The sequence below is a fragment of the Streptomyces sp. NPDC054786 genome (assembly GCF_053611685.1).
The window spans coordinates 1-57,406 of record NZ_JBSHAW010000048.1 but is presented as its reverse complement, the minus strand read 5'-3'; the positions used below and the strand labels follow the sequence as shown (position 1 = coordinate 57,406).

Below are 57,406 nucleotides of genomic sequence, written 5' to 3'. Positions count from 1 at the left end.
GCATCCGGCCAGTTCGCCCGAGGCGAGCAGCTCGACGGCGAAGAGGCCGAAGCCCTCGTCGTCCCACTCCTCCTCCCAGCGTTCGATCTCCTCGGCGGTTTGCTCCAGGCCGAGAACGGAGCCGTCGCCGATCCAGCGCATGACGGTCGGGTCCGCATTGATGTCCGCCATGGGGGCGAGGTCGTCGTCGGTCCAGCGGCGGAGGATGAGGCGGGGGGTGCGGATCTCGGTCATGCCTCCCATCCTGTCGAATGCAGGGGCTCAGCGGTAATCGCTGCATCCGGCGGCCCGCCCCCCCGCCACCGGTGCCCTGTCGGAAGCGCCACGTGCTGGGGCGCGAGCCAGGACACTCCGTCCTGACGGCCCCGGTGCGGCCGGCTGATCCAGCTCACCGGCCCGCGGATGACCGAGCGGGTACGCAGCGAACAGGCGCGCCGCCCGAATCGCCGCGCCCCCCGGCCCGCCCCGGCCTGGCAAAGCCAACAACATTTTCGCCGGTGCCGCGGCGCTCTCTCCGCTCGCCGATCCGCACAACACCTACGACCCCAACCTCTACGCCCGCATTTCAGGGATTCCCGGTGGCGACGCCGGCGCGGTGCACGGCGATCCGCGTTTCGCCGCCCCCGGCGACGTGCGGCTGCGGACCGGCTCCCCGGCGCTGGGCGCGGGCGTCGCCGTCCCGGGCGGGGGCGACCGTGACTTCTACCGCCATCCGGTTCCCGACCCGCCGAACGTCGGCGCCTACCAGGGACACGGGGCGTAGCGGGTCCGGCGACCGGCAGGGTCACCGGGGCCGGTGGGACCGCCGGGGCAGGTGAGGCCGGTGATCTCGATCGACGGAACGGCCGAACCTGGCGGTGGCACATCCGCAACTCGGGAATTCTCTGCGATTCTGGGCGGCACACCCCGCATACTGGCTGGTCACACCGATTGCTGGGGTTACCGGCGTGCCGAGCGCCCCGGCTCGTTAGTGGTGTGTTAGTGCCTCGTTAGCGGACCGGCAGTGCCCACGGCCACGCTGGCAGGAGCACCGGACGGACCGTACACACCCACGACGAGAGCTCGCACCTACCAGACGAGGGGGACACTTATGTGGCTCACCATCAAGACACTCGGCCGCGGCCGTCGTGTCGCCGCGGGATCGCTGATCGCCGTCGCCGCGCTCGGGCTCACCGCCTGCCAGGGCGGGCCCGACGCCGCATCGCGCCCCTCGTCGGCCGCCGCACCCGTCACCTCCCACGACACGGAGAGCGGTAGCGGCTCGCAGTCGTCCGGCGGCCGTGCACAGCCGTCCGGCGTGCAGCCGCAGTCCTCCGCCCACGGTCAGCGGCCGTCGGCGTCGGCGAAGGCGACACCCCCAGGCGCCAAGCCGACGGGCAAGGCCTCCAGCGCCGCACAGTCCCAGGCCTCCGGCATGACGGCCTCGGACCGCTGCACCGCCGCCAATATGTCGCTGCGCCTGGGCGCCTCCGACATCGGTGCGGGCAACATCCGCTACCCCCTCGTCTTCACGAACAAGGGCAAGAAGGCCTGCTCGCTGCGCGGCTTCCCCGGGGTGTCGCTGATCAAGCGGGACGGCTCGGCCGTCGGCAAGCCCGCCACTCGCGAGGGCGGCTCCGGCGGCGTCGTCCGGCTGCAGCCGGGGCAGAGCGCACACGCCCTGCTGCACACCCTCAACGACGGCGTCTCGGACACCCCGTGCTGGGACCACTCGCAGATCGTCTTCGCCTACCCGCCCGGCTCCAAGGAGTCGATGACCACCGGCAGCGCAGGGCTGCGGGTGTGCGGTGGACGGTTCGGTGTGACGGCGCTGGAGTCCGGTTCCCTGGGCTGACCCGCCGTACGACGACCCGGGAGCCGGGCGACCGCGAAGGTGGTCGCCCGGCTTCCGGCGTTGTCCGGCGGGGCGGTGTCCCCCCGGGTCGGACCGAGCACTCGGGTGGGTGTGTCACCGCAACGGCCCCTTGTGACCGCCCCGCGGCTTCGGATCGGTGTTACCAAGGTGGATGGAAGTCTTGAATTGAGCACTTTCGTTGCATATCTGCCTAGGAGACATCCCCATGTCTGCAGCTTCGAGCGTGGCCGCCCAGGCCGCTGCGAACGGAAAGCCGTCCGCTGAGGACGAGTCCCCGATCCACATCCTCTGGATCAACGCCGGCCTGAGTTGCGATGGCGACTCCGTGTCGCTGACCGCCGCGACCCAGCCGAGCATTGAGGAGATCGCGCTCAGTGTGCTGCCGGGGTTGCCCAAGGTCGCCGTCCACTGGCCACTGATCGATTTCGAATGCGGCCCGGTCCAGGGCGCGGACAATTTCATCGAGTGGTTCTTCAAGGGCGAACGCGGTGAAATCGACCCGTTCGTGCTGGTCATCGAGGGGTCCATCCCCAACGAGTCCATCAAGCCGGAAGGCTACTGGTGCGGTTTCGGTGACGACCCCGAGACCGGCCAGCCGATCACCACCAGTGAGTGGATCGACCGCCTCGCGCCCAATGCACTGGCGGTCGTCGCGATCGGCACCTGCGCCACCTACGGCGGTATCCATGCGATGGCGGGCAACCCGACCGGAGCCATGGGCGTGCCCGACTACCTGGGCTGGGACTGGACGTCCAAGGCCGGGATCCCGATCGTGTGTGTGCCCGGCTGCCCGATCCAGCCGGACAACTTCTCGGAGACGCTGGTCTATCTGCTCTACCAGGCGGTGGGCTCGGCCCCGATGATCCCGCTGGACGACCAACTGCGTCCCACCTGGCTCTTCGGGGCGACCGTGCACGAGGGCTGCGACCGGGCCGGCTACTACGAACAGGGCCAGTTCGCCACCACGTACGACTCGCCCAAGTGCCTGGTGAAGCTCGGATGCTGGGGTCCCGTGGTCAAATGCAACGTGCCCAAGCGGGGCTGGATGGACGGCATCGGTGGCTGCCCGAACGTCGGCGGTATCTGTATCGCCTGCACCATGCCCGGCTTCCCCGACAAGTTCATGCCGTTCATGGACGAGCCGCCCGGCGGCAAGCTCTCCAGCACCGCGAGCGCCGCGTACGGCAGCGTCATCCGCCGGCTGCGGGACATCACCGCCAAAACCGTCGACCACGAGCCCAAGTGGCGCCACCGTGGCGACCAATTGACCACCGGCTACCGGAAACCGTGGTGAGCGCACCTCGCCCGTAGCCGTCCGGTACCTCCGGACCTCCGTCCGACCTCACCTCCGCGCGCAAAAGAAGGGCACGGCACTCACGATGGCACCGAAGACAAAGGCGGCCGGTGACGGCAGCGGTCTGACGGAGATGTCCTGGGATCCGATCACCCGGATCGTGGGCAGCCTCGGTATCCACACGAAGATCGACTTCAAGCAGAAGCGGGTGGCGGAGTGCTACAGCACCTCCTCGGTCTTCCGCGGCTACAGCGTCTTCATGCGGGGCAAGGACCCGCGTGACGCGCACTTCATCACCAGCCGGATCTGCGGCATCTGCGGTGACAACCACGCCACCTGCTCGGTGTACACGCAGAACATGGCCTACGGGGTGAAGCCCCCGCACCTGGGGGAGTGGATCATCAACCTCGGCGAGTCCGCCGAGTACATGTTCGACCACAACATCTTCCAGGAGAACCTGGTCGGGGTCGACTACTGCGAGAAAATGGTCCGCGAGACCAACCCCGGCGTCTGGGAACTCGCCCAGCGCACCGAGGCCCCGCATGCGGCCGACCACGGCTACCGCACCATCGCCGACATCATGAGCTCCCTCAACCCCCTCGAAGGCGAGTTCTACCGCGAGGCGCTCCAGGTCAGCCGCTACACCCGGGAGATGTTCTGCCTCATGGAGGGCCGCCATGTGCACCCCTCCACGCTCTACCCGGGCGGCGTCGGCACCATCGCCAGCGTCCAGCTGTTCACCGACTACCTCAGCCGGCTGATGCGCTACGTGGAGTTCATGAAGCGTGTCGTCCCGCTCCACGACGACCTGTTCGACTTCTTCTACGAGGCGCTGCCCGGATACGAGGAAGTCGGCCGGCGGCGGGTGCTGCTCGGCTGCTGGGGTGCGCTCAACGACCCCGACCACTGCGACTTCACCTATCGCAACATGACGGACTGGGGGCGGAAGATGTTCGTCACCCCCGGCATCATCGTCGACGGCAAGCTGGTCACCAACGACCTCACCGAGATCAACCTCGGCATCCGCATCCTGCTGGGCAGCTCCTACTACCAGGACTGGGAAGGCCAGGAGCTGTTCGTCACCCACGACCCGCTCGGCAACCCCGTCGACCCGCGCCACCCGTGGAACCAGCACACCATCCCCGCCCCGCAGAAGCGGGACTTCAACGACAAGTACAGCTGGGTGATGTCCCCGCGCTGGTTCGACGGCAAGGAGCACCTGGCGCTGGACACCGGCGGCGGCCCGATCGCCCGGCTGTGGTCCACCGCGCTGTCCGGGCTCGTGGACACCCCGTACGTCAAGTCCACCGGCCAGAGCGTCGTCATCGACCTGCCGCGCAGCATGACCAAGCCCGAGGCGCGCTTCGAGTGGAAGATCCCCAAGTGGAGCAACGCGCTGGAGCGTAACCGCGCCCGCACCTACTTCCAGGCGTACACGGCCGCCATGGCACTGCACTTCGCCGAAAAGGGCCTGGAGGAGGTCCGGGCCGGACGCACCCAGACCTGGGAGAAGTTCGAGGTTCCCGACGAGTCCATCGGCTGCGGCTTCACCGAGGCGGTACGCGGCGTCCTCTCGCACCACATGGTCATCCGGGACGGGAAGATCGCCAACTATCACCCGTACCCGCCCACCCCGTGGAACGCCAGCACCCGCGACAGCTACGGCACCCCCGGGCCGTACGAGGACGCCGTGCAGAACACCCCGATCTTCGAGGAGAACACTCCGGAGAACTTCAAGGGCATCGACATCATGCGCACGGTGCGCAGCTTCGACCCGTGTCTGCCCTGCGGCGTCCACATGTACGTCGGCAACGGCAAGACCGTACAGAAGATGCATGTGCCCACCGGCCTGAGCGGGCTGTCGGGATGAGCGCCCGGACCACGACGGCACAGGCCGCCGCACCCCAGGCCGGCGCTCCCCAGGGCGCCGCGGCGCACGGCACCGTGCCGAACGCCGAGGCGACCGGACGGCGCATCGAAGAGGCGCTGGACCGCCTCGCCCAGCGCGACCGCGAGGCGAGCGCCGCCGCCGAGGAACTCGTCCGTGTCCTGATGGACTTCTACGGAGCGGGACTCGCCCGGATCATGCACCTGACGGGCAGCGGCACGGACGACGACGGCCCCCGGTCGGCGCTGCTCCGCGATGAGCTGGTGACCAGCCTGCTCGTGCTGCACGATCTGCACCCCGAGGACACCGCGGCACGCATCGACCGCGCCCTGGACAGCGTCCGCCGTCAACACCCCGCCGAGGTCGGGGAGTTCGACGCGGACAGCGGTGCGCTGCGACTGCGCGCCGGTGACTCCGGAGGCTGTGGCTGCCCGAGCACGAACCAGCAGGCCCAACAGGCCGTCGAGGCCGCCGTGTCCTGCTTCGCGCCCGAGGTGACCTCGGTGCAGTGGGAGGCGGCCGGGGACAGGACCGAACCGACGCTGCTGCAGATCTCCCCTCGCCCGCCGACCGCCACCACCGCCTCGTGAGCGGCCGGCAGACGGCGCCCCCGCGGCTCGGACCGTCGGCCGCCCACCGCGGCCTGCGCCGCTTCCGCGCACCGGTACCCCCCGCCCCCGAACGCTGCGAACTGTGCGGCGTGGTGCTCGCCGAGCACAACCACCGCCACCTGGTCAACACCGAACGCCGCGCACTGGCCTGCGCCTGCACCGCCTGTGCGCTGCTCTTCGACCGGGACGGTGCCGGCGGCGGACAGTTCCGTACCGTCCCCGACCGCTATCTCGTCGACCCCGGCCACACCCTCGACGACGCGGCCTGGAACCTCCTCCAGATCCCCGTCGGCGTCGTCTTCTTCCTGCGCCACGCCGACCTCGACCGGCTGGTCGCGCTCTACCCCAGCCCGGCCGGCGCCACCGAGAGCGAACTCGACCCCTCGACCTGGCAGACCGTGCTCGACGCCAGCCGGCTGGCCGGCCTCCTCCGGCCCGACGTGGAGGCGCTGCTGCTGCGCCGCTTCGAGGGCCGGATCGACTGCTATCTGGTGCCCGTCGACATCTGCTACGAACTCGTCGGCCGGATGCGCCTGTTGTGGCAGGGCTTCGACGGCGGGGCCGAGGCACGCGCCGCGCTCAACGACTTCTTCACCAAGGTCGCCCGCCGGGCCCGCAAGCCGAAGGAGGACGACCGGCCGTGACCGAGCTGTCCTTCGTCTGCACCGGTGTCCGTGCCGAGCGCTACGCCGCCGCCCCCACCCTGCTCTTCCGGCTGCGCATCACCGCCGCCGAAGCGGCCCGGGTGCACGCCATCGCGCTGCGCTGCCAGATCCGCATCGAACCGGCCCGGCGCGGCTACCGCCCCGACGAGGCCGAGGCGCTCTCCGATCTCTTCGGCGAGCGGTCCCGCTGGGGCAGCACCCTGCAGCCCCTGCAGTTCGCCCAGGTCTCCCTGGTCGTCCCCGGCTTCACCGGTGAGACCGAGGTGGAACTCCCGGTCCCGTGCAGCTACGACCTGGACGTCGCGGCCGGCCGCTACTTCCATGCGCTGCGCGACGGCGAGGTCCCGCTGCTGCTGCTGTTCTCCGGCACGGTATTCGCCGGCGCCGGCGGCTTCCACGTCGAGCCGGTGCCCTGGGACAAGGAAGCCTCGGTGCGGATGCCGGTGGCCGTCTGGCAGGAGATGACCGAGGCGCACTTCCCCGGCTCCGGCTGGCTCCGGCTGCCGCGCGAATCCCTCGACGCGCTGCTCGCCTACCGCTCACGGCACGCCCTGCCCTCCTGGCAGGCGACCGTCGAGGCGCTGCTGGCCATCGCCGACGGCACCGAGCCGCCCGCACCGCGCGCCCTGCTCTTCCCCGGCGCCGCAGCGCGCCCCGTCACCGAAAGGACCGCGCCGTGACGACCAGCGTCCTGCCCGACGAGACGGCGGACCGCTTCGCCACCGCCCGCCAGGTGGCGGACGCCGTGCTGTTCGAGGGCTATGTGCTCTACCCGTACCGCGCCTCCGCCGCCAAGAACAAACTCCGCTGGCAGTTCGGCGTCCTCGTACCACCCCACTGGGGCGCCGGGAGCGCGGAACACTCCTTCCAGCGCACCGAGTGCCTGATGGAACCCAGGTCCGGTGCCCGGCTCTCGGCCGAGCTGCGGTTTCTGCACGCACAGCGGCGGACCGTCCAACGCCTGGGCCCAGGAGGTGAGTTCGAGACCGTCGAGGAACTCGAACTGCCCGACCGGGTGCTGGTCCCCTGGGACGAGGGCGCCGAGGAGCGCGTCACGCTCGTGGCCGACATCTCCCAGCTGACCGGCGAGGGCGTCACCGTCCCGTTCAACCGCCCCGCGTGCGAGGAGACCGAGCCGGTGCACGACGCCGACGGGCAGCTCGTCGGCCGGCTGGTGCGCCGCCGCGCGGAGCTCCACGGACGCGTGCGGCTGACCGCGAGCGCGCTCGACGGCCCGTACGCGTCGCTGCGGCTGACCGCGACCGTCGAGAACACCAGCGGCTGGCAACCGGAGGACACCGGCGACGGTCGTGATGCGGCGCTGCCCCACTCGCTGGTCGGTGTCCATCTCTTCCTCGGCCTGAGCGCGGGCTCGTTCGTGTCCATGACCGACCCGCCGGAGTGGGCCGGCGGCGCGGTCTCGGCCTGCCGCAACGAGCACACCTGGCCCGTGCTGGCCGGCGCCGACGGCCGCGCCGATGTGGTCCTGTCCTCCCCGATCATCCTGGAGGACCACCCGGCCATCGCCCCCGAGAGCCCCGGCGCGCTCTACGACGCCCTGGAGATCGACGAAATCCTCGCCCTGCGCACCGCGGCCCTCACCGACCAGGAGAAGCGCGAGGCCCGCGGCACCGACCCCCGCGCCGCCGAGGTCATCGAACTCGCCGACACCATGCCGCCCGAGGTGCTGGAGCGACTGCACGGCGCCGTACGGGCACTGCGCGAGGTCACCGGACCCGGCCCGGCCGCACCCGATGACCTGACCCCCGACCTGCCGGGCCTGCGCCCGGACACTCCCTGGTGGGACCCGGAGAGCGATCGCAGCGTCGATCCCGTCCGCGACCGGATCATGGTCGACGGGCGGTCGGTCGGCGCCGGCAGCCGGGTGCTGCTGCGGCCCGGTCTGCGTCGCACCGACGCCCAGGACCTCTTCCTCCAGGGCCGCACCGCCCATGTCGAGGCCGTACTGCACGACGTCGACGGCGGGGTGCACCTCGCGGTGACCGTGGAGGGCGACCCGGGTGTCGACATCCGGCGCGAACAGGGCCGGTTCCTGTACTTCCAACCCGACGAAATCGCTCCCCTGGAGGACGCGTGAACGCCGAAGCACCCGTCGCCGGGCCGCCCGCGAAGACCCTGATCGCCGGCGTCGGCAACATCTTCCTCGGCGATGACGGGTTCGGCGTCGAGGTCGTGCGCCGACTGGGCGAGCACCGGCTACCTGACGGGGCCGAGGTCGTCGACATCGGCGTACGCGGTGTTCATCTGGCCTATCAGATGCTGGACGGCTACCACACGGTGCTCCTCGTGGACGCCTCCGCACGCGGCGGCGAACCCGGCACCGTCTACCTCCTCGACGCCACCACTCCGGCCGGTGACCGCCCCCAGGACACCGCGCTCGACGGCCACCACATGACCCCCGACACCGTGCTCGCGCTGCTCGACACGCTCAGCGCGGGCACCAACAGCCGGCGCCCGGAGCGCGTCCTGGTCGTCGGCTGCGAACCCGCCGATGTCGCCGAAGGCATCGGGCTCAGCGAACCGGTCGACGCCGCGGTCGACGAGGCCGTGGGGCTGATCCTGCGGCTGGTCGGCGCGGCGGAGCCGACAGTGTCAGCCGCCGGACCGCACACCAGTGAGAGGAACACGACACCATGCTGAAGCTCGCCCTGGGCGGGGCACTCGCCGCCGCGCTCGCCGTCGCCATCAAGGCCGTACTCCCCGACATCCGGCGCTACATGCGGATCCGGTCCATGTGACCGGGTGGCGCTGCACCGAACGGTGTACGCCACCGCGCCGCCCCGGCGAGGCACCGCAGCCGCCCTCCGGACCCGCCGTCTAATGAACCGGGCGGCACCCGGTCGTGCCCGCACCAGAGAGGGACCGATGCACGAGATGTCCATCGCGCTTGCGGTCGTGGAGCAGGTCGAAAGCGCGGACCGGCCCGCCGGGGCCACCACCGTCAACAGCGTCCGGCTGCAGGTCGGCGAACTGGCCGGGGTGGTCCCGGACGCGCTGGCCTTCTCCTTCGAACTCGCCTGCACCGGAACGGTGTTGGAGGGGGCGGAGCTCATCACCGAACCTGTCCCGGCCCGCGCCCGCTGCGGCCCCTGCGCGGACACCTGGCCGGTGGGTATGCCGCCACAGCTCAGCTGTCCCGGATGCGGCGGGGCGACGGCCGAGCTGCTGTCCGGCCGTGAACTGCAGATCGTCCGTGTGTGCTGGAACGACGCCCCGGTACACGTCCCGATTCATGAGGAGCGCTGAACCATGTGCCGTGTCGTCGATCTGCAGCAGGCGGTCCTGGCCAAGAACGACGCCTGCGCCCACACCCTGCGCGAGGATCTCGCCGCCCGGGGCACCGCGGTCGTCAACCTGCTCTCCAGCCCCGGCAGCGGCAAGACCGCCCTCCTGGAGCGGGAACTCACCCTCGCCCACAGCCGGGGCATCCCGGTCGCTGCGCTCACCGCCGACCTCGCCACCGAGAACGACGCCGTACGGCTGGCCCGCTCCCGAGTGCCCGTCAAGCAGGTGCTCACCGACGGGCTCTGCCACCTCGAGGCCGAGATGCTGGGCGGGCACCTCCACGGCTGGCTCCCCGCCGACACCCGGCTGCTGTTCATCGAGAACGTCGGCAATCTGGTCTGCCCGGCCTCCTACGACCTGGGGGAGACGCTGCGCATCGTGCTGGCGTCGGTGACCGAGGGCGAGGACAAGCCGCTGAAGTACCCCACCGCCTTCGGACTTGCCCATCTGGTCGTGGTCACCAAGACCGATATCGCCGAGGCGGTCTCCTTCGACGAGGCGGAGTTCCGCGCCAACGTCGAACGCATCAACCCCGGCGTCGAGGTCGTCCTCACCTCGGCGCGCCGCGGGGAAGGGGACGGTGTGCTGGTGGACCGGGCACTGGCCGCACGCGACGGAGCGCCGGTGCACATCCCGGTCATGACCCGCAAGTCCCATCACGTCCATGACGCCGAGGACGGCCAGCCGCACGACGAGAGCCACACCCACGACGAGAACCACACCCATGGCGACGGCCACACCCACGACCGGGAACACGCTCACGCCCCGCGGGCACACGACCGCGGCCATGCGCACACGACCGACCCCGACACCGTGGCGTCGAGCCGCTCATGACCACCGGGCAGGTCGACGGGGTCACCGCGACGGCCCCCACTACAGCCGCCGTACGCCGGCGGATCACCGTGCGCGGCGTCGTCCAGGGCGTCGGCTTCCGCCCGTTCGTCCACGCCCTCGCCACGGAACTGGGCCTGACGGGCCATGTGACCAACACCGGCGAGGGCGTTGTCGCCGAGGTCGAGGGCGCCGCCGCCGCGCTCGCCCGGTTCGGCCGGCGGATCAGCGCCGATGCGCCACCGCTGGCCGTGGTCGAGACCGTCGATGCCGAGGACGTCGCGGTGACCGGCGACACCGGATTCCGCATCCTCCCCTCGCGTACCGACGGCCTCTCCCGCACCCTGGTCTCCCCGGACGCCGCCACCTGCGACGCCTGCCTCGCCGAGCTGACCGACCCGGCCGACCGCCGCTACCGGCACCCCTTCCTCACCTGCACACATTGCGGGCCGCGCTTCACCATCGTCACCGCGGTCCCCTACGACCGTGCGCTGACGACCATGGACCGCTTCCCGATGTGCCCCCGCTGCGCACGGGAGTACGCGGACCCGGCCGACCGGCGCTTCCACGCCCAGCCCATCTCCTGCCACGACTGCGGCCCCCGACTGCGTCTGCTCACCGCGGACCCGGACGACCGCACCCGCCCACCGCGCCCGGCGCCCGGCGCCGACCCGGTCGCCGGCACCCGCCGGCTGCTCGCCGACGGCGCGATCGTGGCGGTCAAGGGCCTCGGCGGCTACCATCTCGTCTGCGACGCCGCCGACGACACTGCCGTCACCCTGCTGCGTCGGCGAAAGGCCCGCGGTGACAAGCCCTTCGCCCTGATGGCCCGTCATATCGCCGATATCGAGCACGCGGTACACGTACGAGCCGAGGAGCGCGCCCTGCTCACCGGGCCCGCACACCCCATCGTCCTGCTGCGCCGCCGCCAGGATCCGGCGCCGGCCCCGAACGCGCCGGTGCTGTCCGGGGCCGTCGCCCCCGGCAGCCCCGACCTGGGCGTCATGTTGCCGTACACCCCGCTGCACCATCTGCTGCTCGGTCTGCCCGGCGATCCGCCGGGCCCCCGGCTGCTCGTCATGACCAGCGGCAATGTCGCCGGCGAACCGATCGTCACCGACGACGAGGAAGCCGTACGGCGCCTGGCACATCTGGCGGACGCCTGGCTCACCCACGACCGGCCGATCCGGATCCCGTGCGACGACTCCGTGGTCCGCATCAGCGACGGGGAGCCGCTGTTCGTCCGCCGCTCGCGCGGCCACGCGCCGCTCCCCGTCCGGCTCCCGGTGCCGGTACGGCCCGCCCTGGCGGCCGGCGGCGACCTCAAGAACGTGCTCTGTCTCGCCGAAGGCCACCGCGCCTGGCTGTCCGCGCACATCGGCGACATGGACGATCTGGCGACCCAGCTCGCGTTCGAGGAGGCCGAGGCGCATCTGGAGACGGTCACCGGGGTGCGCCCGCAACTCCTCGCCGCCGACCGGCACCCCGGCTACCGCTCCGGGCAGTGGGCACAGCGCCACACCGACGGCCGGCCGCTGGTACGCGTCCAGCACCACCATGCCCATGTCGCCGCGGCCATGGCCGAACACGGCCTCCGCGACGGCCACCCCGTCATCGGTGTCGCCTTCGACGGCACCGGCTACGGCGACGACCACGCCGTCTGGGGCGGCGAGATCCTGCTCGCCGACTACGACGGCTACCGCCGCTTCGGGCAGCTCGCCTACGTCCCGCTGCCCGGCGGCGACACCACCGTACGGCGCCCCTACCGGATGGCCCTGGCCCATCTGCGGGCCGCCGGCATCGACTGGGACGTGGACCTGCCCCCGGTGGCGGCCTGCCCGCAGGAGGAGCGGCGGCTGCTGGCGCGGCAGCTCGAACGCCACCTCAACTGTGTGCCCACCTCCAGCATGGGCCGCCTCTTCGACGCCGTCTCCTCGCTGGCCGGGATCTGCCACCACGCCGGTTACGAGGCCCAGGCCGCCGTCGCCCTCGAAGCCGCGGCCCTGACCGCGGGCGAGGACCGCGGACCCGGCTATGCGTTCGCGCTGCGCTCCGCGCCGTCGGGCGGGACGGGTGCCGACACCGTCGCCGATCCGGCGCCGGTGCTCACCTCCGTCGTCGCGGACCTCCGCGCGGGCACCGCCCCGGCGCTGATCGCGGCCCGCTTCCACACCGCGGTCGCCGACCTCGTCCGGCGCGGCTGCGCGCTGGCCAGGGAGCGCGCGGGCCTGACGACCGTGGCACTCACCGGCGGCGTCTTCGCCAACACCCTGCTGGCCGAGGCCACCGCCCGCCTCCTGCGGCAGGACGGCTTCACCGTTCTGCGCCACCGCCACGTCCCGCCCAACGACGGGGGACTGGCGCTCGGCCAGATCGTCGTGGCGGCGCGCACCGCAGGAGCTGCCGCGCGCTGAGCGGCGCCCACGGCGCGGCGGACGCAATGTACTCACGACGAGGAGAGGCCCATGTGCCTGGCGGTACCCGGCAAAGTATTGGACATCGAGGAACGGGACGGCACCCGTATGGCCACCGTCGACTTCGGCGGTGTGGTCAAGGAGGTGTGCCTGGAGTACGTCCCCGACCTGCAGGTCGGCGAGTACGCCATCGTCCACGTCGGCTTCGCGCTGCAGCGGCTGGACGAGGAATCCGCCCGGCAGACCCTGGCCCTGTTCGAGGAACTGGGCCTGCTGCAGGAGGAGTTCGGCGACCCCTGGGAGGCGGCTGCCGCGCCCCCGGGATGGGATGAGGCGGCCACCGGGGCGGGCGCCGCACCGGCGGCCGCGGCCGGCGACGGAGCGCGGGAGGCGGGCCGGTGAAGTACCTCGAAGAATTCCAGAACCCCGAGCTCGCCCACCGGCTGCTCGACGAGATCCGGTCCACGGCGACCCGGCCGTGGGCCCTGATGGAAGTCTGCGGCGGTCAGACCCACACCATCATCCGCCACGGGATCGACCAACTGCTGCCCGATCAGGTCGAGTTGATCCACGGGCCGGGCTGCCCGGTCTGTGTGACGCCGCTGGAGGTCATCGACAAGGCCCTGGAGATCGCCGCCCGCCCCGACGTGATCTTCTGTTCCTTCGGTGACATGCTCCGCGTCCCCGGCAGCGACCGGGATCTGTTCCAGGTGCGCAGTCAGGGCGGCGATGTGCGGGTCGTGTACTCCCCGCTCGACGCGCTGAAGATCGCCCAGCAGAACCCGCACCGTGAGGTGGTGTTCTTCGGTATCGGCTTCGAAACCACCGCACCACCGAATGCCATGACGGTCCATCAGGCCCGCAAGCTCGGCATCGCCAACTTCAGCATGCTGGTCTCGCACGTCCGGGTACCGCCCGCGATCGAGGCCATCATGACGTCGCCCGGCTGCCGGGTCCAGGCGTTCCTCGCCGCCGGTCACGTATGCAGTGTGATGGGGATGGGGGAGTACCCCGAACTGGCCGCACGCTTCCGGGTGCCGATCGTGGTCACCGGCTTCGAACCGCTGGACATCCTGGAGGGCATCCGTCGCACCGTCCGCCAGCTGGAGCGCGGCGAACACACCGTGGACAACGCCTACCCGCGCGCCGTACGCAGCGAGGGCAACCCGGCGGCCCAGGCCATGCTCGCGGATGTCTTCGAGGTCACCGACCGCGCCTGGCGCGGCATCGGCACCATCCCCGCCAGCGGCTGGCGGCTGTCGGAGCGCTACCGCGACTACGACGCCGAGCACCGCTTCTCCGTCAGTGGCATCACCACCAAGGAACCCGCCGCCTGCCGCAGCGGGGAAGTCCTCCAAGGGTTCATCAAGCCGCACGAGTGCGAGGCCTTCGGCACGCTGTGCACCCCGCGCACTCCGCTCGGCGCCACGATGGTCTCCAGCGAGGGCGCCTGCGCCGCCTACTACCTCTACCGCCGACTCGGCACCACGCCCACCCCACAGGAGGCGAGCCCCGTTGTCTGACACCATCCATCCCACCCCCGGAGGCCCCACCCCCGGAAGCCCCACCCCCCACGGCGGACCCACCCCCGGTGGTCCCACTCGCGGCGGTCCCACCCCGGCCGACCGCGGCCTGCCCACCGTCGACATCTCCGGCTGGACCTGCCCCACCCCGCTCCGCGACCAGCCCCGCGTCGTCATGGGGCACGGCGGGGGCGGCGCACTGTCCGCCGAACTCGTCCAGCAGATCTTCGCCCCCGCCTTCGGCGGCGAGATCCTCGCCCAGCTCGGTGACTCCGCTGCGGTGTCCCTCGGCGGCGTACGCCTGGCGTTTTCCACCGACTCCTATGTCGTCCGGCCGCTCTTCTTCCCGGGCGGCTGCATCGGCGACCTCGCCGTCAACGGCACCGTCAACGACCTTGCCATGAGCGGCGCCAGGGCCGCTTACCTCTCCTGTGGCTTCATCCTGGAGGAAGGCGTGGAGATGCCGGTGGTGGCCGGTGTCGCCGACGCCATGGGCGCGGCCGCGCGGGCCGCCGGTGTCGAGGTGGTCACCGGCGACACCAAGGTCGTCGAGGCGGGCCACGGTGACGGCGTCTACCTCAACACCGCCGGGATCGGGCTGATCCCGGCGGGCGTCGATCTGCGCCCACAGCGCGTCACCCCCGGCGATGTGGTGATCGTCAGCGGCGACATCGGCCTGCACGGCGTGGCGATCATGAGCGTGCGCGAAGGCCTGGAATTCGGGGTCGAGATCGAGAGCGACTGCGCGCCCCTCGGCGGCCTCGTCGAGACCATGCTCGCCGTCACCCCCGACCTGCATGTGCTGCGCGACCCCACCCGCGGCGGCCTGGCCGCCGCGTTGTGCGAGATCGCCACCGCCTCCTGCACCGGCATCGTCATCCAGGAACGTGCCGTCCCCGTCCCGCCGGCCGTCGCCAATGCCTGCGCGATCCTCGGCCTGGACCCGATGTACGTCGCCAACGAGGGCAAGCTGGTGGCATTCGTCCCCCGCGAACACGCCGACGCCGTGCTGGACGCCATGCGCGCGCACCCTCTGGGCGCCGGCGCCGCGATCATCGGCGAGGCCGTCGCCACCCACCCCGGCATGGTGGTGGCCGGCACTCCGCTGGGCGGCACCCGGGTGGTCGATCTGCCGTTGGGCGAGCAGTTGCCGCGGATCTGCTGAGCGGGTCTCCCGGGGTACGGCGGAGGGCGGCGCCCGTTTCGGCGCCGCCCTCGGTCCGGGTGTCCGGTCCCGCTCAGGTCTTCTTCAGCAGCCGGGACCCGAACCAGTCGTCGGAGTCCTGTACCCCGGGCAGGATGAAGAAGTAGCCGCCGCCGAGGGGGGTGATGAACTGGGACAGCGGCTCGTGCCGCAGACGCCGCTGTACGGTGGCGAACTGCCGCTCAGGGTTCTGCTGGTAGCCGCAGAAGACCAGCCCCAGGTCCATCCGTCCGGAGTGGTCGAAGCCCTGGTCGTAGTTGTAACTCCGGCGCAGGAAACGGGACTTGTCGGTCTTCTCGGTGCGCGGGTTGGCCAGTCGGATATGCGAGTTGAGCGGGATCTTCCTGCCGTGCGGGTCCTCGCGGTACCTCGGCGGGTCCGTCTCGTGCTCGCTGTCCAGCGGTGCACCGGTCGCCTTGCGCCGGCCGAAGATCTTCTCCTGCCGGGCCACCGGCACCTTGTCCCACTTCTCGATGTGGAAGCGGATCAGACGCAGCACCTGATAGCTGCCGCCCAGGGCCCAGTCCGGCTCCCCGCAGGGCGGGGTCACCCACATCAGCCGGTTCATCTCCCGGGCCGACCCGGTGTCCGGATTGACGATCCCGTCCTTGAAGCCGACGAAGGTGCGCGGCGAGCCCGAGGGCCGCGACGGATTGAGGAAGGCGTCCGCGCGCCAACGGGGCCGCAGCAGGCCGTCCGTCTCCCGCGCCAGATCGCGCAGCACATGGACGATGGCGTCCGGATGCTGGGCGCAGATCTGCAGTGACAGGTCACCGTGGCAGCGGGACGGCTCCAGCCGGTCGTCGGGGAACGCCGGCATGGCCTTGAGGTGCCGGGGCTTGTGTCCCGAGAGCCCGAACCGGTCGTCGAAGAGGGAGGCACCCACGCCGAGCGTGATGGTGAGTGAGTCGGGGGTGGGCCGCTCCGAGGCGACCTGCTCGTCCAGCGGCTTGACCCCGCCCGCCAGCACCCGCGAGCGCGTGGTGAGCTTCTGGAACAGATCAGTCAGGCCCGCACGGTCCTCGGCCAGCACATCGAAGCCGACGAACCCGGCGAAGAGCTGCTGGGGGGTCACGATGCCGGCCTGATGGCGCCCATGGAAGGGCACCTTGTCGGGCAGCCGCGCCCCGCTGTCGCGGAGCCCGCTCGCGGACCGGTCCGCCGCAGCGGCGGCTGCCTCCCGGCCGAGTCCCGTCGCGGCCGCCACGCCGGCGAGCCCCGCTGCACACTTGAGAAAGCCCCGGCGCCCGTCCTCGCGCACAGGGGCACGTTCGTCGCCGGCCTGATCACATCTCATCGTCCCGCCCATCCTGACTGCGTCGTCCGGCAGCCGCGTGCCTGCACAAACCTGTGCGCGATGCTCGTCGCCCCCGACGCGACGGCCGGGAGCAACACGGTGTCCGCGCCCGATATCACGCCTTGGCCACGGGCCGGTCGTCCGAATGGCGCAGCCAGAGGGCCCCCCGCGCGACACGGCCCCGGAGCGCTTCTAGCGTCGGCCCTGTGACCTGCCCGGACTCGGCACAGCGCGACGCCGTGGCCGCCCGTCACATACAGCGCACCGCCACCGATCCGACGGACCCCACATGAGCACATCCACCGACGCGAGCACAGTCATCGGCGAGGCCAGACCCGCCGGTGACGGCACCTCCACCGAGGCGAGCACCGCCCTCGGCGAGTGCACCTCCACCGATGAGGGCACAGCCGTCGGCGAGGAAGCAGCCGTCGGCGAGGACGCACCCGTCGGTGCGGACACCTGTACCGAGGAGCGCACGGCCACCGGCGAGAGCGCAGGGGCCGGGGATGTCTCACCCGAGGGCACGGCCGCCGGGGAGTGTACGGCCGTCGATGACGCCGCGCCCGCCGATGCGGGCGCGCCGCTCGATGGCCCGCCCGCATCCTGGCTGCGTATCGAGAAGGGCCATGCCGAGCCCGAGGAAATCGCCGCGATCAGCGTCGTGCTGTGGGCCCAACTCGCCGGTATGCGCGCCGTCGCCGAGCGCGGCCAGGCCGAGGAGCGGCCCGTCGCCCGGCGGCACCACGCCCGCCACACCGCATGCTGGTCGGGCTGCTGGACCTGCGGCTGAACCCTCCGGGCGCGCACCGTCGGCCGACGGTCCCCGCCAGGCCGCTGCGTTCTCCGGACCAGCCGCGCTCGCCCGGCCGGTCCGACGGACGGTCAGCCGAAGAGGGCCAGCAGGACCGATACCACGGCGACCACGAGTGCGCCGACGGCGAAGGTGAAGGTCACTTTCCGCTGCCAGGGCGCCATGTCGCCACCGCGCAGCGCGCTCCCCATCCGGCCGTACTGTTCGATCCGCCCCATGGGCGTCAGCGGCTCCGTCGGCCCCTGCGGCATGCCCTGTGTCCAGTCCGGACCCGGCTGCGGGTACCGGCGCCGCCAGCTCTCGTCCTCGCGCCACGGCAGTGTCATCGGCTCGCTCCTTGCCTCGATGGTCACGTACGGCAGAGCCGACATCCCCGTATGCCGATGCGGCTTCCCCGGCTGTCTCCTACCCCGCCTCGGCAAAGAATGCCGCGGAAACGCCAACCTGGTGAGGGGTGTTGCTGCGCGCCGGGCGGCAGCGCCGCGTCCGGGTCCGGGCGGCCCTTACGCATGCCGGGCCGGGCGGTCTCGCCGCGTCCGCTTCCGCCGGGTCCGGTCGCCTGCCCAGCCGGTGCCCGGGATGCAGCGTGCGGAGAGGGCCGCCGCGGCGAGGAATCCCGCGGCGCCGATGCTCACCGCGGTGTGCAGACCCGTCACGAGACCGGTCGCGACCAGCGTGCCGAAGAGCGCGACGCCGAGGGCGCTGCCCGTCTGCCGTGCGGCGTTGAACACCGCCGCCGCGACGCCGCTGTGCTCGCCCGGGGCGGCCTCCATCACGGCCGCGGTGGAGGCCGGCATGGTCAGTGCGGTGCCGAAGCCGGCGCAGGCCATGGGCGCCACCAGCGCGAGATACGGCGTGTCAGGGCCGGCCACGAGCCATCCGGACAGTCCGGCCGCGCCGACGAGCAGGCCCGCCATCATGGGCAGCCGCGGCCCGGTGCGGGCCGTGACCCGCCCGGCCAGCGTGGAGCCGACGGCCACCACACCGACCGCGGGCAGCAGCGCGGCTCCGGTGTGCAGGGCGCTGTAGTGGTGCACCCGCTGGAAGTACAGCGGGGCGAGGAACAGCAGCCCGTAGAAGCCGGTGTTGAGCAGCACGCCGATGACCGCGGAGGCCGAGAAGGCGCGGGAGTGGAAGAGGGTGAGCGGCAGCATCGGCGCGGGCGAGCGCCGCTCCAGTACCAGGAACGCGACGAGTCCGACGAGGCAGCCCGCGAAGCCGCCGAGAACGGCCGGATGCGTCCAGCCCAGCGCCCCGGCCTCGATACATCCGGTGACCAGCCCGGCCAGACACACCGCCGCGGCGGTCTGGGCCGGGATGTCCAGGCCGGGGCGGGTGCGGTCGGCGGGGGAGTGCGGGACGTGACGGGTGGTGAGGACCAGTGCGGCGAGGCCGACGGGGAGATTGAGGAAGAACACCGACCGCCAGCCGAGCCCGGCGACCAGGACGCCGCCCAGGACGGGACCGGCCCCGGCGGCCAGGCCCGCGACGGTGCCCCAGAGTCCGAAGGCGCGGGCCCGTGCCGCCCGGTCGGGGTACGCCGTCCGCAGCAGTGCCAGCGAGGCCGGCACCATCAGCGCCGCCCCCAGCCCCTGCACCAGCCGGGCCAGGACCAGCACCGTGCCGGTGGGGGCCAGCGCGCACCCGGCGGAGGCGAGGGTGAACACCAGCAGGCCGCCCAGGAACACCGGCTTGCCGCCCAGCCGGTCACCGAGTCCGCCGCAGAAGAGCAGCAGCCCCGCGAACACCAGGGTGTAGCCGTCCACCACCCATTGGAGTCCGGTCACCCCGGTGTGCAGGGCGGTGCCGACCGCCGGGAGAGCCACCGTGACGACGGTGACGTCCAGGATGACCATGAAGTACCCCAGGCACACGGCAACGAGCGGCAGCGGCGACCGCCGGTCCGCGGTCCGTTGCGCCGTGGTGGGGGAGCAGAGCGTTGGCATACGGCCAGTGTTCTGCCGGATCCGTACGGCAGGCGCCGAAACGTTCTCGCCGTACGGGGCCGAAGCGGGAGAACGTTTCGCCATCTGCCGAAGCGTGAACGGCGTACCGTCGTGGACATGGATGCCCGGACCGAGACCGACGTGGCCCATGTCGCGGCGGCGATCGGTGACCCCTCGCGTGCCAAGGTGCTGCTGGCCCTCGCCGGGGGCGGCGTGCTGCCGGCCAGCGCCCTCGCCGCCGAGGCCGGGGTCAGCAACTCCACCATCAGCGGCCATCTGGCCAAGCTCCTCGATGCCCGGCTGCTGACCGTCGAGCTCGACGGCCGCCACCGCTACTACCGGCTCGCCACCACGGACGTCGCCCGCGCTCTCGAACAGCTCGCCCTGATCGCCCGTCCCCTGCCGGTGCGGTCCCTGAACGCGGACACCCGAGCCAAGGCCCTGTTGCGCGCCCGCCTCTGCTACGACCACCTGGCGGGCCGGCTCGGCGTCGCCGTGATGAGCGCCCTCCAGGAGCGCGAGATCCTCGCCGCCGAGCGGACGGGGCGGGGTGGCGGCGCCACGGACCCCGGCGCCGCTGCCACCGACGTCGCCTACGCCCTCACTCCCCACGGCCGCGAGGAACTGACCGCATTCGGCGTCGGGACGGACCGCCTCCCTCGCCGCCGGGCGTCCGTCCGCTACTGCGTCGACTGGGCCGAGCAGCGCCACCACCTGGCCGGTGCGCTCGGCGCAGCGCTCACCGCCCGGCTGTTCGCCCTGGAGTGGATCCGCCACGGGAAGTACCGCCGCGTCGTCCATCTCACCGACGCCGGGCGGGACGGCCTGGCGACGACCTTCGGCGTCCGGGTCGACCAGGTCGTGTGAGGCCCGCCGCCCTCGTCCGTGACGTCGTCCGTCGCGTGGCCGGGTGCCGCGCGCCTCGTCGGCGCCGGCTCGGGGCCGACCGGTTCAAGGCCGTTGTCAGTGGTGCCTCTTACCCTTCTGATCATGAGTGGACGGCTGACGGACCATGCATGGGCGGCCGGCGGACGGGGCGGGGCTGCACCCTTGGGCGCCGCGACACTGCGCTGAGTGCTTGATCCATGCGCTGTGTGCAGGAAGTGTCCGCTGGTGGAGCGGGAAATTCCTCTTCGGCGATCGTCGAGTAGGGTCCGGCGAGCCGGAACAGTGAATCAAGGAGGCCGTTTCCGTGACGGAGCGTCAGGTATCAGGTGGGGGCGACGGGGCCGGCGCGCCGGAAGTGCTGGCGCAGGAGCGCCGATTGCGCCGTGACCTGGGGTTCTGGGGTCTGACGGGCATCGGTTTCTCCAACATCGTCGGTTCCGGCTGGCTGTTCGCCGCCATGTACGCGGCCCAGACGGCCGGCCCTGCGGCGCTGCTGTCCTGGGTCGGGGCCGGTCTGCTGTGCGGCCTGGTCGCCCTGGTCATGATCGAACTCGGTGCGTCCCGGCCGGAGGGCGGCGGCACGGTCCGCTGGCCGCTGTTCGCCAGCGGCCGGCTCGTCGGCACCCTCATCGGCTGGTCGACGCTGCTGTCGGTGGGCGGAACCGCCGCCGAGATCAGCGCGATCATGCAGTACGCCGCGCACTACGTGCCGGGCATCTACAACGGCCACACCCTCACCCTCTCCGGGCTGGCCCTGGCCACCGGACTCAGCGTCCTGCTGACGGTGCTGAACTGGTTCGCGGTGCGGATGTTCGCCCAACTCAACAACCTGATCTCGGTGTTCAAGATCGTCGTCCCGGTGGTCACCGTGATCGCGCTGATCGCCTCCGGCTGGCACTCCGGCCGCCTGACGGACCACGGCGGCTTCGCGCCGTACGGCTATGTCGCCTGCCTGACGGCGCTGGCCGGCGGCGGCATCGTCTACTCCGTCAACGGCTTCCAGGCGCCGCTGGACTTCTCGGGCGAGACCCGCAACCCCCGCCGGACCATCCCCGCCGCGGTCCTCACCGGCATCGGCCTCGCCCTGCTCATGTACCTGGCGCTGCAGCTGGCGTTCCTCTTCACCGTCCCCGAGCATCTGCTCGGCCACGGCTGGCACGGAGTCTCCTTCGACTCACCGTTCGGCCAGCTCGCGCTGATCCTCAATCTGCACTGGCTGGCCAGCCTGCTCTACGCGGACGCGGTGATCTCGCCCGGCGGTTCGGCGTATGTGGGCGTGGCGATCGACGCGCGGCACACCTACGCGCTCGCCAAGAACGGCACCATCCCCCGGTACTTCATGAAGGTCAACGAGCGGTTCGGCATCCCGCGCCGGGCCCTGGCGATCAACCTCCTCGTCATTGTGATCTTTCTGCTGCCGTTCGGCGGCTGGCAGGACATCGTGAGCGTCATGGGCGATATGTATCTGCTGATCTATGCCGCCTCCGCGGTGGCCGTCGCGGTGTTCCGCGCCGAGCCGGGCGGCCACACCGCCGGCTGGGTCCCCGGGCTGCGCTGGATCGCGCCGCTCAGCTTCGTGGTGGCCAGCGAGTTCGTCTACTGGTCGGGCTGGCAGGACCTGCGCCTCGCACTGCCGCTCGTGCTCGGCGGGCTGCTGATCTTCCTGGCCATGCGCCGCCCCGGCGTGCGCGCCGAGGACGACGGGGCCGGCCCGAGCCGCCCGCTCGGCGCCGAACTCCGCACCGGCGCCTGGCTGGTGGTCTACCTCGTCGCCCTGACCGTGATCTCCTGGCTGGGCACGTTCGAGGGCTCCGGCCGGCTCCCGGCACCGTACGACTCGATCACCGTGGCCGTCATGGCGTTCGCGGTCTTCTTCTGGGCCGTCCGGTCCGGCGTCGGGCATCTGGCGGTGTCCCGCCCCGCGGGCGCCTGAGCCCGGCCGCGGAGAGCGAAGGGGCGAGTCGGTGGCAGGGCCCGGCCGGGTTCCGGGCAGCCCCGGCGGGGGAGCGCTTCGCACGCCCGGCCGGCTGCGGAGGGTGCGGGGCCGGGATCATGGTGGGTGGGTCGGGCGTCCTACGCCCCGCGGGGTGCGTCGACGACCAGCAGTCGCCTGACGGCCGCGGGGCCGCAGGCCACCCGGCCGCCAAGCGGAAGTCGCACCGCCGAAATAAGATGAATCGGGAAAGGCGGGCTCCACAAGAGCCCCATCAGGCCAGGTCAGGCGGCCACCGTGGACTGCCGTACGGAGCGCGCTCCCTGGCTGTTCACCGATGCACCTTGGAGCGGTCCATGCTTCGGCGTCGTCCCCCGCGGTCGGCGAGCGCTGACGACCTGCTGACCACGCTCGGACGGCTGACCGCTCAGGCACGGGAAGGCGCCGAGAAGCAGCGGGCCCGGGTGGAGCTGGCCGAGGCCCTGCAGCGCGAGATGCTGCCGGCCGCGCTGCCGGGGGTCCCGGGGCTGCGCGCCGCCGCCACCTACGCACCCGCCCGGCACGGACTGGACATCGGAGGCGACTGGTACGACGGCTTCTCCCTGCCCGACGGGTCGCTCGCCTTCTGCATCGGCGACGTCCAGGGGCACGACGTCGAGGCGGCCGCCTTCATGGGGCAGATCCGCTTCGGACTGCGCGCCGTCGCCGGCCATGCCGCAGACCCGGGGGAGGTACTGAGCCGGGCCAACGACCTACTGCTCTCGGTCGACTGCGGGCTCTTCGCGACCTGCACCTTCGTCCGCTTCGACCCGGTTGCCTGGGAGCTGTCCAGCGCCCGGGCCGGTCACGTACCGGGCATCTGGGCCACCACCGACGGCCGGTCCGGCCTCGCCGAAGACCCCGGGGGCCTGCCGCTCGGCATCGTGCAGGGCGAAAGATATCCGGTGACCCACCGCCGGTTCGCCACAGCGGGAGCGTATGTGCTGCTCACCGACGGGGTGGTCGAGGGACCGTCCTTCCCGATAGAGGCGGGGCTGACGCAGGTGACCCGACTGGTCAGCGCCAACGCCGGCGGAGATCCGGCCACGGTGGCCGACGTGGCGATGAGCGTGGCCGAGTTCACCGGGCACACCGATGACTCGGCGGTGATCGTGCTGCGCTTCGACGCGGCCCCGCCCAGAGCCGGGTGAAGCGCGGCGGGGGCGTGCGTGTCGCGGCCGGTGCCCGGCCGGCGGCGTTGTCTGATGGCTGCTGTGGTGCGCACCGAGGAACTCCGCCGTCTCGCACCGGCAGCCCTGACGATCCTCGGCCTCGCCGGCGTCTACTACGCGTCCGCCCGGATCGGACTGCTGGAGCAGGTGGTCATCGCGGGAGCCGTGGTCACGCCGTTGTGGCCGCCGACGGGCATCTCCCTGAGCTGTCTGCTCCTCCTGGGCCTGCGGACCTGGCCGGGCATCGCTCTCGGCACCCTCCTGGTCGTCGCCACGATCAGCCCGCTCGAAGTCTCGGTGCTCGGGATCATGGCGGGCAACACCCTGGCCCCGGTGTGCTCCTACCTGATGCTCCGCCGGGTGGGTTTCCGGGTCGAACTCGACCGGCTGCGCGACGGGGTGGCGCTGGTCGCTCTCGGCGCCTTCGCCGGGATGGTGATCAGCGCGACGCTGGGCACCGGGATGCTCTTCCTCAAAGGCGCTCTGCCGGCCGGCGGCCTCTGGCGGACATGGGTGGCGTGGTGGGTGGGCGACGCGATGGGCATCCTCGTCATCACCCCGCTCCTCCTCGCCTGCCGTACGATCCGGCGGCCCCGGGGCATCCCCGGTTACCGGTGGGCCGAGGCGGCAGCCCTGCTGGTCGTCACGGTCGTGGTGTCGCTCGTGGTGACCCGGAGCGAGCTGTCGCTGCTCTTCCTGGTCTTCCCGCTGATCATCTGGGCGGCGCTGCGCTTCCAGCTGGCGGGGGCCGCGCCCTGTGTGCTGGTGGTGTCCGTCCTGGTCATCACCGCGGCGACGGCCCGGAACGGACCGTTCGAGGGCCAGAGTCTGCTGGAGGCGATGATCAATCTGCAGGCCCTCAACGCGTCCGCGGCGCTCACCGCGCTGCTGCTGTCGGCGATCGTCAGCGAGCAGAACAGCATCCGTCGCAAGATCGAGCAGGCCTGCAGCGAACTGGCCGAGGTGGTGGACCGGCTGGCCCCGGGGGAGAGCCGGCGCCGGTGGCCGCCGGACGGTGGCCAAGGGTGACCTGACGCCCGGTGGTCGTCAGCGAGCCGTTCCGCCCGGTCGGCCCGGCAGCAGCTGCCCCAGGTCGTAGCCCACCGGCTCCTCCAGCTGGGCGTAGGTGCAGCTCTCCGGCGTCCGGTCGGGACGCCAGTGGCGGAACTGGACGGTATGACGGAATCTGCTGCCCTCCATGTGGTCGTAGGCGACCTCGCACACCCGCTCCGGGCGCAGCGGCACCCACGACAGATCCTTGCCGCCGCTCCACCGGCTGGGACCGCCGGGCATCCGCCGCGAGGCATGGGCCGTCTCGTCGGTCCACGCGCCCCACGGATGGCCCGAGACGTCGTCCATCCGCAGCGGTTCCAACTCCTCGACCAGTGCGCGCCGCCGGGCCATCGGGAACGAGGCGCACACCCCGACGTGCTGCAACTGCCCGTCGCCGTCGTGCAGACCGAGCAGCAGGGAGCCGACCACCGGCCCGCTCTTGTGCAGCCGGTAGCCCGCGACCACACAGTCGGCGGTGCGGGCATGCTTGATCTTGAACATGGCACGGTCGCCGGGCCGGTACGGCAGATCGAGCGGCTTGGCGACCACCCCGTCCAGACCCGCCCCCTCGAACTGGGTGAACCAGTTGCGCGCCAGCTCCTGATCCCGCGTCGCGGGCGCGGTGTACACCGGCGCCCCGGCCGGGCGCAGCGCCTCGACCAAGGCATCCCGGCGCGCCGACTGCGGCTCGTGCAGCAGCGCTTCGGAGCCGAGCGCCAGCAGGTCGAAGGCGATCAGCGAGGCGGGCGTCCGTTCGGCGAGCGTGCGGACCCGGGAGTCCGCCGGGTGGATGCGCTCCAGCAGCTCCTCGAAGTGCAGCCGGCCGTCATGGGCGATGACGATCTCGCCGTCGATGACGCAGCGCGGCGGCAGCTCGGCCCGCGCCGCGGCGACCACTTCGGGGAAGTAGCGGGTGAGCGATTTCGTCGTACGGCTGGCGATCTCGATGTCCTCGCCGTCCCGGAAGACGATGACGCGGAAGCCGTCCCACTTGGCCTCGTACTGCATGCCGGCGGGAATGCCGGTCACCGGCTTCGCGAGCATGGGGGAGACCGGGGGCATGACGGGCAGGTCCATGGTCCCGATCCTGAGGGCTGGGGCCGGTTCCCGCGCGCCGGGAAGGCGCCCTCGCGTGCCGCCGGTCCCGCCGCTCCCGGCGCGCGGCGGGAGCGCCCGGAATCTAGCGTGGAGTCATGGCCGGAGCCGGAGCTGTCGAGCTGGACGTCGCGGGGCGCACCATACGTCTGTCGCACCCCGACAAGACGTATTACCCGGAGCGCGGATTCACCAAGCTGGACGTCGCGCAGTACTACCTCGCCGTCGCCGAGGGGGTGCTGCGGGGGCTGCGTGACCGGCCCACCACCATGCAGCGCTTCCCCGACGGCGTGGAGGGCGAGTTCTTCTACCAGAAGCGGGCGCCCAAGGGGCTGCCGGACTGGCTGCCCACCGCCCGTATCGCCTTCCCCAGCGGACGCTTCGCCGACGAGATGTGTCCCACCGAGCCCGCGGCAGTCCTCTGGGCGGCCAATCTGGGGTGTCTGACGTTCCATCCATGGCCCGTCCGCCGCGGTGACACCGAGCACCCCGACGAACTGCGGATCGACCTCGACCCCCAGCCCGGCACCGACTTCGCGGACGCCGTCCGGGTCGCCGGCCTCCTGCGCGAGCTGCTGGCGGAGCACGGGCTGCGCGGCTGGCCCAAGACGTCGGGCGGACGGGGGGTGCACGTCTATGTACCGATCCAGCCCCACTGGACGTTCACCGAGGTCAGACGGGCCGCGATCACTCTGGCCCGGGCGCTGGAGCGCCGGATGCCGGACCTGGTGACCTCGGCATGGTGGAAGGAGGAGCGCGGCGCGAAGGTCTTCGTCGACTACAACCAGATGGCCCGGGACCGGACCATCGCCTCCGCCTACTCGCTGCGTGCCCGGCCCCGGGCGACCGTCTCCACCCCGCTGCGCTGGGACGAGCTGTCCGACGCCGTGCCCGAGGACTTCGATCTGCTGACGGTTCCGCCGCGGTTCGCCGAACTCGGCGATGTGCACGCGGACATGGTGGACCACGCCTACGGCCTGGAATCCGTTCTGGAACTCGCGGACCGTCAGGCGGCGGACGAAGGACTGGGTGACATGCCGTATCCGCCCGACCATCCGAAGATGCCGGGGGAGCCGTCCAGGGTCCAGCCGAGCCGGGCCCGTAAGCGCTGAGGCCGCGAGCCCCGGGGCCTCGGTGAACGGTGGCCCCGGACCCCCCCGTCACCCCGCTGCGTCCCGCACCGGGCGTGGACGCGCGCGCCGCCCAGGCGAGCAGCATCATCGCCGGTGCCGACGGCATGGCGCAGGACACCAGGGCGGCTACGGGACCTCCCGGCGACGACGGTCACTCCGGTGCGCCGAGCCGTCCGCCGGCCCGGCATCGCCCGGCCCGGCATCGCCCGGCCCGGTGTCGGCGCCGTCCGCCCGGCCCGCGCCGATGGATGCCGTGGCCACGGCGGCGATGCCCAGACACTGCACCGGGCCGAGACGCTGACCGAGCAGCAGCAGCCCGACCACGGCGCCGACTGCCGGTTCAAGACTGGTCAGGATCCCGAAGACGCGCGGCGGGATCCGGCGCAGCGCCTCGAGGTTGCAGGAGTACGGCACAACGCTGGAGAGCACCGCCACGGCCGCCGCGAGCAGCAGCACCCGCGGGTCGAGCAGTCGGCTGCCGCCCTGGGCGATGCCGTAGGGGAGGCTGAGCAGCGCGCCCCAGGCGACGGCCAGGGCGAGGCCGCCACCGCCGCTGACCCGTCGGGCGAGCCGGGCCGAGACCAGGATGTACCCGGCCCAGCAGGCGGCGGCGAGCGCGGCCAGCCCGATGCCCAGCAGGCTGAGCGGGGTGCCGCCCTCGCCCAGCAGCAGCACACCGGCCGCGGCCAGCAGCGACCACCACAGATCGGCCGGCCGCCGGGAGGTGGCCAGCGCGATGGCGAACGGGCCGATGAACTCGATGGTGGTGGCCGCGCCCAACGGGATCCGGCCCACGGCCTCGTAGTACGCGAGATGGTGCACGGTGAGGAGGGTCCCGGCGGCGACGATGACGCCGAGGCTGCTGCGCGGCTGACGGTGCCACCGGGGTCGCCACAGCGCGCCCAGGATCACCGCGGCGATCACCAGCCGCAGCATCACCACCCCGGCGGGCCCGACGGCCGGATAGAGGCGCACCGAGAGCGCGGCCCCTGCTTGGAGGCCGACGATTCCGCCGCACACCAGCCCCGGGGCCGGCGCCTTCCCCAGGACGCGCCCCACCGCGGCGGCCGCTGTCCGCTCCGGGGCCGTCCCCCCGGGCGCATCGAGCCCGCTGATCCGTCTCTCCGTCTCTCCCGCCCCCGCAGGACGCCCTTCGCCTACGGCACGTCGTGATCGCGTACCGCGTCGAGCCGTTCCTGGACCCAGGACTCCACATCACTGACGTGACGGGTCGCCGCGGTGAACGCGCCGAGGCTGTCGTGTGCGCGCAGTGCCTGGTAGATGTCCATGTGCTGTTGATGCGTCCAGGCCAGCACATCGCTCTTGACCAGGGCCCGCCAGATACGGGCCCGGGCCGTCAGACGGCTGACCGAGGACGCCAGCGACAACAGGGTGCGGTTCCCCGTCGCCGCGATGATGTCCGCGTGGAAGGCGAGGTCCTCCCGGACCAGTTCCTCGGGGTCCTGCAGGGTGCGCATCCGCTCGATCCGCGCGAGCAGGCCGTCCAGTGCCGCCTCGTCGATACGGGTGGCCGCCAGCGCGGTCGCGCTCGGCTCCAGCATCTTGCGGCACTCGAACATCTCGCCCAGGCCGGTGTCCTGGGCGAGTTCGAGGAAGCTGCCGATGGCGTCGAGCAGGCGGTCCGGCCGCAGATCGGTGACGAACGTGCCGTCGCCGCGCCGCACTTCGAGGACCCCGGCCATGACGAGCGCGCGCACCGCCTCCCGCAGGGACGGGCGGGACAGCTGCAGCTCGGCGGCGAGCCGGCTCTCCGGAGGCAGCCGCTGGCCGGGTGCGAACTCCCCGGTCTCGATACGGTGCTTGAGCCGGCCGATCGCCTCGTCGACGACGCTCCCGACGCCGTCGCCCCCGTCTCTTCTGGTCGCCATGGCCTCAGGATGTCATCCCGGTCCACACCGCACCGTCGGGGTAGCGGTAGGCCTCCAGGGTCTCCCTGCGGATCTGCGCGCTGTAGCCGGGGGCCTCGGGCACCAGATAGCGCGAGCCGCGAATGCGCACCGGGTCGTGGAAGTGCTCGTGCAGATGGTCGACGTACTCGATGACCCGGTCGTCCATGGAGCCGCTGACGGCGATGTAGTCGAACACCGAGAGATGCTGGACCAGTTCGCACAGGCCGACCCCGCCCGCGTGCGGGCAGACCGGCACCCCGTGCGCGGCGGCCAGCAGCAGTGCGGCCACCGCCTCGTTGACGCCGCCCAGCCGGCAGGCGTCGATCTGGCAGATGCCGAGCGCCTCGGCCTGCAGGAACTGCTTGAACATCACGGCGTTGTGCGCGTGTTCGCCGGTCGCCACATGGGTGGGCGCGATCCGCCGGGCGATCGCCGCATGGCCGAGGACATCGTCGGGGCTGGTGGGCTCCTCGAACCACCAGATGTCGTACTCGGCCAGCGCGTCCATCCAGGCGATCGCCTCGTCGACCCCCAGTGTCTGATTGGCGTCGATCATCAGCCGGCGGCCGGGCCCGATGATCTTCCGGGCGATACGGCAGCGGCGCACATCGTCGTCGAGGTCCGCCCCCACCTTGAGTTTCACGGCGTCCCAGCCCTGCTCGACGGCCTCCTGGCAGAGCCGGGTCAGTTTGGCGTCGTCATAGCCGAGCCACCCGGCACTCGTGGTGTAGGCGGGGTAGCCCTCCCGCCGCACACGGGCCTCCCGTCCGGCCCGGCCGGGCAGTCGCTCCGTCAGCATCTCCAGGGCGGCATCGGGTGTGAGCGCGTCCTTGAGATAGCGCCAGTCGACCAGATCGACGAGCTGTTGCGGGGAGAGGTCGGCGAGCAGCTTCCACACCGGCTTGCCGGCCAGCTTGGCGGCCAGGTCCCAGGCCGCGTTGAGGACCGCGGCGGTGCCGAGGTGGATGGCGCCCTTGTCCGGGCCCAGCCAGCGCAGTTGGCTGTCGCCCAGCAGATGCCGGGAGAAGCCGCCCAGATCGCTGACGATCTCGGTCACCGACATCCCGACGGCGCGCTCCCCGATGGCCCGGGCGGCCTGCACCGCGAGCTCGTTGCCCCGGCCGATGGTGAAGGTGAAGCCATGCCCCGCGCCGATGTCCGCGGTGCTCTTGCCGCCGCCTGCGACATGCAGCACCACATATGCCGCCGAATAGTCCGGCGCCTGGTTCATCGCGTCCGAACCGTCGAGGTCGCGGGAGGTCGGGAAGCGGATGTCGAGGGTCTCGACGTCGACGATACGGGCGGTCATCGGCACTCTCCTAGGACGACGAAGTGGCCAACATGTCAGATGTCTTGAGGGAGCGCCAGATATGACACCGAGGAAAAAGGCTGGTCACTTTCCCCTTGTTCGGTCTGTAGGTGGGAGCTACGGTGCGGCGGTCAGATGTCTCGGGCTTCTGGAGGATCGATGACCACAGCCGCCATCACCGCGGAGAGTGTGCGACGGAAGGTGTCCCGGCGCCTGCTGCCCCCGCTGTTCGTCATGTTCGTGCTGAGCTTCCTGGACCGGACGAACGTCGCTCTGGTCAAGACCCATCTCGCCACCGACGTGGGGGTCTCCGCGGCGTCCTACGGCTTCGGCGCCGGAATCTTCTTCGTCGGCTACGCCCTGCTCGGTATCCCGTCGAACCTGGTGCTGCACCGCGTCGGCGCCCGTCGCTGGCTCTCGCTGATGATGCTGGTCTGGGGCGCGCTCTCCTGCGCGATGGCCCTGGTCAGCAGCCCCACCAGCTTCTACGTCCTGCGGTTTCTGCTCGGCTCGGCCGAAGCCGGCTTCTTCCCCGGCGTCATCCTGTACCTCACGTACTGGTTCCCCGGCGCCGACCGCGGGAAAGCCACCGGCGCCTTCCAGTCGGCGGTGGCCGTCGCCAGCATCATCGGCAACCCGGTCGGCGGCTACCTCATCTCCCTGCACGGGCTCGGCGGACTCGCCGGCTGGCAGTGGATGTTCCTGATCGAAGGCGCGCCCACCGTCCTGCTCGCGCTGGCCATCCCGTGGTTGCTCACCGACCGTCCGGAACAGGCGAGTTGGCTGACATCCGAGGAGCGGCACCTGCTCGCCGACCGGATCGCGGCGGACCGGCCGGCGGCCGGTGCACGGCCGCCCCGCGCCCTGCGCGAGATCGTCTCCGACAGTCGCGTACTGCGCCTGATGTTCGTCTACTTCGCCATCCAGATCGGCGTCTACGGCGTCACCTTCTGGCTGCCGGCGCTGGTCGGGCGGATCGACGGCCTCTCCGACGTCGGTATCGGCCTTCTCTCCGCGCTGCCCTGGGTGTGCGCGCTGTGCGGCGTACTGCTGCTGCCCTGGCTCTCCGACCGTACGGGGGACCGGCGCGGGCCGCTGCGGCTTGCGCTGGTGCTCACCGTCGTCGGGCTGATCGGCGCGGTGATCCTGCCACCGGTCGCCGCGATCGGTGCGCTCGGCCTCGCGGCCTTCGGATTCCTCGGAGCCCAGCCGGTCTTCTGGACGGTGCCGCCCACGATCCTCAGCGGCGCCCGGATGGCCGGAACCATCGCACTGATCTCGGGCTTCGGGAACCTCGGCGGATTCCTCGGGCCGTTTGTGATGGGCCTGGTCGAGACCGGCACCGGCTCGGGCGCGGCCGGACTGTATGTCATCGGCGCAGTGGTCGCCGCGGGCGCCGTGGTCGTCACCGGCTTCCGCTGGGTGGGCCGCGACGCCCGGCGGTCGGCACAGGTCCCGCGCATCTCGCAGTGAGCTTCCGCCGCCCACCGGTCACCGACAGGGAAGGCCCATGAAAGGGGAGTCCATGACCCGCATCGTGCGCTTCATCGACGACACCGCAAGCGCCCCGGCCGTACAGACCGGAATCACCGACGACCAGGGGAAAATCCGGGCCTTCCCGGAGGGGACACATATCGCCGATCTGCTCCGGCTGCGCGCCGCCGCGTTGCGCGAGCTGGCCGAGGCCACCGCGGCCGGCCGGGCCACCCACACCGAGCACGAGGTGCTGCTGCTGCCGCCGCTGGACGGGCGGATGGAACTGTGGGCGGCCGGTGTCACCTATGAGCGGTCCCGCGCCGCGAGGGTTGCCGAGAGCACCGAGCAGACGGTGTACGAGCGGATCTACGACGCCGAGCGGCCGGAGCTGTTCTTCAAGGCCGTGCCCTGGCGGATCGTCACGGACGGCGAGCCGGTCGCCCTCCGTGCGGACTCCCCGCTCAATGTGCCCGAGCCGGAACTCGGACTGGTCGTCAACCGGCACGGGGAGACCGTCGGCTGTCTCATCGTCGACGATGTCAGCTCCCGCTCCATCGAAGGCGAGAACCCGCTCTACCTCCCGCAGGCCAAGATCTACGCCGGCAGCTGTGCGGTCTCCGCCGCCCTCGTCCCCGCATGGGAGATCAGCGACCCCGGCGCGCTGGAGATCGCCCTCGTGGTGCGCCGGGGCGGTGACATCGCGTTCGAGGGCACGACCTCCACCGCCGCCTTCCACCGGACACCGCACGAGCTCGTCGGTCATCTGCGGCGCGGCCAGCCCTTCCCCGACGGCGTGGTGCTCTCGACCGGCACCGGCATCGTGCCCGAGCTGGACTTCACCCTGGCCGCCGGAGACCTCGTGGAGATCACCATCGAGGGCCTCGGCACCCTCACCAACACCGTCACCGACGAGCTCGCCGACCTGGACTGGCTGGTCGAGGCGGCCGACCGTCCGGAGGTCCGGCGCGCCCACCGCCGACCGCGCGGGGACGACTGACCCGAACGGGGGTATCCGCCGCGGCGGCCACCGGGCGGGACCGGCCTCGTCGTTCGCGTGCCGACGGGGCGTACGGACTCCGTTCCCGCCATGCGCGCGCCCGGTCCGGACGGGAACATTCCGCACGTGGCGTACGACAGGAACGCACCGGAGGCGAACCGCCCGCACGCACCGGGAGCACAGCGGGACGCCGGGACGGGAGCGGCGAAGGCGACGCTCTCGCCGGCGGCCGTGCGCGTCACGGCGTGGACGGTCTTCATCGACCCGATGTTCCCGGCCGCGCTCACGCCCCTGCCTCCCGGGACCGGGGTCCCCTCGCCGGATGCAGGCAGCACGTGAGCGCGTTCCTGGTCGACTATGCGGCGGTCTTCCAGGCGCTGCCGGGCGGAGTGCTGCTGCTCACCCCGCAGTTCGTGATCGCCGACGTCAACGAGGCCCTGCTGCGGCGGTCCGGGCGCGAGCGCCATCAGCTGGTCGGCCACCTGCTCTTCGAGGTGTTCCCCGACAACCCCGACGACCCGGACGCAACCGGTATGCGTAATCTCCGGGCGTCCCTGGAACGTGTCGTGGCCACCTGCGCGAGCGACACCATGGCGCTGCAGCGTTACGACGTCGAGGCCCGGGGGCGGTCGGGGGTGTTCGAGGAGCGCTACTGGAGCCCGGTCAATGCGCCCGTGCTCGACGCCGAGGGGCGGGTCCAGCTGATCGTGCACCGGGTCGAGGAGGTCACCGAGATCGTCCTGGCCGGCGCCGGCGCCCGCGCCCGTGCCCGCCGCGGCGACCGGGAGCGGATGGAGGCCGAGCTGTTCACCCGTGCCCAGGATCTCCAGGAGGTCAACGACCGGCTCCGGCAGTCCCATGCACGGGAGCGGGAGGTGGTGCTGGCCCTCCAGGAGGCGATGCTGCCCGCGCCCCGGCCCGTGGAGCATCACCGGGCCGCCGTGCGCTACCGGCCCGCGATCGGCGCGCTCAATGTCTGCGGCGACTGGTACGACCTGGCCGATCTGCCCGGGGGCCGGATGGCGGTGGCTGTCGGCGATGTCGTCGGCCACGGTCTGGCCGCCGCCTGCGTCATGGGCCAGCTCCGCAGCGCGCTGAGTGCCGCCACCAGGGTCGCCGACAGCCCCGCCAGGGCGCTGGAGGTACTGGGCATCTACGCCCGCTCGGTGGACGGCGCGGAATCCACCACCGCGGTGCAGGCCATCATCGACTGGACCACCCACACCATCGCCTACAGCAGCGCCGGCCATCCACCGCCGGCGCTGCTGCACCCGGACGGCACCGTGGTGCTGCTGGACGAGGCGACCGACCCGCCCTTGGGGGCGCGGCCCGAGCATGTGGACCGCCCGGAGGCGTCTGTCCACTTCACCGAAGACGCCGTGCTGGTCCTGTACACGGACGGTCTGATCGAGCGCCGCCATGAGGACATCGACGTCGGACTGGCGCGGCTGACCGACACGCTGACGCGGCACCAGGGTGCCGGCGCCGAGGCACTCGCCGACGCGCTACTGGCGGATCTGCTGCCGCCCGGCGGCGCCACCGACGATGCGGCCCTGGTCGTCATCCGGCTCTGAGCTCGGTGTTCACCAGGTGGTTTTGCCGATCCATTACCGCGAGTGGAGCAATTCTTGGGGCCGTTGGAGTGGCTGTCCGTCGTGTCTGCAGGGTTTCCGGCGGGACGCGGTACTCATCGAATGTCAGATTTCCTGCCAAACAGGAGAAACGCAATGCGCAAGTTCATAGGCCGCTCCGTGGCCGCTGCGGCGATTGCCGCCGCCACCGTCGTCCCGCTCGCCGGCATGGCTTCGGCCGCCCCTCAGGCTCCGGCCGCATCGTCCCAGGGTGACCACCACGGTCGTCACCACCACAGGCACCACTGCCACCACCACGGCGGCTTCGACCGTTTCGACAATGGCCGCTTCGGCGGCTTCGGCGGCTTCGGCGGCTTCGGCCGCTTCGGGGGCTTCGGGGGCTTCCCCTTCGGCCTGCTGGGCATCCTCTGACCTGCAGTAGCACTGACGAGCCGCCGCAGCCCTCAGCTGCGGCGGCTCGTCGCTGTCATCCCGCGGTGCCGGCCTCCTGCTCGGCCCGCCGGCGCAGCTCCTTCTTGTCGGGCTTTCCGGCATCGGTCAGCGGCAGCGCCTCGACAAAGGTGATCCGGGCCGGTTCGTACATCGCACCGCGTTCCGCGCAGACCGTCTCGCGCAGCTGCTGCCCGTCGACGGTGCTGCCGGGCGCCCGCACCACCGCGGCGTGCACCCGCTCCATGCGGTCGGCGTCACGGACACCGAACACGGCGCTCTGCAGTACCTGCGGGTGCGAGTTCAGCAGGTCCTCCAGTTCCGTGGTGTACACATGGCCACCGACCACGACGATCATGTCCTTGAGCCGGTCGACGATGGTCAAGTACCCCTCGTCGTCGAGGAATCCGACGTCCCCCGTGTGCAGCCAGCCGTCCCGCAGCACCTCGGCGGTCAGCGCGGGCTGCTTCCAGTACCCCTTCATGATCATGGCGGAGCGGACGCAGATCTCGCCGTGCTCGCCGGCCGGCAGATCGCGACCCGACTCGTCGCGGATCGCCACCTCGACATCGGGCAGCACCTTCCCCGCCGAACGCAGCCGCTCGGGGCGCTGCGGGTCGTGGTCCTCCTGGCTGAGCATGCTGATGCCGCCGGCCTCGTTCTGCCCGTAACCCTGCATCAGCACCGGGCCGAAGGCCCGTACGGCGTCCGCTATCCGGGCCGGGGATGCCTGGCAGCCGCCGTAGGTCAGCATCTGCAGGCTGGAGGTGTCGGTGTGCCGGGCGTCCGGGTGGTCCATCAACTGGTAGAGCAGCGGCGGCAGCAGGAACATCTCGGTGATGCGCTCGCGTTCGATGGCGGCGAGCGCGGTGCTCGGGTCGAAGTCGTCGAGCAGGACGACCGTGCCGCCCGCGTGCAGCGTTCTGTCGGCCATCAGGCCGGCGGCGTGCGCCAGGGTGGTGCAGACCAGCTGCCGGCGCTCGGACTCCGGCCGCTGGAGCACCCCGTGGAACCAGCGTGCCTGCTCGAAGGTGGTGCAGATGCCCTTCGGGTGGCCGGTGGTGCCGCCGGTGTGGCGGATGGTGCAGACATCGTCGGGCCGGGCCCGGCTCGCGAACGGTTCGTCGGACTGGCCGGCCGCCAGCTCCAGCAGATCCGTGCCCACCTTGGCGGGACCGAGGACGAGGATGTCCGGAACCGGTGCCAACTCGGTGACCTCGGCGGCACGTTCGGCATGGCGCGGGTCGACGATCAGGGCGCGGGTCTCGACATCGCGGACGATGTCGGCCTGGGATTCGGCGGACAGCTTGTTGTAGAGGTGGTTGACCCGGGCGCCGATCAGGTTGGCCGCGTAACGGGCGGCGATGATCTCCGGGAGGTTGCCGCTCAGTAGCGTGACGGTCGTTCCGCGGTCGACACCCTGGGCGCACAGCGCCCGTGCCATGCGGTGCACCAGTGCGCGGAACTCACCTGCTGTGACGCGGCGGCCTTGGTGCACCAGGGCCTCGCGCGCCGGGTCGGCGCTAAGTACATCGAGGTTCTCCTCTACATAGGTACGGAATGTCCGGGCGGCGATGGGCATGGGGGGAGGCTTCCTCCTGACGTCGGCGGGCCCGGTCGGCCACGCCGGATGCGGTATACATGTATTTAGTTGCTAGAGGCAACTAACGCCAGGGTAATCGCTGTCGATCAACATCTCCAAGTCGGACGGTGACGTACGGAGGGCCCCCGGCTGCCGCGCGGCGGAGCCGGCCTTGCGGTCTCAGGCCACCGCCCCGCAGGCCCGTCCCGCACGCGCGTCCGGAATCGTCGCCCCGAATATCGCCAACAAGGTCGCCGACCTGGGAACAGCGACGGATAATGCTCGCTCGCGCACGGGGCGCCGATGCCCTGCGGATCTCGCTCTCCCTGCGGGTCCGTCCCGTGTCGAGAGATGATGGAAAGCAACGGAAGCACAGCGAGAACCGGCCGATGTACGGAGAGCGCCACGGCTGTCGGTCTGCGGTGACCGGCGGAAGGAGTGCCTGGATGGGTGCGACCGACGCGTTCCCCGAGGGTGCCGCCCCGGTCGGGGCCACACCGGGGCAGCCCGGCGGCCTGCTCGATGTACTGGGCGTGGCCGCCGTGATGCTGGACGCGGAGGGGCGGATCACCCTGTGGAGCCCCCAGGCGGAGCAACTCTTCGGCTGGAGCGCGGAGGAGGCGCTCGGCCGGCCCGCGGCGCAGCTGCTGGTCGGACCGGAACACTTCGATCTGGTGCTGAGTCTCTTCTCCCAGGTCATGGCGGGCGGCGAGAGCTGGGCGGGGGTCTTCCCGGTCCAGCACAAGGACGGCAGCACCCGGCTCGTCGAATTCCGCAATATGCGGCTGCTGGACGAGCGCGGTGAGTCCTACGCCCTGGGCATCGCCACCGACCAGGCCGTGCTGCGGCGGGTCGAGCGAGATCTGGCGCTGTCCGTACGCCTCGTCGCCCAGTCACCGATCGGCCTGGCGGTCCTCGACACATCGCTGCGCTTCGTCATGGTCAATCCGGCGCTGGAACGCATCAACGAGCTGCCCGCCGACCAGCACCTCGGTCACGATGTCCGGGAAGCGCTGTCCTTCCTGGACGCCGACGCCATCGTCGCCGGCATGCGCGAGGTTCTCGACACCGGAACCCCGCTGCTCGACCAGTTCACCCTCGGCCGCACCGCTTCCGATCCGCACGCCGACCGCGCCTGGTCGGTGTCGTACTACCGGCTGGAGGACGCCCACGGCCGGGTGCTGGGGCTGGCCACGTCGGTCGTGGACATCACCGAGCAGCACCGCGCCGCCACCGAGGCCGCCCGCGCCCGCAGGCGGCTGGCCGTCATCGCCGACGCCTCCGCAACCGTCGGTACCACCCTCGACGTCGACCAGACCGCCCATGAACTGGCCGACGTCATCGTGCCCGAACTGGCGGACCTGGCCGCGGTCGACGTCCTCGATGCCGTGCTCGACGGCCGGCGCCCGACCTCGCTCTCCCGCGGCGGCCCGGCCCGCTTCCGGGCGCTCGCCGTGTCCACGGCCTACTCCACCGAGGCCGTCCGCGCCGCCGACCCCACCGGCCAGATCGCCTCCTATGAAGCAGACCGGCTGATCACTCGCTGTGTGACCGAAGCCCGTCCGGTGCGTATCCCTCACGTGGGCCCGGACGATCTGGAGCACATCGCCGCGGACCCGCAGGGCGCCGCTCTCCTGGGAAAGGCCGGGCTGCACTCCTATCTGGCCGTCCCGCTCATCGCCCGCGGCGAGGTCCTCGGCGCGCTGTCGCTGTACCGCGTCCGCAACCCGGAGCCGTTCGACGAGGACGATGCGGTGCTCGCGGTCGAGCTGGCCGCGCGGGCAGCGGTCTGCATCGACAACGCCCGCTCCTACCAGAGCGAACGCCGCACCGCGCTCACCCTCCAGCGCCATCTGATGAACCACCGGCCGCCGCAGCCCACGGCCATGGAGATCGCCTACCGCTACCAGCCCGCCCAGGCGGCCAGTGAGGTCGGCGGAGACTGGTTCGATGCCATCCCGGTGACCGGCGACAAGACCGCCCTGGTGGTCGGCGACGTCATGGGCAGCGGCATCAACGCCGCCGCCACCATGGGCCAGTTGCGCACCACCACCCGCGCGCTGGCCGACCTCGACCTCGACCCGGCCGAGGTGCTGCGCCACCTCGATCACATCGCCGTCGGTCTCGATCCGGCCTTCGCCACCTGCCTGTACGCCGTGTACGACCCGCACCGCGCCCTGTGCCGGGTCGCCGTCGCCGGGCATCTGCCCCCCATCGTTGTACGCCCGGACCGCGCGCCCGAGCTGCTCGATCTGCCCACCGGCGCACCGCTCGGCGTCGGGGGCGTCCCCTTCGAGCAGACCACGGTTCCGCTCCGCGACGGCGATCTGCTGGTGCTCTACACCGACGGTCTGATCGAAACCCGGGACCAGCCCATCGACGCCCGCCTGGACGACCTCCTGGAGCTGCTGAGGGAGCCCGAGCAGGATCTGGAGGACCTCTGCGACCGCCTCCTGGGCGCGCTGCGCGATGAGCACGACCACGACGATGTCGCGCTGCTCATCGCCCGTGTGCACGCGCACGAGGACTGACCGCACCGGCAGCGGGTTTCGGCGGAACCGCAACGGATTCGGCGGTGTCCCTGTCGGATGCCGCATCGCCCTTCCGGCCGCGAAATCCGCTACTCATCCGCGATTTTGTCGCGGATAAGCGTTCCAGTGGCCCGATATCGCTACGGATTTCGTTGTCTCAGGGCCTTAACGAGACCTTGACGTGGGTCGCCGGCAGGGGTTTTATTCGGTCACCAAAGCGGGACCTGCGGATGTCCGGGTTCAGAGCGCTTTGCGGCGTTCCTCCTCCAGGGCGCCGCCCCCTCCTGCCGCCAGCACCGATGGGATACGGATACCGATATGCCCTACACGCCTGTTGCCTCCGCAGCTCCTGAGCGGGACACCCGCAGTGCGACGGAGGGGGATGCCCCCGGCGCCCCCAAACTCACCAGGTCGATCGGTGTGGTCGGCGGCACCCTGCTCACGCTGTCCTGCCTGACCCCGGCGTCCTCGCTCTTCGTGATCGTGCCGGACTCGTTCGCCAGCCTGGGCACGGGCACCGCGCTGACCATCGCCGTCGCGGCACTGCTGTGTATCGGGGTGGCCTTCACCTACTCCGAGCTCGGCACGCTGATACCGAGCTCCGGTGGCGAGTACGCCATGGTCGGCACGCTCATGGGGCGCCTCGCCGGGTGGCTGGTGTTCATCCTCTCGCTGATCGTCGTCATGATCGTGCCGCCCATCATCGCCCTGGGCACGGCCGACTATCTGGCCCCGATCGTGCATCTGGATCCGCAGTGGACCGCCGCCGGTGTGATGCTGCTGGCCACCGCCATGGGCCTGCTCGATCTGCGCGCCAACGCCTGGATCACCGGCATCTTCCTGGTGCTGGAGGTCGTGGCCTGCGCGGTCGTCGCTTTCCTCGGCTTCACCCACACCCAGCGGTCCGCGTCCGTCCTCGTCCACCCCGTCATCGACGCCGGGCACGGCCACAGCACCGCGGTCACCGCGGGACTCATCGTGGCCGGACTGGCCACCGCGCTCTTCATCCTGCAGGGCTTCTCCACTGCCGTGTACCTCGCCGAGGAGATGGAGAACCCCCGCCGCAACGTCTCCCGTACGGTGCTGTGGACCCTCGGCATCGGCGCGGCGGTCGTCCTGATCCCGGTGGTCGCGATCACCCTCGGCGCCCCCGACCTGAAGACCCTCGGTGCCGGTGATGTCGCCGGCATGGTGCGGGACTGGAGCAACTCGGGTGTCGGCGCGTTCGTCAGCCTGTGTATCGCTCTGGCGATCATCAACGCGGCGATCGTGATGGTGATCCAGAACTCCCGTGTGGTGTTCTCCTCGGCGCGTGACGCGGCCTGGCCGACGGCGGTCAACCGCGTCTTCTCGCACGTCGGCCGGCGCTTCGGCTCCCCCTGGGCGGCCACCCTCGCGGTGGGTGTCCCCGGGGCGGCCCTGTGCTTCGTCAACCTCGACACCCTGAGCGAGGTCACCGGCGTGGCCGTCGCCGCGATGTATGTCTTCGTCGCCCTGGGCGCCCTGGTCTCGCGCCGTGGCGAGCACAAGCACCGGCTGGCCTGGCGGATGCCGCTGTGGCCGGCCGTCCCGGCGCTGCTGATCGTGGTGCTGGCCTGGGTGCTCTACCAGCAGAGCACGACGAGTCTGGTCGTCACCGGCGTCATCGTGGCCGTCGCCGCGCTGTACTGGGTGTGCTATCTCCGCCCGCGCCAGGAGACGCACTGGGTGATCTCGGTTCCCGAGGATGAGCAGGCTCCCGTCGAGGCGCCGTCCGCGGCCTCGCTGCCTGCGTAGGGCCCTGAAGGCCCCAGAACCGCCCGCCCGGGCCTGTTACTCGGGCGGGCTTTCTGCTTTTACTGACCGGCGAGCCGGGAGAGCGCGAGCGCGTCCAGCAGAAGGCAAACGTGGTCGACGGCGTCCCGCCCGGCCGGGCCCTCGGCCACCGGCGCGTCGTCGAGCAGCCCGGCGGTCGCCTGCAGCAGCTTCAGCAGCCGCTCGTTCGCGTCGGCCGCCGTTTCCGCGTGCGCCAGGACGGACCGGAGCTGCTCGCCCGTGAGCGGCTGACCGGTTTCGAGGAAGCGGAACAGCGCGACGGCGGCTCGGCGGTCGGCGTCGTTCGGCTTCCACAGTCCGAGCGCGTGGTGGTCGATCAGCGCGGCCGCCTCGGCTCGGATCTCCTCGGGAACATGCATGCCCACGAACGTCTCATACCGTTGCGCCGGGCCGAATCACGGCATAGGGGACCGCGGGACAGCCCGCGGGCCGGCTCCGGGCCCCGGCGAGACCGGCTGACCAGGCATGTTGTGTCGGCGTCGGGCTCACCCGACCGGCACAGGCCCGTCAGGCAAGCGGCCGGGCCTGTGGGAAGAGTTACATGCACCCTTCCCGCCTTGGGCGATTTGTTCCCGGTGACGTGGCGCGATGTGGCCGCCGGGTATGTCCCCTTCGTTAAAGAGGTTCGCATATGCGTAGCAGTAAAACCTTACCCGGAGGTCTTCCCGCCCTCTGGCGCCCGGCCGCCGATCACGGGACGATCCTCGGACAGCCCGTGGAATCGCCCGGCGCAGCGCGGGCCCTGACTGCTGCTGCGCTCCGCATCGCGCGGCTCGCCCACCGTATGCGGGAGGTGTAGAAAGAGGACATGGCCGGACGCTACGGCCGCCCGCGTTCGGTTCTCAGGATGCGAACTGTCGCAGGTCAGGTCTTTCTCCTGCAGGTGGCGATCGTGGTGTTGCTCGTCGCCGCCGCCATCGCGGCGCTCGTGCTGCAGTCCAGGGCCGACGGAGACCGCGAAGCCCGCAACAGGTCCGTCGCCGTGGCGGAGGCCTTCGCAAATGCGCCGGGCATCGATACGGCCCTGAAGAGCGCCCATCCGACCTTGGTGCTGCAGCCGCTGACGGAGGCCGCCCGTAAGCGCTCCGAGGTCGACTTCATCGTCGTGATGAACACCCAGGGCATCCGCTACACCCACCCGATCCCCAACCGGATCGGCAAGAAGTTCGTCGGCACCCTGCAGCCGGCGCTGGCCGGCCATGTGGTCACCGAGAAGATCACCGGCACCATCGGGCCGCTCGTCCAGGCCGTGGTGCCGGTCTTCGGCCATAGCGGCAAGGACAAGGGAAAGGTCATCGGGCTGGTCTCGGCCGGTATCACCGTCAACCGGGTGAGCGGTGTCGTCGACGACCAGTTCCCGCTGCTGTTCGGCGCCGCCGCCGGCGTCCTCCTCCTCACCACCAGCGGTACGGCGCTGGTGAGCCGGCGTCTGCGGCGCCAGACCCACGGTCTGGGCCCCGCCGAGATGACCCGGATGTACGAGCACCACGACGCGGTGCTGCACGCGGTACGCGAGGGCGTGATCATCGTGGGCGGCGACGGCTGTCTGCTGCTCGCCAATGACGAGGCGCGCCGGCTGCTCGACCTGCCGCCGGACGTCGAGGGACGCGCGGTCGCCGAGCTCGGACTCGACCCCGCCACCGCCCACCTGCTGGCCTCCGGCCGGGTCGTCACCGACGAGGTCCACCCGGTCGGCGAGCGGCTGCTGGCCATCAACCAGCGCTCCACCGACCAGGCCGGCGGACCGCCCGGCAGCGTCACGACGCTGCGCGACACCACCGAGCTCCGGGCACTCACCGGCCGGGCCGATGTGGCCCGCGGCCGTCTGAAGCTGCTCTACGACGCCGGTACCGAGATCGGCACCACTCTCGATGTCGTGCGCACCTGCGAGGAGCTCGCGGAGTTCGGCGCGACCCGTTTCGCCGACATCGTCACCGTCGACGTGGCCGAGGACGTGCTGATCGGCGAGGAACCGACGGCCCCCACGGGCGCGGCCATCGAGATGCGGCGGACGGCCACCAGCGGCGCCCCGGCGGACAGCGGCCTCTACCCCGTCGGCAAGCTGATCCGCTTCGAACCGGCCACCACCCTCGGCGCCAGCCTCAGCAGCGGCAAGGCGGCCCTCGAAGCGGATCTGGCGGCGTTCTCCGGGTGGCATCTGCAGAGTCCCGGCCGGGCCAGGAAGATCGTCGCGCACGGCATCCATTCGAGGATCGCGGTGCCGCTGCGCGCCCGCGGCGTCATCCTGGGTGTGGCGATCTTCTGGCGCTCCCACAAGCCGGAGCCGTTCGAGGACGAGGAACTCTCTCTCGCCGAGGAACTGGTCGCCCGTGCCGCGGTGAGCATCGACAACGCCCGCCGCTACACCCGCGAGCACACCATGGCGGTCACCCTGCAACGCAGCCTGCTGCCGCGCGGCCTGCCGGAGCACAACGCCGTGGAGGCCGCCTACCGCTATCTGCCCGCGCAGGCCGGTCTCGGCGGTCTCGGCGGCGTCGGCGGTGACTGGTTCGACATCATCCCGCTGCCCGGCGCCCGGGTGGCGCTCGTCGTCGGCGACGTCGTGGGGCACGGTCTGCATGCGGCCGCCACCATGGGCCGGCTGCGCACCGCCGTCCACAACTTCGCCAACCTGGACCTGCCGCCCGACGAGATCCTCTGGCACCTCGACGAACTCGTCACCCGCATCGACCAGGACGAGGGCGCCGAGGAGGCCGAAGGCTCGGTCACCGGAGCCACCTGCCTCTACGCGATCTACGACCCGGCGTCAGGGAACTGCACCATGGCGCGCGCCGGGCACGTCCAGCCCATGCTGCTGCTGCCGGACGGCACCGCCGAGGTCGCCGATGTGCCCGGCGGCCCGCCCCTCGGCCTGGGCGGCTTGCCGTTCGAGACCTGGCAGCGGCAACTGCCCGAGGAGACCCGTCTGGTGCTCTTCACCGACGGGCTCGTCGAGGACCGGAACCGGGACCTCGACGAGGGCATGGCGCTGCTGAGCCGTACGCTGTCCGACCACCCCGGCCGGACACCGGACGAGACCTGCGAGGCGGTGCTCGGGGCGCTGTTGCCGGAGCGCCCCAGTGATGACATCGCGCTGCTCGTTGCGCGCACCCGGGTGCTGGACACCGCGCATGTCGCCGACTGGGACGTGCCGCCCGATCCCTCGGCCGTGGGCCAGATACGGGCCGCGGCGGTCCACAAGCTGATCGAATGGGGCCTGGCGGAGGAAGCGTTCACCGCCGAACTGATCCTCAGCGAGCTGGTCACCAACTCCATCCGGTACGCCGCGGGACCCATCCGCGTACGGCTGATCCGTGACACCACCCTGATCTGCGAGGTCTCCGACCGCAGCAGCACCTCGCCGCATCTGCGGCAGGCCGCCACGACGGACGAGGGCGGCCGCGGCCTCTTCCTGGTAGCCCAGCTCGCCGAACGCTGGGGGACCCGCTACACGGCCAGTGGCAAGGTCATCTGGACGGAGCAGGCGCTCACCGGGACCGATCTGGTCGCGGAGGAGACCGACGGAGAAGATGCTTGAGGGACGGAATGAGGCCGGGGGCCCCGTGTCACGAGGAGGCCGTGATGGATTACCCGCTGCTCAACGCATTCACGGAAGAGGAGTTCCAGAAGGCCAAGGCGAAGATTCTCGCCTGACCGCGGAGACCACCACGCGTGGCCGCCGCTGCTGCTGCCTCGACTGCTAACCTCGAATTGCGCGAAACGCGCAACTTGCCGGGCATTCCTCGTGGACGCCCGGCAGGTGACGGCAGACAGAGGCGGGCAGTGAAGTGACCAGTGGGGAACGCTCGGCCACCCGGCGCCGACGGGAGCGGATGGTGGAGCTGCTCGGCGCCGGCGACATCAGCGTGCACGATCTCGCCGCCGAGTTCGACGTCTCGCTGTCCACCGTCCGCCGAGACCTCGCCACCCTGGCGGCGCTCGGCCGGATCACCCGCACCTACGGCGGCGCGGTCGACCACCGGGCGGTGGAGCGCTCCTGGCACGACAAGGAACGCGAACAGCGGGGCGAGAAGGACGCCATCGCCCGCACCGCCGCCGCGCTGGTCCTTAGCGGCGATGTCGTGCTCCTCGACGCGGGCACCACCGTCGCCCGGCTGGCACACGAGCTGCGGGACCGTGGCGACGTCACGGTCGTCACCAACGGCCTGTCCACGCTCGTCGAGCTGGCGGACGCGGAGGTGGAGGTCGTGGTGCTCGGCGGCCGGCTGCGGCGCCCCAACGAGTCGCTGCTGGGCACCCGGACCGAACAGGCGCTGCGCCGGCTCACCCCGGACATCGCCTTCCTCGGCGTCGACGGTCTCGACCCCCGCCGTGGCATCAACTGCCCCGACCCCGAACAGGCCGCGCTGAAGGAGACGATGGCCGAGTGCGCCCGTGCCGCCTGGGTGCTCGCCGACCACTCCAAGCTCGGCGGGGGAGGGGGCTTCCCCTACTGGGCGGCGATGCCGGCGGGTACGGGCCTGATCTCCGGGGGCGACGAGCGGGAGCTGGCCGCGTTCGCGGATGCGGGGTGGTCGGTGCACCCCGCCGTGGACGGTGTCCCGGCTCCTGTCGAGAGCGCCTGATGGCACACCTCTTGACAGCCCGTTCGGCGAGTGGCCACTCTGAATTGCGTGAACCGCGCAATCAATAATGCGTGGTCCGGTCACTTCGGGGTCAACGGCGGCACCGGAGCCGACAGGAGGAGACCTCGTGGCCCAGGTGCTCGTCATCGCCGACGACCTCACCGGCAGCAATGCCACCGGCGCGCTCTACGCGCGACTGGGCCTGCGGGCCGTCACCGTCGGCGCGCTCGCCCAAGTGGAGCGCTACGCGGACCGGGTGGACGTCCTCGTCGTGAACACCGCGTCACGCCACTGGCCCCCGGCCCGCGCTTACGCGGCCGTCCGGGACGCCGCCGGGACCGCGGGCGACGCGCCCCTGATCGTCAAGCGCGTCGACACCACTCTGCGCGGCAACCCGGGCAGCGAACTCGACGCGCTGGTGGATGTCCTGGCCGCCCGTGAGCCCTCGGCCAGGATCCGGACGCTGGCCGTCCCCGCCTTCCCCGACGCCGGCCGGAGCACGGTCGGCGGACTGCATCTCGTCGACGGCGTCCCGCTGACCCGTACGGCCGTGGCAAACGACCCGTTCGACCCCGTCCGGCACTCCCGGGTCGCGGCCGTGCTCGGCGCACAGAGCAGGCGCAGCACGGACGAACTCGCCCTGGACGTGGTGGAGCGGGGCCCCGACGCGGTGGCCGCTGCGCTGCGGGAGAGCCCGGCCGAGATCGTGGTCTGCGACGCCACCGAGAACGCACATCTGCGGACGGTCGCGGTGGCCGCCGCCCGCCTCGCCGTCGCGGACGGGATCCGCTGGGTCGCGCTCGACTCGGGCCCGTTCGGCGCCGCCCTCGCCGACGAGCTGGGCCTGCGGCCCGCAGGCGGCCCACCCGCCCGCATCCTGGCGGTCGTCGGCAGCGTCACCGACCGCACCCGCACGCAGCTCACCCGCACGGAAACCGCCCTCGGCGCCCGCTGGGCCGACCTCGACCCCGCCGCGCCCGACCCCGCCGCGGTGCTGGCGGAGTTGCGCGCGGCGGCGGAGGAGGGCGCCACGGTGCTCGGCGTCCGGGTGGCCCCCGAACCGCCGGCCACCGCCACCGGATCCGCTCCCGTGCCCGCTCCCGACGCCGCCGCCCGCATCCTGCGCGCACTCGCCGAGATCGCCCGCCGCGCGGTCATCGAGCTGTGCCCCGGGGGCCTGTACGCCTCGGGCGGCGATGTCGCCGCCGCGGTCACCTCGGCACTGGGAGCCGACGGCTTCGCCATCGAGACCGAGGTGCTGCCGCTCGCCATCGCCGGACATCTGGTCGGCGGTCCCCACGACGGACTGCTCTTCGCCACGAAGGGCGGCCTGATCGGCGGCCCCGACGCCGCCCGCGACTGCCTGGAACACCTGCGGGCGGCCTGCACCCGGCACACCCTCGGCCCCACCCTGAGCACGACCTGAGCACGACCTGAACACCGCACCCCGAAAGGCGATCCCATGACCCACCCTCAGCAGGCGACCGGCCACCGGACGGCCTCCGACGGCCCGCTGCCGCTCCTCGCCGTCACGCTCGGCGATCCCGTCGGAATCGGTCCCGAGATCACCGCCCGCACCCTCGCCGACCCGGCGACCACCGCCCTCGGCCGTGGACTCGCCGTCGGCGACGCCGCCGTACTGCGCCGCGCGGTCGCCGTCTGCGGTCTGGATGTCGAGGTCAACGCGGTCGGCACGCCCGGTGAGGCACGCTTCGAGCCCGGCACCATCGACGTGCTCGACCTCGGGATCGCCCCCGCAGACCTCCCCTGGGGCACGGTCGACGCGGTGGCGGGCCGTTCCGCCGTGGCCGCGATCGAGGCCGCCACCCGCGCCGCGTTGGCCGGCGAGGTCGACGGCATCGTCACCTCGCCGATCAACAAGGAGGCGATCTGGGCGGCCGGTTCGCAGCACCTGGGCCACACCGAGATGCTCGGCGAACTCACCGGCGCCGCACACTTCGACACCATGTTCGTGGTCCGCGGCCTCAAGATCTTCTTCACCACCCGCCATGTCTCCCTGCGCAAGGCGCTCGACCAGATCACCGAGGAGCGGGTCGCATCGAGCATCCGGCACGCCGCCACCGCACTGCGCGTCTTCGGCCATGACGAGCCCCGGCTGGCCGTCGCCGCGATCAATCCGCACGGCGGCGAGGGCGGCCACTTCGGCGACGAGGAGATCACCGTGCTGCGTCCGGCAGTCGAGAAGGCGGCCGCCGAGGGCCTCGGGGCCGTCGGACCGATCCCCGCCGACTCGGTCTTCCACCAGGGCCTCGAAGGCCGCTTCGACGGAGTGCTGTCCCACTTCCACGACCAGGGCCATATCCCGGCCAAGACCGTCGACTTCGACGGCACCGTGTCCGTCACGGTGGGCCTGCCGATCCTGCGCACCTCCGTCGACCACGGCACCGCGTTCGACATCGCCGGCAGCGGCCGCGCCTCACACGGCACGATGGCCGCGGCCTTCCGTGCCGCCGCGGGCTTCAGCCGCTTCACCGACCGGATCCGGGCCGCGTACGGAACGGCGGTCGCCCAGTGACGGACACCGGCCCGCAGCCGATCCCGCAGTCGCCGCCCGCGAACCCCGCCAAGCGCTGGGCGTATGTCATCCCGGTCGCCGCGATCATGTACATGCTGGCGTATCTCGACCGGAACAACGTCTCCGTCATCCTCCCCTACATGCACGGCGATCTGGAGCTGTCCAACGCCGACAAGGGGCTGGTCGGCGGCGTCTTCTTCCTCGGCTATGTCTTCCTGCAGATCCCGGCCGCGATCCTCGCCCAGCGCTGGAGCGCCCGTAAGACCGTGCTCCTCCTGATGGTGGCGTGGGGGGTGGCCGCGTCGCTCTCCGGCCTCGTGCACACCAAGTCGCAGTTCTACGTGGCCCGTTTCGTGCTGGGCCTCTTCGAGGGCGGTGTCTGGCCCGCCGTACTCATCCTGCTCGCGTCGTGGTTCCCGCTGCGTGAGCGGGCCCGGGCCAACGCCCTGTGGATGGCCTGTCTGCCGCTCTCCTCGGTGCTGATGGCGCCGCTGTCGGGGTGGATGCTCGACCACGGGAGCTGGCGCTGGGTACTGGTGCTGCAGGGCGTCCCGCCTCTGCTGTGGGCGGTGGTCTGGTGGTTCGCGGTCGCCGACCGGCCCGCGCAGGCCCGGTGGATATCCCGCGCCGAAGCCGACCACGTGGAGCGCGCGATCGCCGCCGACGAAGCCGCCAAACCGTCGGCGGGCAGCGGCTCGTACCTCGACGCGGTCAAGCAGAAGCCGGTACTCGTCCTCATCGGCGTCTACTTCTTCTGGATCACCGGCTTCTACGGCTTCAACCTGTGGCTGCCGTCGGTCATCAAGGAGCTGACACACAACGGATCGTCCACCGAGGTCGGACTGCTCACCGCGATCCCGTTCACCGTCGCACTGGCCGTGATGATCGCCAACGCCGCCTGGTCCGACCGCACCGGCAGACGACGCCAAGCGGTGGCCGTCCCGCTCGTGGTGGGCATCGCCGCACTGCTGCTGGGACAGGCCGTGGACGGCGCCCTGCCCCGGATGCTGCTGCTGTGTGTGACGGCCGCCGCGGTCTACGCACCGTACGGACCGTTCTGGGCGATCCCCGGCCAGCTGCTGCGCTTCGAGGTGGTGGCCGTCGCCATGGGGCTGATCAACGCCCTCGGAAACCTCGGCGGCTTCGCCGGCCCCTACCTGGTCGGCTGGCTGACCGACGCCACCGGATCCAGCGTGACCGGCTTCGCGGTGCTGTCCGCCTTCCTCGCCGTGGCCGTGGCACTGGTGACCCTGGGCCTGCGCCCGAGCGTGCGCCCCGTACGCCAGGTGGCCGGACAGGTTCCGGAGAAAGCCTGAGCGACTGTCTATTGACGCTCCATCAATTCGGGCCGTGGCCCGGCCCGTCGCGGACGACGCCCCCACGCCGAGAGCATCGGCGTGGGGGCGGTCGGGCCGAGCCGACCGGTGGCGACATGCGGCCCCGGTCGCCGCTTTTGACGCTCGGTCATATTGGTATGACTATTCCCGCCGACGGCCCTCACCTCGAACGGACGACACCTGTACGGCAATTCTCGGAAGTCCGGTCCGCGCCGGGGTCGGCGCCCGCTCCTCCCGGTGCCGGGCGTCCGAGCCGACGGTGAACCAGCCGCCCGCGCCCGGGCGTTGGGCGTGACGGAGGTCGCGCCGGAAGGGCCGCTCGATGCTGTGGTGGCCGGGTGTGTTCTTCGCGCAAACCTGGTGGCCGGTTACTCCGACTCGCGCAATTAACGATGAGTCAGGTTTTGGGAGGTTCTGTGAAGGTGATTCCTGAAAAGGTCGATATACCCCCTTGATCCTCCTGAGGAGCAGACATGCGCATCCGCGCCGCGATCGCAGCTACCGCCCTTGCCACCACTATCGTCATGGGCGGTGCGAGCGCCGCCCTGGCTCACGGTAAGGACCACAAGGACCGCCACCACCACGGCCACTACGGCTCCTGCTGGCTCTCCGCGGGTGTCCTCGACCACGTCGGCCCGGTCTTCAACGAGGGCTGCGAGAACGGCAGCTGGGGCGGCGGCCACCGGAGGTAATCCAGACAGCTCTCCAGCCGGTGCCGGCCGATACGACCACAGGTCCGTTCGGCCGGCACCGGCTGTGTGTGCGGAGCGCCCGGGATCCGGCCTCGGCCGGCCGTTCCCGGGGCTCTCCGTCAGCTGTTGAGGAAGGCCAGCAGGTCGGCGTTGAAGTCTTCCTTGTACTTGCCGACCGCCGAGAGGCCGTGCGGCGCACCCGGGTAGACCTTGAGTGTGGCGTCCTTCACCAAGGTCACCGACTTCTGGCCGGCGGCCACGAGGGGCACGATCTGGTCGTCGTCGCCGTGGATGATGAGGGTGGGGACATCGAACCGCTTGAGGTCCTCGGTGAAATCGGTCTCCGAGAACTGCTTGATGCAGTCGTACGCCCCCTTGAGCCCCATCTGCATGCTCCAGAGCCAGAACGCGTCGCGGACCCCCTGGGAGACGGTGGAACCGGGCCGGTTGGCACCGTAGAAGCTGGCGCTGAGGTCCTTGTAGAACTGCGAGCGGTCGGCGGCGACACCGGCGCGAATCTCGTCGAAGACCTCGATGGGCAGCCCCTCCGGGTTGGCCCCGGTCTTGAGCATCAGCGGCGGGACGGCGCCGAGCAGGACCGCCTTGGCCACCCGGTCGGTGCCATGACGGCCGATGTAGCGGGCCACTTCACCGCCACCCGTGGAGTGCCCGACCAGCACCGCGTCCCGCAGGTCCAGGGTCTCCATCAGCTGTGCCAGGTCGTCCGCGTAGGTGTCCATGTCGTTGCCGTGCCACGGCTGGCTGGAGCGGCCGTGTCCGCGGCGGTCGTGCGCGACCGCCCGGAACCCGTGGGAGGCAACCAAGAACAGCTGGTCGTCCCAGGCGTCGGCGCTCAGCGGCCAGCCGTGGCTGAACACGACGGGTTGGCCGGTTCCCCAGTCCTTGTAGTAGATCTCCGTGTCGTCGGTCGTGGTGATGGTGCCCATGATGTGGTCGGTCCTTTCCTGTCGTTCACCGGCGTACGAGACGTGGCCGCGGGGGCCGGGAGGGGCCGTCCCGGGGCGGTCAGCAGCGGTCCGCCGGCCGGCCGGCGCCCCGACGCCTGCGGGCACTCGCGACGAGCCCTGCGCCGGCGAGCACGGTCAGACCGGCCATCGTGCCGAAGCCCATGAACACCAGAGGCTTGGTTCCCGTCGCGGCCAGGGCGGGTGTCGCGGCCGACCGGGCGGTGGCGGCGTCCAGGATGAGATCGGTGACCGCGCCCGGATGGGAGATCATGGCGACATGCGAGGAGTCGACCTCGACGGTGTGGGCGCCGGCGCGGCGGGCCTCGAAGCGCTCCAGGTCCGGGGCGATGGATCTGTCCTCGGTGGCGACCAGCGCCCATGAGGGGATGGTCCTCCAGGCGGCCGCCGTGGCTTTGTCGGTGAACGCCGAGGCGGAGAGGGGGCGTTGGGCGGCGGCCATCACCCGTGTCGTGGCGACGGGGAGGTCCGCGGCGAATACCCGGTGGAACCGGGCGGGCTGCAGATACAGATCGGTCCCGCCGCTGCCGTCGGCATTCCGGAACGGCACGCGCCGGAGAGCGGAGTCGAGTTCGCTGCCCCGGAACCTGGCCGCCAGCCCGCCGAGCGCCTCACCCTTGTCCGGCATGAACGCGGAGATGTACACCAGCGACTTCACCTGCGGATTGCCGGCCGCGGCGCGGCTGATCACGGCACCTCCGTAGGAGTGGCCGGCCAGCACGACCGGACCTCGGATGCTCTGGAGGACGCTGGATATATAGGCGGAGTCCTGCGGCAGACCACGGAGCGGATTGGCCGGCGCGACGACGGTGTACCCGGAGCGCTGCAGCCGCTCGGCCACCTGGTTCCAGCCGGAGGCGTCGGCGAACGCACCATGCACCAGCACCACGGTGGGCTTGGTTCCGGTCCGTTCGCCCGGCCCGGGGGCACCGCCGTCGGCGACGGCCGGCGCGGCGGCGGCGAACACCGCGGTGAGCAGGACGGTGACGAGGTACCCACCACAAAGGCGGCTCATTAGGCCCGGGGCGGACGGTGCGGCCATGCGACTCTCACTTCTCCGCCTCGACGGGAGGCTGCTGGATCGGGGATTGCTGGGTCTCAGCGTTCCCGGCCTCGGCCGGAAGAGCGTGTCGTGAGAGGCAGCGGAGTGAAGGCGGGCGGCCATCCGAGTGGTGAGCGGCTCCGCGGTGCATCCCGGCCGCTTCGCGCACGCACCGTCGCGCCGGGCCGGGCAGCGCGGACCGGCACCGTCCACGAGGCCACGTCCCCCGGCACGGTGCTCCGTGCACGGGGCGACCGCAGCAACGGCCCGCCTGCCGCTCAACGAGGCGCTCTGGACGGGCACGACGCGGTGCCTTAGCGTCACAAACCGGCCGTGCACCACCGTCCGAGCCCGATTCCGCCCAGGGAAGCCGAGGACGCGTTGTGACCACTCTCCCTCAGCCGCCCGACATCCTGTCACCGGAGTTCGCGGCGGACCCATACCCCGCGTACCGCATCCTGCGTGAGCACTACCCGCTGTTCCACGACAAGGGCACCGACAGCTATCTGCTCTCGCGGTACGAGGACGTGGCACGGGCCTTCCGCGAGCCGGTGTTCACCACCGACAACTACGAGTGGCAGCTCGAACCGGCGCACGGCGGCCGCACCCTCCCCCAGATGAGCGGCCGCGATCACTCCGTACGCCGCGCCCTGGTGGCCCCCGCCTTCCGTGGCCGGGAGCTGCGGGAGAAGTTCCTGCCGGTCATCGAGCACAACGCGAGGGAGCTGATCGACGCCTTCCGCGACGATGCCGAAGCCGATCTGGTGGGGCAGTTCGCCACCCGCTTCCCCATCAACGTGATCGTCGACATGCTCGGCCTGGACCGGGCCGACCACGACCGCTTCCACGGCTGGTACGAATCCGTCGTCGGATTCCTGTCCAACCTGGCCCAGGACCCCGAGGTCGCGGCCGCCGGCCGGCGCGCCGGTGAAGAGCTCTCCGCCTACCTGCTGCCGATCCTGGCCGCACGGCGTGCCGCGCCCGGCGACGACCTGCTCTCCACCCTCTGCACCGCGGAGGTCGAGGGCACCCGGATGAACGATCAGGACGTCACCTCGTTCGTCAGCCTGCTGTTGGCCGCCGGTGGTGAAACCACGGACAAGGCCCTCGCCACCCTGTTCCGCAACCTGCTGGCCCACCCCGACCAGTTCGCCGCCGTACGCGCGGACCGGTCGCTGATTCCCGCGGCCTTCGCCGAGACCCTGCGCTACACCCCGCCGGTCCAGATGATCATGCGCCAGCCCGATGCCGAGGTCACCCTCAGCGGCGGCACGGTCCCCGCGGGCGCCACGGTCACCTGTCTCATCGGCTCCGCGAACCGCGATGAGCGCCAGTACGCCCGGCCCGACGCCTTCAATGTCTTCCGCACCGACCTCACCTCCACCACCGCCTTCAGCGCCGCCGCCGACCATGTGGCCTTCGCCCTGGGCCGGCACTTCTGCGTAGGCGCACTCCTGGCCAAGACCGAGATAGAGGTCGGCGCCAACCAACTGCTCGACGCATTCCCCGCCATGCGCTTCGCGGACGATACGGCGCCCGCCGACGCGGGAGTGTTCACCCGGGGGCCGGCGCGCCTGCGGGTGCGGCTCAGGCCCTGGATGTGCTGTCCGCAGAGTCCCGCCCGGCCTGTCGGCGAATGACGGGACGTTGCGGCTCACTACCTCATGACGGCACGGCCCGGCGGTACTGCCTGAGGCGGGAGGTGCCTCGGGGGACCGGGCGGCATGCGGGCCCGGTCAGTCGGTGGTTGTCGGCGGCCGGCGCAGCACGTAGAGGCCGACGGTGACGGCGAGCACGATGTCGCAGGCGGCGAAGGTCAGGCCCGCGCCGCGCAGTCCGAGCGCCAGCGTGAGCGCTCCGACGCCCACGACCGGCAGGGAAATGCCCAGATAGGCAACGAGGAAGAAGGCCGAGATGGTGCCGCCCCGGTGCTCGGGTGGCGCCGCGCGGCTCACGGCGGTCAGGCCGGCGCGGAATGCCAGGCCCTGGCCGATACCGCCGCACACCGCACCGATGACCAGCACCGGCAGTGAGGTCACGGCCAGCGAGACGGCGACGAGTACGAGGCCCACCACCAGCACCAGACAGCCGCCCGGCAGGGCTTTGCGCACCCCGATCCGTTCGGTCAAGGACTGTCCGGCGGTCGACCCCAGAAACACCGTGAAGACGATGAGCCCGGCCACGGCCAGATTGCGCACGGCCAGGGTCTGGCCGACGAAGCTCGGGGCGACCGCGGTGAACAGTCCCAGGAGGGAGAATCCGGCGAACGCGGCGACGGCCGAGGGGGTGAAGACGCCCCGTACCTCGGGCGGCAGCCGAAGGCCCTGGGGCCGCAGTGTGTGCGGGCGGTGTGGATGCTCGACGGTCTCCGGCAGGAACCACGTCGCCACGGCCGCCAGGGCCACCAGCACGAGGTGCACCAGGAACGGCAGGGTCAACGGCCATGGCGCGTACTGGGCCAGCAGGCCCGACAGCAACGGGCCGCAGCCGAGACCGCCCATGTTCGCCGCGGTGGCGGCGAATCCCGCATGCGCTTCCTGCCCCGGCTTCGCGAGCTCCAGCACGGTCGCCGTGGCGGCGCCGCTGAACAACCCGGCGGCAAACCCGGACAACACCCGCCCCAGCAGGAGCATCGGCAGCCCGCCCTCGAAGATGAAGCACAGCGCGCTCGCCGCCGACAGCCCCAGCGCGCAGAACAACACCGGGCGCCGGCCCACCTCGTCGGAGACATTGCCGGCGAGGAGGAGAACCGTGATGACGCCGAGGGCGTACGCGGCGAACACCACGGTCACCATGAGCTCGGAGAATCCGAGCTGCTGCCGGTAGAGCCCGTACAGCGGGGTGGGGAGTGTCGTCCCGGCCATGCCGATCGCGAACACGCCCGCCGCCACCGGATAGCCGAGTCGCCGAGTGCCGCCCGTGCGATCGCTGATCATGGTCACAACGTAGGCTCCCGTCGGCCACGCCGTCGAGAACCACGAGTGGGACCCGCGGGCCGGGCCGTGGACCGGACGACATGGTGCCCCCGCGAGCGGCGGGGGCACCATGCTGCGCCTGGTCCGGGCGGATCAGTGCTTGGCGGTGGGCGCGTTGGCCGCCGTCACGTTCACGGCGGACCAGGCCTTGTCCACCGTCTTGTACTCGGTGCTCCCGGCGCCGTACAGGTCCTTCGCCGCATGCAGGGTCGCGGTCCGGGCGTCATGGAAGTCGGTCGTGGAGACCATGTACCGGGTGAGCGCCCGGTAGAAGATCGCCATCGCCTTGCTCCGGCCGATGCCGGTCACCTTCGAGCCCTTGTACGTGGGGGAGTCGTAGGCGACGCCACCGATCGTCTTCTTGCCGCTGCCCTCGGCGAGAAGGTAGTAGGCGTGCGAGGAGACACCGGAACCGGCGTGCACCTCGGCGTCGTAGGACGCCTTCGACCAGTAGTCGACCGTGCCTTCGAGCTTGTCGAGGGACGGCTTGTCCAGCCGGCGCAGGAACTTCTGGTCGAGGCCGAGCTTCTCGCCCATCAGGTAGTTCGGCGGGTTCTTCGGGTTGTTGGTCGAGAATTCGACCGAGCTGCCGAAGATGTCCGCCAGCGACTCGTTGAGGGAGCCGGGCTCGCCGAACTGGTTCCCCTCGGCGTCGACGCGGGTGGGCTGGAGATTGGCCGTCGCGTCGACGACGCCGTGGGTGAGCTCATGGCCGGTGACGTCCAGTACGACCAGAGGCTTGGCGAACGTCTTGCCGTCGCCGTCGCCGTAGAGCATGCAGCCGCAGTCCGAGGACCAGTAGGCGTTGCCGACCTTCTTGCCGAAGTGCACCAGGGCGTGTGCCCCGCGGCCGTCGTTCTTGATGCCCTTGCGGCCGAAGGTCTTCTTGTAGAAGTCCAGGGTGCTGGATATGCCGTACTGGGCGTCGACGGCGGCGGTCGCCCGGTTGCTCGTGGTGCCGTTGCCCCAGCGGTTGGTGGTGCTGGTGAATGCCTTGCCGGAGGTGAACTTCTCCAGCTCCTTGTCGCCGGCGTCCCGGGTCTCGGTGTTCCCGCGGGTGGAGTCCTTGAGGGTGTAGGACTTCTGCGCGGTCCGGGTGGTGGACAGCGGCACGCTGCCGACGAAGAAGGATGCGCCGGAGCCGGTGGCCGCGGACGGGAAGCCGGCGGCCCCGGCCGCCTTGTCCGCGGCGGGCGCGGCCGGAGTGACCAGGCCGGTCGCGGGGTTGAGCCGCTCGCCCCGGGCCCGCAGCTTGGCCTGGAGGGTGGGCGAGAGGAACGAGTCGTCGACCGGTGCGTTGCTGAGCACCGCTCCGGAGCCCGCGTCGATGACGACGGTACGGGCGCCGCCGGCCTCGGCGGTACGGCTGTCGGCCACCTGCACCCGGTAGGCCAGTGTGGTCCGGTTCTCGCGGGCGTCCACGACCAGTTCGGCCTCGCCGGCGTGGCCCTTCGCCACGGTGGCGGCCTTCGTCCGGGCCTCTCCGGCCGACAGCTTCGGGTCCGTGTCGGAAAGGTCGACCTGGTGACGGTAGGCCCGGGTCACGCTCTCGTACGCCGACTTGGCGGTCAGGTGGACGACGAGGTCACCGCCGAGCACCGGCAGTCCGCGGTGGGTGCGGAGGAAACGGACATGCTGACGGCCGTCCGGGTCGACGAGCGCGTCCGTGGCCTTGAGGGTGTCTTTCTTGCCGACTCCGGTGGCCGAAGCGTGGGCATACGCGGCGGCGCGGGCCGCGTCCACGGCCTTCTGGGGAGCGGAAGTTGAGGAGGAGGGTGCAGCGACCGGCGAGGCCGCGGAGCTGGCGGAGGCGCTGCCCGCCACCCCCGCAGTGAAGGTCGCGGCGGTCGTCACGGCTACGGCGATGGCCAGGCGGTGCCTGCGTATGTGGGGTCTACGCACTGCTGTGGGTCCTTAGCGCTGCGGGGGCGGTCGGCTGGCCAACCGCCCATACGCGCGGTGCTGTTGAGCACCACGGGGGCCGTGGGGCCCCGCGCAAACCCTGGTATGTCTGGCATGGGCATGTAAAGCAAAATGGTCAGGATTCAAGATTCCTGGTCGAAATTTAACAATTGGTCAGCTTTAAGTAGCCAGAAGATGACCAACGGTGCTCTACGGGAAGAGACATGGAGTGGCGCGAAATGGTTGCTCGGGAGTCGACGCGAATCGTGAGCTGCTGCAGAAGCGACCTCGTCCGCCCCGGCCGGCGGACCGGTGCGGCGCAGAACAGCGAGCTGAAGACAGTCGTTCAGGCCGACGACGACAGGGCAGCGGTCGAAGTCGCGCCGGGGGTCGTGCGTCGTCGGTTGCCGAAGACCGCGTACGCCCGGGGCCGGCTGATCGACTTCGCCCCGGGGTGCGCGGGACCGGAGGCCCGATGTGTAGGCCTCCGAGGCGCGCTCCTACCTGCTGAGCGGGAGGCGATCGAGGCGAGAGGTGCCGTGGGCCTGGCGCCTGGGTGGTGTTCGTTGCCCGGCGGCCGTCATCGTCCGCGTACGGAGAAGGGCGCGCGGATGCCGGCGATCACGGTGCGGTCGCGCTGACCGGGCGGGGCGTCGGGCTAGGGCGTGTCGTTTGGATCAGGGCGGATCAGGGAGCGGGGTCTGGTTCGTGCGATCGCAAGGAGGAGGAGGGAGTCGACGCGGAGCGTCGG

The 57,406-nt window shown here is 71.4% G+C and carries 50 protein-coding genes (1 of these 50 cut by a window edge); 36 read left to right on the top strand and 14 right to left on the bottom strand.

Features of this window, described 5'->3' with window-relative positions; all coding sequences use genetic code 11:
- A protein-coding gene (locus ACWGI6_RS32205) for a GNAT family N-acetyltransferase (RefSeq protein ID WP_453270784.1) crosses the window boundary here: on the bottom strand, positions 1-234 show its 5' portion. The gene continues 300 nt to the left of window position 1, outside the view; 234 of the gene's 534 nt are visible here — the first part of the coding sequence; it begins with the start codon at positions 232-234; its stop codon lies off the left edge, out of view.
- 361 nt (positions 235-595) lie between these two features.
- On the opposite strand from ACWGI6_RS32205, the gene ACWGI6_RS32200 reads away from it, so the two are divergent.
- From ACWGI6_RS32200 to hypE, 16 genes are all read left to right on the top strand, one after another.
- The gene (locus ACWGI6_RS32200; RefSeq protein WP_453270783.1) at positions 596-763 is read left to right on the top strand and encodes a hypothetical protein; all 168 of its coding nucleotides are present in this window, start codon (positions 596-598) and stop codon (positions 761-763) included.
- A gap of 327 nt (positions 764-1,090) precedes the next feature.
- Complete coding sequence (locus ACWGI6_RS32195; RefSeq protein WP_453270782.1) at positions 1,091-1,834, top strand: DUF4232 domain-containing protein; 744 nt, start codon at positions 1,091-1,093, stop codon at positions 1,832-1,834.
- Positions 1,835-2,060: 226 nt separating this feature from the next.
- Entirely contained in the window at positions 2,061-3,149 is a 1,089-nt protein-coding gene (locus ACWGI6_RS32190; protein ID WP_393904931.1) for an NADH-quinone oxidoreductase subunit B family protein, read from the top strand.
- An 85-nt stretch (positions 3,150-3,234) separates the two neighbouring features.
- Complete coding sequence (locus ACWGI6_RS32185) at positions 3,235-5,019, top strand: nickel-dependent hydrogenase large subunit (RefSeq protein WP_453270781.1); 1,785 nt, start codon at positions 3,235-3,237, stop codon at positions 5,017-5,019.
- Positions 5,016-5,627, top strand: a complete 612-nt coding sequence (locus ACWGI6_RS32180) for a hypothetical protein (RefSeq protein WP_453270780.1) — start codon at positions 5,016-5,018, stop codon at positions 5,625-5,627. Before ACWGI6_RS32185 ends, ACWGI6_RS32180 begins: the two co-directional genes overlap by 4 nt.
- Positions 5,624-6,292 (top strand): DUF5947 family protein, encoded by a 669-nt coding sequence (locus ACWGI6_RS32175; RefSeq protein WP_453270779.1) that lies wholly within the window; start codon positions 5,624-5,626, stop codon positions 6,290-6,292. Before ACWGI6_RS32180 ends, ACWGI6_RS32175 begins: the two co-directional genes overlap by 4 nt.
- A complete protein-coding gene (locus ACWGI6_RS32170) occupies positions 6,289-6,993 on the top strand; it encodes a DUF6084 family protein (protein WP_453270778.1) in 705 nt (234 codons plus the stop codon). Before ACWGI6_RS32175 ends, ACWGI6_RS32170 begins: the two co-directional genes overlap by 4 nt.
- Positions 6,990-8,411 (top strand): hypothetical protein, encoded by a 1,422-nt coding sequence (locus ACWGI6_RS32165; protein ID WP_453270777.1) that lies wholly within the window; start codon positions 6,990-6,992, stop codon positions 8,409-8,411. The genes ACWGI6_RS32170 and ACWGI6_RS32165 overlap by 4 nt, the downstream gene beginning before the upstream one ends.
- A complete protein-coding gene (locus ACWGI6_RS32160; RefSeq protein ID WP_393904925.1) occupies positions 8,408-8,974 on the top strand; it encodes a hydrogenase maturation protease in 567 nt (188 codons plus the stop codon). Before ACWGI6_RS32165 ends, ACWGI6_RS32160 begins: the two co-directional genes overlap by 4 nt.
- A complete protein-coding gene (locus ACWGI6_RS32155; RefSeq protein WP_453270776.1) occupies positions 8,968-9,072 on the top strand; it encodes a DUF6893 family small protein in 105 nt (34 codons plus the stop codon). The genes ACWGI6_RS32160 and ACWGI6_RS32155 overlap by 7 nt, the downstream gene beginning before the upstream one ends.
- 127 nt (positions 9,073-9,199) lie before the next feature.
- Positions 9,200-9,580 (top strand): hydrogenase maturation nickel metallochaperone HypA/HybF, encoded by a 381-nt coding sequence (locus tag ACWGI6_RS32150; protein ID WP_453270775.1) that lies wholly within the window; start codon positions 9,200-9,202, stop codon positions 9,578-9,580.
- A 3-nt stretch (positions 9,581-9,583) separates the two neighbouring features.
- Positions 9,584-10,453 (top strand): hydrogenase nickel incorporation protein HypB, encoded by an 870-nt coding sequence (gene hypB, locus ACWGI6_RS32145; protein ID WP_453270774.1) that lies wholly within the window; start codon positions 9,584-9,586, stop codon positions 10,451-10,453.
- Positions 10,450-12,864, top strand: coding sequence for a carbamoyltransferase HypF (gene hypF, locus ACWGI6_RS32140; protein WP_453270773.1), 2,415 nt, complete (start codon positions 10,450-10,452; stop codon positions 12,862-12,864). The genes hypB and hypF overlap by 4 nt, the downstream gene beginning before the upstream one ends.
- 51 nt (positions 12,865-12,915) lie before the next feature.
- Entirely contained in the window at positions 12,916-13,266 is a 351-nt protein-coding gene (locus ACWGI6_RS32135; RefSeq protein WP_453270772.1) for a HypC/HybG/HupF family hydrogenase formation chaperone, read from the top strand.
- Positions 13,263-14,387 carry a hydrogenase formation protein HypD gene (gene hypD / locus ACWGI6_RS32130; protein WP_453270771.1) on the top strand — a complete coding sequence of 375 codons (1,125 nt, stop codon included), beginning with the start codon at positions 13,263-13,265 and terminating at the stop codon, positions 14,385-14,387. Before ACWGI6_RS32135 ends, hypD begins: the two co-directional genes overlap by 4 nt.
- A 109-nt stretch (positions 14,388-14,496) precedes the next feature.
- Positions 14,497-15,552 (top strand): hydrogenase expression/formation protein HypE, encoded by a 1,056-nt coding sequence (hypE, locus tag ACWGI6_RS32125; protein WP_453270792.1) that lies wholly within the window; start codon positions 14,497-14,499, stop codon positions 15,550-15,552.
- Positions 15,553-15,625: 73 nt separating this feature from the next.
- Here the strand turns inward: hypE and efeB are convergent, their stop codons facing one another.
- Positions 15,626-16,888, bottom strand: a complete 1,263-nt coding sequence (efeB, locus tag ACWGI6_RS32120; RefSeq protein ID WP_453270770.1) for an iron uptake transporter deferrochelatase/peroxidase subunit — start codon at positions 16,886-16,888, stop codon at positions 15,626-15,628.
- Positions 16,889-17,177: 289 nt separating this feature from the next.
- Between efeB and ACWGI6_RS32115 the strand changes: the two genes are divergently transcribed.
- A complete protein-coding gene (locus tag ACWGI6_RS32115; protein WP_453270769.1) occupies positions 17,178-17,678 on the top strand; it encodes a hypothetical protein in 501 nt (166 codons plus the stop codon).
- A gap of 92 nt (positions 17,679-17,770) precedes the next feature.
- Here ACWGI6_RS32115 and ACWGI6_RS32110 read toward each other — a convergent pair whose 3' ends face one another.
- Both ACWGI6_RS32110 and ACWGI6_RS32105 read right to left on the bottom strand, forming a co-directional pair.
- Positions 17,771-18,025 (bottom strand): hypothetical protein, encoded by a 255-nt coding sequence (locus ACWGI6_RS32110; protein WP_393904916.1) that lies wholly within the window; start codon positions 18,023-18,025, stop codon positions 17,771-17,773.
- 177 nt (positions 18,026-18,202) lie between these two features.
- A complete protein-coding gene (locus ACWGI6_RS32105; RefSeq protein WP_453270768.1) occupies positions 18,203-19,645 on the bottom strand; it encodes an MFS transporter in 1,443 nt (480 codons plus the stop codon).
- 117 nt (positions 19,646-19,762) lie between these two features.
- On the opposite strand from ACWGI6_RS32105, the gene ACWGI6_RS32100 reads away from it, so the two are divergent.
- The 4 genes from ACWGI6_RS32100 (at position 19,763) to ACWGI6_RS32085 (ending at position 24,706) form a co-directional block, all read left to right on the top strand.
- Positions 19,763-20,512: an ArsR/SmtB family transcription factor gene (locus tag ACWGI6_RS32100; protein ID WP_453270767.1), complete on the top strand. Its 750-nt coding sequence runs from the start codon at positions 19,763-19,765 to the stop codon at positions 20,510-20,512.
- A 325-nt stretch (positions 20,513-20,837) separates the two neighbouring features.
- A complete protein-coding gene (locus ACWGI6_RS32095; protein WP_453270766.1) occupies positions 20,838-22,466 on the top strand; it encodes an APC family permease in 1,629 nt (542 codons plus the stop codon).
- A gap of 356 nt (positions 22,467-22,822) precedes the next feature.
- Complete coding sequence (locus tag ACWGI6_RS32090; RefSeq protein WP_453270765.1) at positions 22,823-23,656, top strand: PP2C family protein-serine/threonine phosphatase; 834 nt, start codon at positions 22,823-22,825, stop codon at positions 23,654-23,656.
- 63 nt (positions 23,657-23,719) lie between these two features.
- On the top strand, positions 23,720-24,706 hold the full coding sequence (locus ACWGI6_RS32085; protein WP_453270791.1) for an MASE1 domain-containing protein: 987 nt from the start codon (positions 23,720-23,722) through the stop codon (positions 24,704-24,706).
- Between the two features lie 18 nt (positions 24,707-24,724).
- On the opposite strand, the gene ACWGI6_RS32080 is transcribed toward ACWGI6_RS32085, so the two are convergent.
- Positions 24,725-25,807: an ATP-dependent DNA ligase gene (locus ACWGI6_RS32080; protein WP_453270764.1), complete on the bottom strand. Its 1,083-nt coding sequence runs from the start codon at positions 25,805-25,807 to the stop codon at positions 24,725-24,727.
- A 116-nt stretch (positions 25,808-25,923) separates the two neighbouring features.
- On the opposite strand from ACWGI6_RS32080, the gene ligD reads away from it, so the two are divergent.
- Complete coding sequence (gene ligD, locus ACWGI6_RS32075) at positions 25,924-26,937, top strand: non-homologous end-joining DNA ligase (protein ID WP_453270763.1); 1,014 nt, start codon at positions 25,924-25,926, stop codon at positions 26,935-26,937.
- A gap of 147 nt (positions 26,938-27,084) precedes the next feature.
- Here ligD and ACWGI6_RS32070 read toward each other — a convergent pair whose 3' ends face one another.
- The 3 genes from ACWGI6_RS32070 to ACWGI6_RS32060 all read right to left on the bottom strand — a co-directional run bounded on the left by ACWGI6_RS32070 (position 27,085) and on the right by ACWGI6_RS32060 (position 30,177).
- Complete coding sequence (locus tag ACWGI6_RS32070) at positions 27,085-28,017, bottom strand: EamA family transporter (protein ID WP_453270762.1); 933 nt, start codon at positions 28,015-28,017, stop codon at positions 27,085-27,087.
- Between the two features lie 98 nt (positions 28,018-28,115).
- Positions 28,116-28,847 carry a FadR/GntR family transcriptional regulator gene (locus ACWGI6_RS32065; RefSeq protein ID WP_453270761.1) on the bottom strand — a complete coding sequence of 244 codons (732 nt, stop codon included), beginning with the start codon at positions 28,845-28,847 and terminating at the stop codon, positions 28,116-28,118.
- A 4-nt stretch (positions 28,848-28,851) separates the two neighbouring features.
- Positions 28,852-30,177 (bottom strand): enolase C-terminal domain-like protein, encoded by a 1,326-nt coding sequence (locus tag ACWGI6_RS32060; RefSeq protein WP_453270760.1) that lies wholly within the window; start codon positions 30,175-30,177, stop codon positions 28,852-28,854.
- Positions 30,178-30,336: 159 nt separating this feature from the next.
- Here ACWGI6_RS32060 and ACWGI6_RS32055 point away from each other — a divergent pair, with 159 nt between their 5' ends.
- From ACWGI6_RS32055 to ACWGI6_RS32035, 5 genes are all read left to right on the top strand, one after another.
- Positions 30,337-31,650, top strand: a complete 1,314-nt coding sequence (locus ACWGI6_RS32055) for an MFS transporter (protein WP_453270759.1) — start codon at positions 30,337-30,339, stop codon at positions 31,648-31,650.
- A gap of 52 nt (positions 31,651-31,702) precedes the next feature.
- Complete coding sequence (locus tag ACWGI6_RS32050; RefSeq protein WP_453270758.1) at positions 31,703-32,650, top strand: fumarylacetoacetate hydrolase family protein; 948 nt, start codon at positions 31,703-31,705, stop codon at positions 32,648-32,650.
- Between the two features lie 126 nt (positions 32,651-32,776).
- The gene (locus ACWGI6_RS32045) at positions 32,777-32,989 is read left to right on the top strand and encodes a hypothetical protein (protein WP_453270757.1); all 213 of its coding nucleotides are present in this window, start codon (positions 32,777-32,779) and stop codon (positions 32,987-32,989) included.
- On the top strand, positions 32,986-34,224 hold the full coding sequence (locus ACWGI6_RS32040; protein WP_453270756.1) for a PP2C family protein-serine/threonine phosphatase: 1,239 nt from the start codon (positions 32,986-32,988) through the stop codon (positions 34,222-34,224). The genes ACWGI6_RS32045 and ACWGI6_RS32040 overlap by 4 nt, the downstream gene beginning before the upstream one ends.
- Positions 34,225-34,377: 153 nt before the next feature.
- On the top strand, positions 34,378-34,653 hold the full coding sequence (locus ACWGI6_RS32035) for a hypothetical protein (RefSeq protein ID WP_393904904.1): 276 nt from the start codon (positions 34,378-34,380) through the stop codon (positions 34,651-34,653).
- Between the two features lie 55 nt (positions 34,654-34,708).
- Here the strand turns inward: ACWGI6_RS32035 and ACWGI6_RS32030 are convergent, their stop codons facing one another.
- A complete protein-coding gene (locus tag ACWGI6_RS32030; protein WP_453270755.1) occupies positions 34,709-36,253 on the bottom strand; it encodes an AMP-binding protein in 1,545 nt (514 codons plus the stop codon).
- Between the two features lie 446 nt (positions 36,254-36,699).
- On the opposite strand from ACWGI6_RS32030, the gene ACWGI6_RS32025 reads away from it, so the two are divergent.
- A complete protein-coding gene (locus ACWGI6_RS32025) occupies positions 36,700-38,784 on the top strand; it encodes a SpoIIE family protein phosphatase (RefSeq protein ID WP_453270754.1) in 2,085 nt (694 codons plus the stop codon).
- A gap of 318 nt (positions 38,785-39,102) precedes the next feature.
- Entirely contained in the window at positions 39,103-40,560 is a 1,458-nt protein-coding gene (locus tag ACWGI6_RS32020; RefSeq protein ID WP_453270753.1) for an APC family permease, read from the top strand.
- Between the two features lie 59 nt (positions 40,561-40,619).
- Here ACWGI6_RS32020 and ACWGI6_RS32015 read toward each other — a convergent pair whose 3' ends face one another.
- Positions 40,620-40,958, bottom strand: a complete 339-nt coding sequence (locus tag ACWGI6_RS32015) for a hypothetical protein (protein WP_393904900.1) — start codon at positions 40,956-40,958, stop codon at positions 40,620-40,622.
- Positions 40,959-41,407: 449 nt separating this feature from the next.
- Between ACWGI6_RS32015 and ACWGI6_RS32010 the strand changes: the two genes are divergently transcribed.
- From ACWGI6_RS32010 to ACWGI6_RS31985, 6 genes are all read left to right on the top strand, one after another.
- Complete coding sequence (locus ACWGI6_RS32010) at positions 41,408-44,137, top strand: SpoIIE family protein phosphatase (protein ID WP_453270752.1); 2,730 nt, start codon at positions 41,408-41,410, stop codon at positions 44,135-44,137.
- Between the two features lie 250 nt (positions 44,138-44,387).
- On the top strand, positions 44,388-45,185 hold the full coding sequence (locus ACWGI6_RS32005; RefSeq protein WP_453270751.1) for a DeoR/GlpR family DNA-binding transcription regulator: 798 nt from the start codon (positions 44,388-44,390) through the stop codon (positions 45,183-45,185).
- A gap of 127 nt (positions 45,186-45,312) precedes the next feature.
- The gene (locus ACWGI6_RS32000; protein WP_453270750.1) at positions 45,313-46,611 is read left to right on the top strand and encodes a four-carbon acid sugar kinase family protein; all 1,299 of its coding nucleotides are present in this window, start codon (positions 45,313-45,315) and stop codon (positions 46,609-46,611) included.
- Positions 46,612-46,647: 36 nt separating this feature from the next.
- The gene (gene pdxA / locus ACWGI6_RS31995) at positions 46,648-47,721 is read left to right on the top strand and encodes a 4-hydroxythreonine-4-phosphate dehydrogenase PdxA (protein ID WP_453270749.1); all 1,074 of its coding nucleotides are present in this window, start codon (positions 46,648-46,650) and stop codon (positions 47,719-47,721) included.
- Positions 47,718-49,037: an MFS transporter gene (locus ACWGI6_RS31990; RefSeq protein ID WP_453270748.1), complete on the top strand. Its 1,320-nt coding sequence runs from the start codon at positions 47,718-47,720 to the stop codon at positions 49,035-49,037. The genes pdxA and ACWGI6_RS31990 overlap by 4 nt, the downstream gene beginning before the upstream one ends.
- A 494-nt stretch (positions 49,038-49,531) precedes the next feature.
- Positions 49,532-49,750, top strand: coding sequence for a hypothetical protein (locus tag ACWGI6_RS31985; protein WP_453270747.1), 219 nt, complete (start codon positions 49,532-49,534; stop codon positions 49,748-49,750).
- A gap of 119 nt (positions 49,751-49,869) precedes the next feature.
- On the opposite strand, the gene ACWGI6_RS31980 is transcribed toward ACWGI6_RS31985, so the two are convergent.
- On the bottom strand, positions 49,870-50,697 hold the full coding sequence (locus ACWGI6_RS31980) for an alpha/beta fold hydrolase (protein ID WP_453270746.1): 828 nt from the start codon (positions 50,695-50,697) through the stop codon (positions 49,870-49,872).
- A 79-nt stretch (positions 50,698-50,776) separates the two neighbouring features.
- Positions 50,777-51,778 (bottom strand): alpha/beta fold hydrolase, encoded by a 1,002-nt coding sequence (locus ACWGI6_RS31975; RefSeq protein WP_453270745.1) that lies wholly within the window; start codon positions 51,776-51,778, stop codon positions 50,777-50,779.
- 383 nt (positions 51,779-52,161) lie between these two features.
- On the opposite strand from ACWGI6_RS31975, the gene ACWGI6_RS31970 reads away from it, so the two are divergent.
- The gene (locus ACWGI6_RS31970) at positions 52,162-53,418 is read left to right on the top strand and encodes a cytochrome P450 (protein ID WP_453270744.1); all 1,257 of its coding nucleotides are present in this window, start codon (positions 52,162-52,164) and stop codon (positions 53,416-53,418) included.
- Between the two features lie 96 nt (positions 53,419-53,514).
- Here ACWGI6_RS31970 and ACWGI6_RS31965 read toward each other — a convergent pair whose 3' ends face one another.
- Positions 53,515-54,714: an MFS transporter gene (locus tag ACWGI6_RS31965; RefSeq protein ID WP_453270743.1), complete on the bottom strand. Its 1,200-nt coding sequence runs from the start codon at positions 54,712-54,714 to the stop codon at positions 53,515-53,517.
- A 132-nt stretch (positions 54,715-54,846) separates the two neighbouring features.
- Positions 54,847-56,655: a M4 family metallopeptidase gene (locus tag ACWGI6_RS31960; protein ID WP_453270742.1), complete on the bottom strand. Its 1,809-nt coding sequence runs from the start codon at positions 56,653-56,655 to the stop codon at positions 54,847-54,849.
- Between the last annotated feature and the right edge of the window lie 751 nt (positions 56,656-57,406).

Excerpts from the sequence above, each read along its gene's own strand:
- ACWGI6_RS32090 (WP_453270765.1), top strand. The coding sequence starts at position 22,823 with ATGCTTCGGCGTCGTCCCCCGCGGTCGGCGAGCGCTGACGACCTGCTG.
- ACWGI6_RS32185 (WP_453270781.1), top strand. The coding sequence starts at position 3,235 with ATGGCACCGAAGACAAAGGCGGCCGGTGACGGCAGCGGTCTGACGGAG.
- ACWGI6_RS32055 (WP_453270759.1), top strand. The coding sequence starts at position 30,337 with ATGACCACAGCCGCCATCACCGCGGAGAGTGTGCGACGGAAGGTGTCC.
- ACWGI6_RS32135 (WP_453270772.1), top strand. The coding sequence starts at position 12,916 with ATGTGCCTGGCGGTACCCGGCAAAGTATTGGACATCGAGGAACGGGAC.
- ACWGI6_RS32065 (WP_453270761.1), bottom strand. The coding sequence starts at position 28,847 with ATGGCGACCAGAAGAGACGGGGGCGACGGCGTCGGGAGCGTCGTCGAC.
- ACWGI6_RS32020 (WP_453270753.1), top strand. The coding sequence starts at position 39,103 with ATGCCCTACACGCCTGTTGCCTCCGCAGCTCCTGAGCGGGACACCCGC.
- ACWGI6_RS32080 (WP_453270764.1), bottom strand. The coding sequence starts at position 25,807 with ATGGACCTGCCCGTCATGCCCCCGGTCTCCCCCATGCTCGCGAAGCCG.
- ACWGI6_RS32015 (WP_393904900.1), bottom strand. The coding sequence starts at position 40,958 with ATGCATGTTCCCGAGGAGATCCGAGCCGAGGCGGCCGCGCTGATCGAC.
- ACWGI6_RS32010 (WP_453270752.1), top strand. The coding sequence starts at position 41,408 with ATGGCCGGACGCTACGGCCGCCCGCGTTCGGTTCTCAGGATGCGAACT.
- ACWGI6_RS32030 (WP_453270755.1), bottom strand. The coding sequence starts at position 36,253 with ATGCCCATCGCCGCCCGGACATTCCGTACCTATGTAGAGGAGAACCTC.
- ACWGI6_RS32150 (WP_453270775.1), top strand. The coding sequence starts at position 9,200 with ATGCACGAGATGTCCATCGCGCTTGCGGTCGTGGAGCAGGTCGAAAGC.
- ACWGI6_RS32035 (WP_393904904.1), top strand. The coding sequence starts at position 34,378 with ATGCGCAAGTTCATAGGCCGCTCCGTGGCCGCTGCGGCGATTGCCGCC.
- ACWGI6_RS32110 (WP_393904916.1), bottom strand. The coding sequence starts at position 18,025 with ATGACACTGCCGTGGCGCGAGGACGAGAGCTGGCGGCGCCGGTACCCG.
- ACWGI6_RS32050 (WP_453270758.1), top strand. The coding sequence starts at position 31,703 with ATGACCCGCATCGTGCGCTTCATCGACGACACCGCAAGCGCCCCGGCC.
- hypB (WP_453270774.1), top strand. The coding sequence starts at position 9,584 with ATGTGCCGTGTCGTCGATCTGCAGCAGGCGGTCCTGGCCAAGAACGAC.
- ligD (WP_453270763.1), top strand. The coding sequence starts at position 25,924 with ATGGCCGGAGCCGGAGCTGTCGAGCTGGACGTCGCGGGGCGCACCATA.
- ACWGI6_RS32025 (WP_453270754.1), top strand. The coding sequence starts at position 36,700 with ATGGGTGCGACCGACGCGTTCCCCGAGGGTGCCGCCCCGGTCGGGGCC.
- ACWGI6_RS32195 (WP_453270782.1), top strand. The coding sequence starts at position 1,091 with ATGTGGCTCACCATCAAGACACTCGGCCGCGGCCGTCGTGTCGCCGCG.
- ACWGI6_RS31975 (WP_453270745.1), bottom strand. The coding sequence starts at position 51,778 with ATGGCCGCACCGTCCGCCCCGGGCCTAATGAGCCGCCTTTGTGGTGGG.
- ACWGI6_RS32190 (WP_393904931.1), top strand. The coding sequence starts at position 2,061 with ATGTCTGCAGCTTCGAGCGTGGCCGCCCAGGCCGCTGCGAACGGAAAG.
- ACWGI6_RS31985 (WP_453270747.1), top strand. The coding sequence starts at position 49,532 with ATGCGCATCCGCGCCGCGATCGCAGCTACCGCCCTTGCCACCACTATC.
- efeB (WP_453270770.1), bottom strand. The coding sequence starts at position 16,888 with ATGAGATGTGATCAGGCCGGCGACGAACGTGCCCCTGTGCGCGAGGAC.
- ACWGI6_RS32115 (WP_453270769.1), top strand. The coding sequence starts at position 17,178 with ATGAGCACATCCACCGACGCGAGCACAGTCATCGGCGAGGCCAGACCC.
- ACWGI6_RS32060 (WP_453270760.1), bottom strand. The coding sequence starts at position 30,177 with ATGACCGCCCGTATCGTCGACGTCGAGACCCTCGACATCCGCTTCCCG.
- ACWGI6_RS32155 (WP_453270776.1), top strand. The coding sequence starts at position 8,968 with ATGCTGAAGCTCGCCCTGGGCGGGGCACTCGCCGCCGCGCTCGCCGTC.
- ACWGI6_RS32100 (WP_453270767.1), top strand. The coding sequence starts at position 19,763 with ATGGATGCCCGGACCGAGACCGACGTGGCCCATGTCGCGGCGGCGATC.
- ACWGI6_RS31980 (WP_453270746.1), bottom strand. The coding sequence starts at position 50,697 with ATGGGCACCATCACCACGACCGACGACACGGAGATCTACTACAAGGAC.
- ACWGI6_RS31965 (WP_453270743.1), bottom strand. The coding sequence starts at position 54,714 with ATGATCAGCGATCGCACGGGCGGCACTCGGCGACTCGGCTATCCGGTG.
- ACWGI6_RS32105 (WP_453270768.1), bottom strand. The coding sequence starts at position 19,645 with ATGCCAACGCTCTGCTCCCCCACCACGGCGCAACGGACCGCGGACCGG.
- ACWGI6_RS32180 (WP_453270780.1), top strand. The coding sequence starts at position 5,016 with ATGAGCGCCCGGACCACGACGGCACAGGCCGCCGCACCCCAGGCCGGC.
- hypF (WP_453270773.1), top strand. The coding sequence starts at position 10,450 with ATGACCACCGGGCAGGTCGACGGGGTCACCGCGACGGCCCCCACTACA.
- pdxA (WP_453270749.1), top strand. The coding sequence starts at position 46,648 with ATGACCCACCCTCAGCAGGCGACCGGCCACCGGACGGCCTCCGACGGC.